Annotated in this window: 55 protein-coding genes (1 of these 55 cut by a window edge); 41 read left to right on the forward strand and 14 right to left on the reverse strand. The window is 41.1% G+C overall.

Annotated elements, in window-relative coordinates:
- The 11 genes from EW142_RS16945 to EW142_RS00975 all read left to right on the forward strand — a co-directional run.
- A protein-coding gene (locus EW142_RS16945; RefSeq protein WP_130608349.1) for a polysaccharide lyase family 7 protein crosses the window boundary here: on the forward strand, window positions 1-647 show its 3' end. It extends 1,381 nt beyond the left edge of the window; 647 of the gene's 2,028 nt are visible here — the last part of the coding sequence; the start codon falls outside the window, past its left edge; its stop codon occupies window positions 645-647.
- Window positions 648-690: 43 nt separating this feature from the next.
- Window positions 691-1,041: a cupin domain-containing protein gene (locus EW142_RS00930; RefSeq protein WP_130608352.1), complete on the forward strand. Its 351-nt coding sequence runs from the start codon at window positions 691-693 to the stop codon at window positions 1,039-1,041.
- A gap of 438 nt (window positions 1,042-1,479) precedes the next feature.
- Window positions 1,480-4,656 (forward strand): SusC/RagA family TonB-linked outer membrane protein, encoded by a 3,177-nt coding sequence (locus EW142_RS00935; protein ID WP_130608355.1) that lies wholly within the window; start codon window positions 1,480-1,482, stop codon window positions 4,654-4,656.
- A gap of 10 nt (window positions 4,657-4,666) precedes the next feature.
- Window positions 4,667-5,980, forward strand: a complete 1,314-nt coding sequence (locus EW142_RS00940; RefSeq protein ID WP_130608358.1) for a RagB/SusD family nutrient uptake outer membrane protein — start codon at window positions 4,667-4,669, stop codon at window positions 5,978-5,980.
- A 197-nt stretch (window positions 5,981-6,177) separates the two neighbouring features.
- On the forward strand, window positions 6,178-6,885 hold the full coding sequence (locus EW142_RS00945) for a FadR/GntR family transcriptional regulator (RefSeq protein WP_130608361.1): 708 nt from the start codon (window positions 6,178-6,180) through the stop codon (window positions 6,883-6,885).
- 224 nt (window positions 6,886-7,109) lie between these two features.
- On the forward strand, window positions 7,110-8,387 hold the full coding sequence (locus tag EW142_RS00950; RefSeq protein WP_130608364.1) for an MFS transporter: 1,278 nt from the start codon (window positions 7,110-7,112) through the stop codon (window positions 8,385-8,387).
- Window positions 8,388-8,411: 24 nt separating this feature from the next.
- On the forward strand, window positions 8,412-9,173 hold the full coding sequence (locus EW142_RS00955) for an SDR family NAD(P)-dependent oxidoreductase (RefSeq protein WP_130608367.1): 762 nt from the start codon (window positions 8,412-8,414) through the stop codon (window positions 9,171-9,173).
- A 14-nt stretch (window positions 9,174-9,187) separates the two neighbouring features.
- On the forward strand, window positions 9,188-9,943 hold the full coding sequence (locus EW142_RS00960; protein ID WP_130608370.1) for an SDR family NAD(P)-dependent oxidoreductase: 756 nt from the start codon (window positions 9,188-9,190) through the stop codon (window positions 9,941-9,943).
- Window positions 9,944-9,965: 22 nt separating this feature from the next.
- The gene (locus tag EW142_RS00965) at window positions 9,966-11,012 is read left to right on the forward strand and encodes a sugar kinase (RefSeq protein ID WP_130608373.1); all 1,047 of its coding nucleotides are present in this window, start codon (window positions 9,966-9,968) and stop codon (window positions 11,010-11,012) included.
- A gap of 7 nt (window positions 11,013-11,019) precedes the next feature.
- Window positions 11,020-11,688, forward strand: a complete 669-nt coding sequence (locus EW142_RS00970; RefSeq protein ID WP_130608376.1) for a bifunctional 4-hydroxy-2-oxoglutarate aldolase/2-dehydro-3-deoxy-phosphogluconate aldolase — start codon at window positions 11,020-11,022, stop codon at window positions 11,686-11,688.
- A 37-nt stretch (window positions 11,689-11,725) separates the two neighbouring features.
- Window positions 11,726-12,970 carry an Nramp family divalent metal transporter gene (locus EW142_RS00975; protein ID WP_240740125.1) on the forward strand — a complete coding sequence of 415 codons (1,245 nt, stop codon included), beginning with the start codon at window positions 11,726-11,728 and terminating at the stop codon, window positions 12,968-12,970.
- Window positions 12,971-13,072: 102 nt separating this feature from the next.
- On the opposite strand, the gene EW142_RS00980 is transcribed toward EW142_RS00975, so the two are convergent.
- Together EW142_RS00980 and EW142_RS00985 are read right to left on the reverse strand one after the other, a co-directional pair.
- Window positions 13,073-13,825, reverse strand: coding sequence for an HAD family hydrolase (locus EW142_RS00980; protein ID WP_130608379.1), 753 nt, complete (start codon window positions 13,823-13,825; stop codon window positions 13,073-13,075).
- A gap of 175 nt (window positions 13,826-14,000) precedes the next feature.
- Window positions 14,001-14,432 (reverse strand): hypothetical protein, encoded by a 432-nt coding sequence (locus tag EW142_RS00985; RefSeq protein WP_130608382.1) that lies wholly within the window; start codon window positions 14,430-14,432, stop codon window positions 14,001-14,003.
- Window positions 14,433-14,697: 265 nt separating this feature from the next.
- Here EW142_RS00985 and EW142_RS00990 point away from each other — a divergent pair, with 265 nt between their 5' ends.
- From EW142_RS00990 to EW142_RS01000, 3 genes are all read left to right on the forward strand, one after another.
- Window positions 14,698-15,120 carry an Hsp20/alpha crystallin family protein gene (locus EW142_RS00990; protein WP_313790892.1) on the forward strand — a complete coding sequence of 141 codons (423 nt, stop codon included), beginning with the start codon at window positions 14,698-14,700 and terminating at the stop codon, window positions 15,118-15,120.
- Window positions 15,121-15,407: 287 nt separating this feature from the next.
- Entirely contained in the window at window positions 15,408-17,990 is a 2,583-nt protein-coding gene (locus EW142_RS00995) for a PAS domain-containing protein (protein WP_130608388.1), read from the forward strand.
- Window positions 17,968-19,038: a response regulator gene (locus EW142_RS01000; protein WP_130608391.1), complete on the forward strand. Its 1,071-nt coding sequence runs from the start codon at window positions 17,968-17,970 to the stop codon at window positions 19,036-19,038. The genes EW142_RS00995 and EW142_RS01000 overlap by 23 nt, the downstream gene beginning before the upstream one ends.
- Before the next feature lie 498 nt (window positions 19,039-19,536).
- Here the strand turns inward: EW142_RS01000 and EW142_RS01005 are convergent, their stop codons facing one another.
- Window positions 19,537-20,229: a BON domain-containing protein gene (locus EW142_RS01005; protein WP_130608394.1), complete on the reverse strand. Its 693-nt coding sequence runs from the start codon at window positions 20,227-20,229 to the stop codon at window positions 19,537-19,539.
- 121 nt (window positions 20,230-20,350) lie between these two features.
- Between EW142_RS01005 and EW142_RS01010 the strand changes: the two genes are divergently transcribed.
- The 5 genes from EW142_RS01010 to EW142_RS01030 all read left to right on the forward strand — a co-directional run bounded on the left by EW142_RS01010 (window position 20,351) and on the right by EW142_RS01030 (window position 23,442).
- The gene (locus tag EW142_RS01010; RefSeq protein WP_130608397.1) at window positions 20,351-20,725 is read left to right on the forward strand and encodes a hypothetical protein; all 375 of its coding nucleotides are present in this window, start codon (window positions 20,351-20,353) and stop codon (window positions 20,723-20,725) included.
- A 130-nt stretch (window positions 20,726-20,855) separates the two neighbouring features.
- Window positions 20,856-21,263, forward strand: a complete 408-nt coding sequence (locus EW142_RS01015) for a hypothetical protein (protein WP_130608400.1) — start codon at window positions 20,856-20,858, stop codon at window positions 21,261-21,263.
- 23 nt (window positions 21,264-21,286) lie between these two features.
- Window positions 21,287-21,934: a deoxyribose-phosphate aldolase gene (gene deoC / locus EW142_RS01020; protein ID WP_130608403.1), complete on the forward strand. Its 648-nt coding sequence runs from the start codon at window positions 21,287-21,289 to the stop codon at window positions 21,932-21,934.
- Between the two features lie 10 nt (window positions 21,935-21,944).
- On the forward strand, window positions 21,945-22,643 hold the full coding sequence (gene deoD / locus EW142_RS01025) for a purine-nucleoside phosphorylase (protein WP_130608406.1): 699 nt from the start codon (window positions 21,945-21,947) through the stop codon (window positions 22,641-22,643).
- A 133-nt stretch (window positions 22,644-22,776) separates the two neighbouring features.
- Window positions 22,777-23,442, forward strand: coding sequence for an FMN-binding protein (locus tag EW142_RS01030; protein WP_130608409.1), 666 nt, complete (start codon window positions 22,777-22,779; stop codon window positions 23,440-23,442).
- 35 nt (window positions 23,443-23,477) lie between these two features.
- Here EW142_RS01030 and EW142_RS01035 read toward each other — a convergent pair whose 3' ends face one another.
- Window positions 23,478-23,984 (reverse strand): hypothetical protein, encoded by a 507-nt coding sequence (locus tag EW142_RS01035; RefSeq protein ID WP_240740126.1) that lies wholly within the window; start codon window positions 23,982-23,984, stop codon window positions 23,478-23,480.
- Window positions 23,985-24,393: 409 nt separating this feature from the next.
- Here EW142_RS01035 and EW142_RS01040 point away from each other — a divergent pair, with 409 nt between their 5' ends.
- Window positions 24,394-24,903 (forward strand): nicotinate-nucleotide adenylyltransferase, encoded by a 510-nt coding sequence (locus EW142_RS01040; RefSeq protein ID WP_130608415.1) that lies wholly within the window; start codon window positions 24,394-24,396, stop codon window positions 24,901-24,903.
- 28 nt (window positions 24,904-24,931) lie between these two features.
- A complete protein-coding gene (locus EW142_RS01045; protein ID WP_130608418.1) occupies window positions 24,932-25,147 on the forward strand; it encodes a dodecin family protein in 216 nt (71 codons plus the stop codon).
- Between the two features lie 73 nt (window positions 25,148-25,220).
- Here EW142_RS01045 and EW142_RS01050 read toward each other — a convergent pair whose 3' ends face one another.
- Both EW142_RS01050 and EW142_RS01055 read right to left on the reverse strand, forming a co-directional pair.
- Complete coding sequence (locus EW142_RS01050; RefSeq protein ID WP_130608421.1) at window positions 25,221-25,856, reverse strand: phosphoribosyltransferase; 636 nt, start codon at window positions 25,854-25,856, stop codon at window positions 25,221-25,223.
- An 11-nt stretch (window positions 25,857-25,867) separates the two neighbouring features.
- Window positions 25,868-26,512, reverse strand: a complete 645-nt coding sequence (locus EW142_RS01055) for a dienelactone hydrolase family protein (protein WP_130608424.1) — start codon at window positions 26,510-26,512, stop codon at window positions 25,868-25,870.
- Between the two features lie 278 nt (window positions 26,513-26,790).
- Between EW142_RS01055 and EW142_RS01060 the strand changes: the two genes are divergently transcribed.
- The 4 genes from EW142_RS01060 (at window position 26,791) to upp (ending at window position 28,837) form a co-directional block, all read left to right on the forward strand.
- Window positions 26,791-27,234 (forward strand): hypothetical protein, encoded by a 444-nt coding sequence (locus EW142_RS01060; RefSeq protein WP_130608427.1) that lies wholly within the window; start codon window positions 26,791-26,793, stop codon window positions 27,232-27,234.
- Window positions 27,234-27,473, forward strand: a complete 240-nt coding sequence (locus EW142_RS01065; RefSeq protein ID WP_240740127.1) for a hypothetical protein — start codon at window positions 27,234-27,236, stop codon at window positions 27,471-27,473. Before EW142_RS01060 ends, EW142_RS01065 begins: the two co-directional genes overlap by 1 nt.
- Before the next feature lie 26 nt (window positions 27,474-27,499).
- Window positions 27,500-28,018 carry a hypothetical protein gene (locus EW142_RS01070; RefSeq protein WP_130608430.1) on the forward strand — a complete coding sequence of 173 codons (519 nt, stop codon included), beginning with the start codon at window positions 27,500-27,502 and terminating at the stop codon, window positions 28,016-28,018.
- Between the two features lie 165 nt (window positions 28,019-28,183).
- On the forward strand, window positions 28,184-28,837 hold the full coding sequence (gene upp, locus EW142_RS01075; protein ID WP_130608433.1) for a uracil phosphoribosyltransferase: 654 nt from the start codon (window positions 28,184-28,186) through the stop codon (window positions 28,835-28,837).
- 24 nt (window positions 28,838-28,861) lie between these two features.
- Here upp and EW142_RS01080 read toward each other — a convergent pair whose 3' ends face one another.
- From EW142_RS01080 to EW142_RS01090, 3 genes are all read right to left on the reverse strand, one after another.
- Window positions 28,862-30,235, reverse strand: a complete 1,374-nt coding sequence (locus EW142_RS01080; protein ID WP_130608436.1) for an MBL fold metallo-hydrolase RNA specificity domain-containing protein — start codon at window positions 30,233-30,235, stop codon at window positions 28,862-28,864.
- A gap of 7 nt (window positions 30,236-30,242) precedes the next feature.
- Window positions 30,243-31,085 carry an ATP cone domain-containing protein gene (locus tag EW142_RS01085; RefSeq protein WP_130608439.1) on the reverse strand — a complete coding sequence of 281 codons (843 nt, stop codon included), beginning with the start codon at window positions 31,083-31,085 and terminating at the stop codon, window positions 30,243-30,245.
- An 81-nt stretch (window positions 31,086-31,166) separates the two neighbouring features.
- Window positions 31,167-31,991 carry a universal stress protein gene (locus tag EW142_RS01090; protein ID WP_130608442.1) on the reverse strand — a complete coding sequence of 275 codons (825 nt, stop codon included), beginning with the start codon at window positions 31,989-31,991 and terminating at the stop codon, window positions 31,167-31,169.
- Window positions 31,992-32,218: 227 nt separating this feature from the next.
- On the opposite strand from EW142_RS01090, the gene EW142_RS01095 reads away from it, so the two are divergent.
- The 6 genes from EW142_RS01095 (at window position 32,219) to EW142_RS01120 (ending at window position 37,315) form a co-directional block, all read left to right on the forward strand.
- Window positions 32,219-33,640: an MBL fold metallo-hydrolase gene (locus EW142_RS01095; protein WP_130612358.1), complete on the forward strand. Its 1,422-nt coding sequence runs from the start codon at window positions 32,219-32,221 to the stop codon at window positions 33,638-33,640.
- A 32-nt stretch (window positions 33,641-33,672) separates the two neighbouring features.
- Window positions 33,673-34,920, forward strand: coding sequence for an NAD(P)/FAD-dependent oxidoreductase (locus EW142_RS01100; protein ID WP_130608445.1), 1,248 nt, complete (start codon window positions 33,673-33,675; stop codon window positions 34,918-34,920).
- Between the two features lie 180 nt (window positions 34,921-35,100).
- Window positions 35,101-35,553, forward strand: a complete 453-nt coding sequence (locus tag EW142_RS01105; protein WP_130608448.1) for a DUF2267 domain-containing protein — start codon at window positions 35,101-35,103, stop codon at window positions 35,551-35,553.
- 137 nt (window positions 35,554-35,690) lie between these two features.
- The gene (locus tag EW142_RS01110; RefSeq protein WP_130608451.1) at window positions 35,691-36,323 is read left to right on the forward strand and encodes a WG repeat-containing protein; all 633 of its coding nucleotides are present in this window, start codon (window positions 35,691-35,693) and stop codon (window positions 36,321-36,323) included.
- Window positions 36,324-36,426: 103 nt separating this feature from the next.
- Window positions 36,427-36,936, forward strand: a complete 510-nt coding sequence (locus tag EW142_RS01115) for a hypothetical protein (RefSeq protein ID WP_130608453.1) — start codon at window positions 36,427-36,429, stop codon at window positions 36,934-36,936.
- 10 nt (window positions 36,937-36,946) lie between these two features.
- The gene (locus tag EW142_RS01120; RefSeq protein WP_130608456.1) at window positions 36,947-37,315 is read left to right on the forward strand and encodes a GerW family sporulation protein; all 369 of its coding nucleotides are present in this window, start codon (window positions 36,947-36,949) and stop codon (window positions 37,313-37,315) included.
- A gap of 49 nt (window positions 37,316-37,364) precedes the next feature.
- Here EW142_RS01120 and EW142_RS01125 read toward each other — a convergent pair whose 3' ends face one another.
- Window positions 37,365-37,739 carry a hypothetical protein gene (locus EW142_RS01125; RefSeq protein WP_130608459.1) on the reverse strand — a complete coding sequence of 125 codons (375 nt, stop codon included), beginning with the start codon at window positions 37,737-37,739 and terminating at the stop codon, window positions 37,365-37,367.
- A 114-nt stretch (window positions 37,740-37,853) separates the two neighbouring features.
- Here EW142_RS01125 and EW142_RS01130 point away from each other — a divergent pair, with 114 nt between their 5' ends.
- From EW142_RS01130 to EW142_RS01145, 4 genes are read left to right on the forward strand one after another with little or no spacing between them, the layout of a single operon-like run.
- Window positions 37,854-38,945, forward strand: a complete 1,092-nt coding sequence (locus tag EW142_RS01130; RefSeq protein ID WP_130608462.1) for a site-2 protease family protein — start codon at window positions 37,854-37,856, stop codon at window positions 38,943-38,945.
- Window positions 38,945-40,039 (forward strand): efflux RND transporter periplasmic adaptor subunit, encoded by a 1,095-nt coding sequence (locus EW142_RS01135; RefSeq protein ID WP_130608465.1) that lies wholly within the window; start codon window positions 38,945-38,947, stop codon window positions 40,037-40,039. The genes EW142_RS01130 and EW142_RS01135 overlap by 1 nt, the downstream gene beginning before the upstream one ends.
- A complete protein-coding gene (locus EW142_RS01140) occupies window positions 40,036-41,298 on the forward strand; it encodes an ABC transporter permease (RefSeq protein WP_130608468.1) in 1,263 nt (420 codons plus the stop codon). Before EW142_RS01135 ends, EW142_RS01140 begins: the two co-directional genes overlap by 4 nt.
- Before the next feature lie 11 nt (window positions 41,299-41,309).
- Window positions 41,310-42,020: an ABC transporter ATP-binding protein gene (locus tag EW142_RS01145; RefSeq protein WP_130608470.1), complete on the forward strand. Its 711-nt coding sequence runs from the start codon at window positions 41,310-41,312 to the stop codon at window positions 42,018-42,020.
- 24 nt (window positions 42,021-42,044) lie between these two features.
- Here the strand turns inward: EW142_RS01145 and EW142_RS01150 are convergent, their stop codons facing one another.
- From EW142_RS01150 to EW142_RS01160, 3 genes are read right to left on the reverse strand one after another with little or no spacing between them, the layout of a single operon-like run.
- Entirely contained in the window at window positions 42,045-43,022 is a 978-nt protein-coding gene (locus tag EW142_RS01150; protein WP_130608473.1) for an MlaD family protein, read from the reverse strand.
- A gap of 6 nt (window positions 43,023-43,028) precedes the next feature.
- Window positions 43,029-43,808 (reverse strand): ABC transporter ATP-binding protein, encoded by a 780-nt coding sequence (locus EW142_RS01155; RefSeq protein ID WP_240740128.1) that lies wholly within the window; start codon window positions 43,806-43,808, stop codon window positions 43,029-43,031.
- Window positions 43,805-44,587 (reverse strand): MlaE family ABC transporter permease, encoded by a 783-nt coding sequence (locus tag EW142_RS01160; protein ID WP_130608476.1) that lies wholly within the window; start codon window positions 44,585-44,587, stop codon window positions 43,805-43,807. Before EW142_RS01160 ends, EW142_RS01155 begins: the two co-directional genes overlap by 4 nt.
- 153 nt (window positions 44,588-44,740) lie before the next feature.
- Here EW142_RS01160 and EW142_RS01165 point away from each other — a divergent pair, with 153 nt between their 5' ends.
- Window positions 44,741-45,010: a heavy-metal-associated domain-containing protein gene (locus tag EW142_RS01165; RefSeq protein WP_130608478.1), complete on the forward strand. Its 270-nt coding sequence runs from the start codon at window positions 44,741-44,743 to the stop codon at window positions 45,008-45,010.
- 3 nt (window positions 45,011-45,013) lie between these two features.
- Here EW142_RS01165 and EW142_RS01170 read toward each other — a convergent pair whose 3' ends face one another.
- Entirely contained in the window at window positions 45,014-45,841 is an 828-nt protein-coding gene (locus EW142_RS01170) for a patatin-like phospholipase family protein (RefSeq protein ID WP_165395197.1), read from the reverse strand.
- 279 nt (window positions 45,842-46,120) lie between these two features.
- On the opposite strand from EW142_RS01170, the gene EW142_RS01175 reads away from it, so the two are divergent.
- From EW142_RS01175 to EW142_RS01195, 5 genes are all read left to right on the forward strand, one after another.
- Complete coding sequence (locus EW142_RS01175) at window positions 46,121-48,925, forward strand: helix-turn-helix and ligand-binding sensor domain-containing protein (protein WP_240740180.1); 2,805 nt, start codon at window positions 46,121-46,123, stop codon at window positions 48,923-48,925.
- A gap of 383 nt (window positions 48,926-49,308) precedes the next feature.
- Window positions 49,309-52,503 carry a glycoside hydrolase family 2 TIM barrel-domain containing protein gene (locus EW142_RS01180; protein WP_130608487.1) on the forward strand — a complete coding sequence of 1,065 codons (3,195 nt, stop codon included), beginning with the start codon at window positions 49,309-49,311 and terminating at the stop codon, window positions 52,501-52,503.
- Between the two features lie 12 nt (window positions 52,504-52,515).
- Window positions 52,516-53,943 (forward strand): glycosyl hydrolase family 16, encoded by a 1,428-nt coding sequence (locus tag EW142_RS01185; protein ID WP_130608490.1) that lies wholly within the window; start codon window positions 52,516-52,518, stop codon window positions 53,941-53,943.
- A 44-nt stretch (window positions 53,944-53,987) separates the two neighbouring features.
- Window positions 53,988-54,821 (forward strand): glycoside hydrolase family 16 protein, encoded by an 834-nt coding sequence (locus tag EW142_RS01190; RefSeq protein ID WP_240740129.1) that lies wholly within the window; start codon window positions 53,988-53,990, stop codon window positions 54,819-54,821.
- A 24-nt stretch (window positions 54,822-54,845) separates the two neighbouring features.
- Window positions 54,846-56,507, forward strand: a 1,662-nt coding sequence (locus EW142_RS01195) for a PKD domain-containing protein (protein WP_130612364.1), incomplete at its 3' end; no start/stop codon positions are given.

Raw genomic sequence — 56,507 nt, forward strand, 5'->3', positions numbered from 1 at the left:
CTTACTCCGTGGTCGTTGGACAAATTCATAGTGGTGAGGGGCATGAAAATGAACCCCTAAAAATATTTTATAAGAAATTTCCAGGTCATGGTAAAGGTTCTGTCTTTTGGAATTATGAAATCAACACAGCGGGTGATGATAATTCTACGAGGTGGGATTATTCAACCGCCGTATGGGGATATGATATGTCTGTAGTAGGGGAGGGCAAAAATAATCCTCCTGCTGAACCTATGGATGGAATAGAACTAGGTGAAGAGTTCAGCTATGAAATAAATGTATATAAAGGCATCATGTACCTTACATTTAAAAGTGATGATCACGAGACAAAAACTTTTACTAAAAATTTGATCAAATCTGAATACGTAAATCGTTCAGACCTACCAGCTCAAGTCAAAAAACTATTTGTGCCAATAGGACAAGATGGGACCGAACGAGCCATTGCCTATAGCGGAGAGTTAAATTATTTCAAACAAGGTGCATACAACCAAACCAATGGGAAAGATCCTGAAACCAATATGGTTTGGTGTGCCGGCGCCGAAATATATGGAGGTGATATAGCTAAACAATATGAACATGGCTGTTACGCAGAAGTATGGTTTAGAGAAGCAACTGTAGGTATGGGTACTCCTCCAAAACAAATTGAGTAAGCAAATCGGGTGATATTTTATAACCACTTAAGAACAAGACTATATGAAGACTTTTGGAGCAAGTAAGGAATTTATCAAAGGCGAAGACCTAGACTGGGAAGTAGTTGGTGAAGGCCTAAAGCGAAAGATTATGGGCTATGACGATAAGATCATGTTGGTCAAAGTTCATTTTGAAGTGGGGGCTGTAGGTCAGATGCATGAGCATTACCACTCACAGGTTACCTATGTTGAAAGCGGAAGCTTTGATGTAACTATCGATGGAAAGACACAGACGTTAAAAGGAGGTGATTCCTTTTACATTCCCCCTCATGCCATGCATGGTGCGGTCTGCACCGAGGCAGGGGTTTTAATTGATGTGTTTAGCCCCATTCGCGAAGATTTCATGCAATCCTAGGACTGGAAAAAAGAAACTTTGTTGATTTATTTCTTGTTTTTTTTAAACAGATTAAATAATTCCATAAAAATTTAACATTTAAATGCAGATATCGTTTTTTATTAACGAATAGATAACATATATTTGGTCTACCAAACTGGTAAACCAATTTGGTAGACCAATAAAATCTCAACAAAACAAACCGATTACACTTGTATTATATGGAACGAAACACAACATAAAAAAAGGATAGGTGCACGCCTATCCTTTTAAGAGATTACTTCTTATGAGAGGGAAGTAAAATTCAACAAATACACATAACATGCAAATTTGAAGAATTCAAAAGTAATCAAATTCCCTGAAAATTTGCTGACTAAATGTGGTAAGCTGAACTGATTTGTAAGCATTCCTGAATGGAATTTGCGATTGAACTAACTTTTGAAATTAACTGAATAACAAATGAACTTAAGAACGAAACTAACAATAGTTGTAGCGCTGCTGGTCAGCATACAACTGTTTGCTCAAGAGATTACAGTGACGGGTACCGTTACTGATGTAAACAATGTGCCCATTGGGGGTGCAAATGTCGTTGTTGTAAATACCACAAGGGGTCTGCAAACAGATTTTGATGGGAACTATAGTATTGTAGTTTCTTCAGGCGAGATCTTACAGTTTTCTTACATAGGTTATGCAACACAGACCGTAACAATTACCAATCTAAGTGTTATTGATATCGTCTTGCAAGAGGATACCAGCCAGCTTGATGAGGTAGTGGTCATTGGATACGGTACGCGAAAAAAATCCTCTTTGACCGGTGCTGTTGCCAAAGTGGAAGGCGGCGAAATTGCAGCAATTCAAGCTAGTCGTGTTGATGATGCACTTGGAGGTAAGTTATCCGGTGTCTTGATTCAACAACAGGACGGAGCCCCGGGTGCAGACCCCAAAATACAAATACGGGCGGCATCCTCAATCAACGGTGATGCTAGTCCACTTATCGTAGTTGATGGCTATCCCATTTCAGGAAGTTTGGCAACTGTCAACCCAAATGACATTGAAAGTCTGGAAGTGTTGAAAGATGCAGCATCTGCCGCTATTTATGGTTCTAGGGGTGCCAATGGTGTGATTTTGGTTACCACCAAAAAAGGAAGACAGGGTAAGCCCAGTTATTCCTACAGTACTTTTTTTAGCACTTCAAACAGGTATTTAGGAGATAATGAAATGCTCAAAACCGCTGGAGAGTGGGCTGATATCCTAGAGGATGGTATATCAAGTGGCAGATATGATGTTTCTGAATTGGATCCCGCCTTTGTGGATTTCAAGATAAACGCATACAGAAATGCCCCTGACGTAGAAGCGGTCGAGGATTGGCTTTTTCGAAACGGGTACACTATGAACCACAACTTCAGCATGAGTGGAGGTACTGAAAATTCCAATTACTTCGCTTCTATTGGTTATCAAAACACTGAAGGTATTGTAATTACACAAGGTTTTGAAAGAGTCAATGCACGTTTAAATATCGACACCAAGTTAGGCGACAGATTCAACACAGGATTGAGCTTCAACGGATTTGCATCGAAAAGGGATATTGTAGGTCATGATATGAGAGACCTCTTAAGGGCCTACAGCATACATCCCATATACCATACCGAAGCATCTATTGCGTTTGTGCAACAACTAGATCAACAAGCGCAAGCTTTGGGGCTTGCCTCATTTGACTCTGGTTTTAGGGGAGGTGATGCCCCGTGGAACAATAGTATATATACCTTAGAACCAGGTGATACGGCACAAGACTGGCATTACGGTAGAAGCGGTAACGGTATTGGTGGGTCAGGTGATTCGGGTCCAGCAACAAAGTTGGACAATACAGATGCCTGGCAAAAGACCTATTTCGCCAACCTAACCTCTTATTTCCAATTTAATCTTTTTGATGGTCTGAACATAAAAACCGTATTGGGTGCAGATTACAGGGACACTGAAGACTATGCCTACAGAGGGCTTGAGTTTGATTCAAGAGCACGTGGCACACAGACCTTTTTAGACAGGGAAAAAGTAAGACGGACATCAATTTTGAGCGAGACCACCTTAAATTATGCCAAAACCTTTGGCAAACACGAGATATCCGCAGTAGCTGGACTTGAATTTCAAAATTTCTTCATCACAGGTACAAGACTGGATGGAACAAATGTTCCGTTTAGCGATATTATCAACTATAACTTGTTAGACCCTGCAGATATTACGGTAACCGAGCGAGACGAAACCATAGCAAGGCGAAGTATTTTTGGAAGGATAAACTATGCTTATGACGATCGCTATTTGTTTTCGGCATCTGTGAGAAGGGATGGAGATTCCCGTTTTGGGGCGAACAACAAATACGCAACGTTTCCGGCACTTTCCATTGGTTGGAATATTCATAACGAATCGTTCTACAACTCAGACTTTTTGAGTTTGATAAAACCAAGGTTCAGTACGGGGTCTTTAGGAACTACTTCTGACCTAGGGGCTTATAATTCCTTAAGTCTTTTAAATCCACAAGCAACCATATTTGGCACTGGATTTTTGATTCCTTCCGATATTCAGAACGATGACTTGACTTGGCAAACCAATACTGAGACCAATTATGGTATTGATTTGGGTTTCTTCAATAATCGAATTCGAATAGGGGCAGATTACTATACCTCGGATATAGAAGATATTTTGATCAATCAAAGTGTATCTGAAGTTTTGGGGACTACTTCAATTCGACTGAATGCAGGGGATGTTAGAAGTTCTGGTTTTGAACTTGAACTTTCCGCTTTTGCTGTACAAAAGGATGATTTCACCTGGGACATTGGTGCTAACATATCTACCGTGAATACAGAAATTACCGATTTACGTGATGTGGAAGCACTACCCGATGTAATTTATGGACAGAGTGGTAGAGGACCCGTATTTCGAAATTATGTCGGTGGTGAGATTGGTGAAATGTGGGGATTGGAAACCGCAGGTCAAGTGGATGACGTTCATATAGCAGATCCCACGCGCGCTGTTGGTATCAACAGTTCAGAATATTATGTGGTTGATCAAAATGGTGATGGTGTTATTGACAGAACAAGAACAGTTGAAGAAGGTGGAGACTTGGTCAAAATTGGTCAAAACACACCTGATTTTTACTATGGTTTGAACAGTGCAATTCGGTTTAAGGCCTTTGACATGTCATTTCAATTTCAAGGTGCTCAAGGAGGGGATGTATTTAACATTGATCCCATCTACTGGCAATCAGAATTTGGGGGTAGGCTAAGAGCCAGTTTTGATGCCGATGACAATGGCATTGAGGATGCTACGGGCTTGTTTTATACCCAGTCAAGAAATCAACTTGATGCACAAATACAAGATGCATCTTATCTAGCGTTGCGAAACCTGACCATCGGGTATACCGTAGACCCTGATGTAATCAGCAAAATAGGTTTAAGCTCTGTCAGGGTTTATGCTGCGGCTACAAATTTATTGTACCTGTGGGGTGATGACTATACCTCCTTTAACCCTGAAGGTGTTGAAATTACCAATGGTGGTTATTTGGGTCCTACAACCTATGGGGTTCAAGTAGGTGCAAGTCCTATTGTTAGAAGCTTTACGCTTGGTTTAAATGTTAATTTTTAAATAAGGAAAAATGAAAAAGCTATATATCTTATTGTTAGGGTCAATGTTGTTCACAGCAGCATGTGACAACGATTTAGATCAGGTTCCACCAAACATTGCCAGTTCAGATTCTTTGGATGATTTTAGTGGTGTTGTGAATGCTGCATATTTCTATCAACTGGGTGCAGTTACGCCAATGGCGGTCATGGGGGACTTTAGGGCAGATAACGCATTAATGGACGAAGAACCATTTCCTGAGTTTGATAGGTATGGTCCAGATTTGACAGTAATGGAAGACCAATTTTTCGGTCCCTTCTACACGGCTTTGTACAAATCAATATTAAGTGCAAATAATGTGATTGAAAATTCCACAGATGCCACTGATATTGGTGAGGCAAGGTTTTTAAGGGCTTTGTCCTATTTTAAATTGGTTCTGGTTTTTGGTGACGTACCCGTTAATTTGGTCGCTAACCCCAGTACCACTGATTTATCAATTTTTGAGAGGCAACCAATAGCCGAAGTTTACAACAATGTCATTATTCCTGATTTTCAAGATGCAATTGCGGCTTTGGACAACAGCGATGTTGCTAGTGGAAGAGCTTCGCAAATTGCGGCTCAGGCGTTGCTGGGCAAGGTATACATGCATAGGGGAGATTTTGGCAGTGCGGAGCCACTTTTGGCCACGGTCATAAATGGGGCGGCTTCAGCCGGAATCAGCTTGCAAGCTAACTTTGCCGACATTTTTCTAAATGATTTGAATTCAGAAGTCATATTTGCAACCCAAGTATCAAGTTCAATAGTCGATGAATATGGTTTTTCTGAGTTTTTCTCATGGTTTGGTGGTCTTGATACAAAATCTTTAATGCCGTTAGATCCAGATTTGATAGCAGCTTTTGATGCTAGTGAAGTTGGAGGCGGCACTGATTTAAGAAGAGTGGTAACCATTGATGAGACGCTTATGGCCTCTCCAAAATATCCACAAACTGGGGGGGAGGATCTCGATTGGATTGAAATGAGGCTGGCCGATGCTATTCTGTTATATGCCGAAACCCTAAATGAGAATGGAAATACACCTGGCGCATTGGTAGAATTGAACAAGATAAGAACTAGGGCAGGTTTGGCCAATTCCACGGCGGTAACACAAGTTGAGGTCAGACAAGCCATTCAAGATGAAAGAAGATTGGAATTGGCCTTTGAAGGCCACAGATGGTTTGATTTGGTGAGAACAGGTACGGCCGAAGCAGAGATAGGACAAACAATTGATAGCAATTATTTTTTGTTTCCAGTTCCCATCTCAGAAATACTTGCGACCAATGGGGTGATTACCCAAAACCCTGGATACTAATGGCGACTTAAGAGTTGAATATGAGTAGTAATTATTTGAGTTAGTTTAGTTATTGAAAAGGCTGTTGGCAACACTTTTCGTCAACGGCCTTTTAACAACTCACCAAAGAAAAATCAAAGGCACGTTCACTTTGTTGGAGTAATTTTATAAATTTAACAAACCAATCTGGTTAACCAATTTAAAGGTCAATTAATACTATGAGAATTGATATACTGACAAAGAGCGAAATCAACGGAGTTCAAAAGGAAATCATTTCCAATCTCAAGAATTTTATTGAATATAAAAACTTGGAACCCGGTGATAAGTTGCCCTCTGAACGAATGTTGTCTGAAAAGTTTGGTGTTAGCCGAAGTAACATTAGGGAGGCCATTCAAAAGCTTGAATTTTTTGGCATATTGAAATCCAGGCCGCAAAGTGGAACCTTCATCGCCAATATTGGTAGAGTGGCCATGAGTGGAATGCTGGAAGATATATTGAGGTTGGAAGAGCCTGACTTCAAGTCCTTAGTGGAAACACGTATATTATTGGAACTAAAAACGGTACGTTTGGCTTCTTTGAGAAGAACAGATGAGGATTTGGCAAAAATGAGGCAGGCTTTGGATGCCTACAAAAAGAAAGTCTTGAATGGAGAGGACGCTGTTGAGGAAGACCTATTGTTTCATTTGGCGATAGCTCAAGCGAGTAAAAATAGCACCATGAATACGTTTATGTTGGTGATAACCCCAGAGATTATAACAAATTTTGAGAAGTATCATGTTTGCGATGCCAACCTTTCATTTAAGGGAATTCAAGAACATGAGGATATTTATGAGGCAATTAAGGAACAAGACCCGAAAAAGGCCAAAGAAAAAATGAAGACCCATTTCAGAGTCTTGTATCAGTATTGTTATAACATAAAAGAATGATTAGGGCAGTGAAAACAAAATTGCACGCTTTTGTTTTTACCATTTTAAACAAGTTAGAGGGAAGAAAACTTAACTAAATACGATAACAGTGACTATCGATTTGTAGGATTTACGTATCAAGTTTAAGTTTCAAAAGTTTTGATAAAAGGAGTGGTTTTGTTTAGTCCCATTTCTCCTTTCAGGAAACTCTTGTCGTATTTCCTCAAAATTCTAAAAAAAGGAACATGAAGCTAAAAGGCTTACGTTGGTGGGTAATCGCATTGATCTGCATTGCAACCGTTATCAACTACATAGATAGAACAGCATTCGGGGTAATGTGGCCAGAAATGGGAAAGGACCTGGGTATGGATGAAGCAGATTATGCGGTAATGCTCAATGTTTTTATGGTAACCTATGCACTGGGCAAATTCGTGTCCGGTAAACTTTATGACCAGATTGGAACTAGGCTTGGCTTTGTGTTTTCCATAGCCGTCTGGTCCGCAGCAGCAATATTGCATGCATTTGCTCGAGGCCTAATCTCCCTTTCGGTAATTCGTGCCATGTTAGGTTTGGGCGAAGCGGGCAATTGGCCTGGGGCAGTAAAAAGTAATGGCGAATGGCACCCGGTTAAAGAAAGAGCCATTGCCCAAGGAATATTCAATGCCGGGGCATCCTTGGGCAGTGTAATAGCACCCGCTCTGATAGCAGTGCTTTACGCTCAGTTTGGTTGGCGAACCACGTTCATAATCTTGGGACTGATAGGTTTTGTTTGGATCGTACCATGGCTTATCGTCAACAAAGCAAAACCAGAAACACACCCTTGGATTACCGAAAAGGAGCGAAACATGATACTATCCGATCGTATCGCGCCGGCCGAGGAAACCAAAAAAGAAAAAGGGTTGCCACTAATAAAGATTCTTGGATATAAAGAGTCATGGGGTGTTTTGGTATCCAGATTTTTTATCGAGCCAATTTGGTGGTTATTTGTGGGCTGGATGCCCTTGTACCTCAATTCAAAATTTGGCTTTAGTATTGAAGAAATTGGTTCAACCATATGGATATCCTATTTGGGTGGAATGGCGGGAAGCATATTGGGAGGATGGTTTTGCGGTAAGTTGATGGAGAAACACTCGGTTGACTACTCCAGAAAGATTTCTATTCTTATTGGGGGTATTTTCATTTTCTTGGGATTGATGGGCATCATCTTCTTTGTGAAGGGAAATAATCCAATGACATTTATATACATCGTGGCTGTTGTCCTGTTTGGTTTCCAATTCTCAATCGGGAATATTCAGACGCTTTCCAGCGATTTGCTAAAAGGGCCTTCCGTAGGGACTTTGGCCGGGCTTGCAGGTACCGTTGCCGCTGTTTCGGTAATCATCATGAACTGGCTCATACCAAAAATCACCACAGTTTCATATACACCTGCATTCATAATAATTGCTGTATTGGCCCCATTGGCGGTACTATCAATTTATGTCTTGATACGAAAAATAAAACCAGTCGAACTCGATTCGATGTAATAAAACCATATTAAAAAATTACAAATGAGCACAGAAAAAAAAGTAACTGTAATAACAGGAGCAACCGGTGGCATAGGATTTCAAGTTGCCAAAAGACTTGGAAAAGAAGGATATACGGTAGTCTTGAATGGAATAGAAGATGAAGCTGGGACCCAAAGGGTAAAGGAACTTACATCGGAAGGTATTACGGCAGAATATTTCGGATTCGATGTGACCGACGAGGAAGCTGTGAATTCCAATATCAATAAAATTGGAGAAAAATACGGTAAGATAGACGCGCTCATCAACAATGCAGGAGGGCTCGGCGGAAGATCTCGCTTTGAAGAAATGACGACCGAGTTTTACAGAGGGGTAATGGCGTTGAATCTCGATTCAACCTTCTTTGTATCAAGGGCGTCCATTCCTTTTCTCAAAAAAGGGGAAAGCGCTTCGATCATAAATTACACATCCATTGCAGGATGGAATGCTGGAGGACCTGGTGCTGGTATTTACGGTACTTCAAAGGCGGCTGTGCATGCCATAACAAGAGCTCTGGCAAAAGACCTTGCTGAATACGGTATTAGGGTAAATGCCGTATCACCAGGAACAATTGACACACCATTCCATACTCAGATTAAATCCACCAAACCAGAGGTATTTGCTTCATGGAAGAACAATATCTTATTGGGCCGATTGGGCCAACCGGAAGAAGTTGCTTCGGTTATTTCATTTTTGGTTAGTGATGATGCTTCATTTCTAACCGCTGAAACTATACAAGTTGGTGGCGGACAAGGACTTGGAATTTAACACTGATCAATCAAATGGGTAGATTAAAAGGAAAAATAGCTGTTGTAACCGGAGGCTCCAGGGATATTGGCCGTGCCATTTCCATAAAGCTAGCCAGTGAAGGGTGTAAAGTGGTGGTCAACTACCTTAATTCCGAATCGGGAGCTAAGGAAACTGTTGAGGAAATAAAGTCTATGGGGCAAGAAGCTATTGCAGTTAAAGCAGATGTTTCCGATCTTAACGATATTGGTGCCTTAAAGGAAAAGGTTGCAACCGCCTTTGGAAACAAAATTGATATTCTCGTCAACAATGCTGGAGGTCTCTTTGCGAGGAAAACATTACAAGAGTTTGATGAGGCCTTTTATGATTTGGTCTTGAATGTTAACTTTAAATCCACGGTTTTTGTCTCCCAAGCTTTTGAACCATTAATGGGCAAAGGTTCCGCAATAATCAATATTTCTTCCCAAGCAGCAAGAGATGGTGGGGGAGGCGGTTCTGCATTGTACAGTTCATCCAAAGGTGCAGTGACCACTTTCACAAGAGCAATGGCCAAAGAACTTGGGCCAAAAGGAATTCGGGTAAATGCCGTTTGTCCGGGTTTGATCGGAACAAAATTCCATGATGATTTTACCAAGGATGAGGTTAGGCAAAAAGTAGCAGCTGGCACGCCCTTGAGAAGGGAAGGTGCCGCGGCTGAAGTAGCAGATTTGGTGGCCTATTTGGCCTCCGACGAAGCATCTTTTATTACAGGGAACAATATTGATATCAATGGTGGTCTGGCCTTTAGTTAAAAACAAATAAGAAAATAATATCATGAAAAAAGTAGTGACCTTTGGGGAAATTATGCTTCGTCTGGCCCCTCCAGGATTTTTAAGGTTTTCACAGGCTAATACTTTTGATGTAATTTACGGAGGTGGCGAGTCCAATGTTGCGGTGTCATTGGCCAATTATGGCGTACCGGTCGATTTTGTGACCAGACTTCCCAACAACGACCTGGGTCAATGTGCACTGATGGAAATGCGAAAGCGCGGTGTAGGAACCGATAAGATGATTTTTGGGGGAGACCGCTTGGGAATCTATTTCTTGGAAACGGGGGCCGTAAGCCGTGGAAGCAAGGTTGTCTATGATCGTGCGCATTCCGCCATGGCCGAAATTGAAAAAGGAATGGTCGACTGGAAGTCGGTTTTTAAGGGAGTTGAATGGTTCCACTGGACCGGTATTACCCCGGCAATTTCCCAAGGCGCAGCGGATGCTTGTTTGGAAGCTGTAAGGACGGCCAGTGATATGGATGTGACCGTCTCAACGGACCTGAACTACAGGGCTAAACTTTGGAAATATTGCGATGATGCCAAGAGAGAGGAAATCATGTCCGAACTGACATCTTATTGCGATATTGTATTGGGAAATGAGGAGGATGCTGAAAAGCATTTTGGCATCAGACCGGAAGGCTTGGACATTACTACCCAAGGGGAACATGTTAAAGCAGAGGCGTTCCTTTCCGTTTGCCAACAAATGATGAAACGGTTCCCAAGGGCGAAAAAAGTGATAACCACCCTAAGAGGTTCATTGTCGGCATCCCATAACACTTGGGCTGGAGTACTTTATGATGGCGAGACGATGTATAAATCCCCGGAGTATCAAATCACCCATATCGTTGATCGTGTTGGTGGAGGTGATTCATTCATGGGAGGATTGATATATGGATTGCTCAAGTACCCGGAAGATGACCAGAATGCACTGAACTTTGCTGTGGCCGCCTCATGTCTCAAGCATACCATAAAAGGTGATGCCAATTTGGTGACCGTGGCCGAAGTTGAAAAATTGATGGGTGGAGATGCATCCGGTAGGGTAGCTAGATAGTTTTATTATGGCACAATATTCAAGAATTGAAGTAGTAAATACCATGAGTGGTACCGGCATGGTGCCCCTTTTTTACCATCCTGATGTTGAATTGGGGAAAAAAGTAATCAAAGCTTGCTATGATGGTGGAGCAAGGTTGATGGAGTTCACGGCAAGAGGTGATTTTGCTTTTGAGGTTTTTTCCGAATTGAACAAATATTCAGTGGACAAACTACCGGGAATGATGATGGGCGTTGGTTCTATAACGGATGCCGCGGCCGCTTCAATGTTCATGCAGATGGGAGCTAATTTCATTGTAACACCTTCATTTCGCGAAGACATTGCTATTGTATGCAATAGACGAAAAGTACTCTGGTCCCCAGGCTGTGGTTCATTGACTGAAATCAATAAAGCTGAAGAAATGGGCTGTGAGATAGTCAAACTTTTTCCAGGCTCAACCTATGGGCCAAGTTTTGTAAAGGCAATAAAAGGTCCACAACCCTGGACCAACATCATGCCAACAGGAGGGGTAAGCACTGAAGAAGATAACCTTAGGGCTTGGTTTGAAGCTGGGGTAACCTGCGTGGGCATGGGGTCAAAGTTGATAAGTAAGGAAATTTTGGACAATGAAGACTTTGAAGCCCTGGAAAATTTGGTTAGAAAAACATTGGGTACCATTATCAAGATAAGAAATTGAATAAGTGAACAATCAACCACCGGACAAGAATTCATTGGTGAAAAAACTACTTGCCATTGTATTGGCATTTGGTCCTGGCATTTTTGCTATTGGGTATACGATTGGTACGGGAAGTGTCACCTCAATGATTGTTGCTGGGAGCACCTATGGAATGCAATTGTTATGGGTTTTACTGTTAAGTTGCCTCTTTTCAGGGATTCTCATATATGTTTATGGTAATTACACCCTGATAACGGGAGAAACTGCCTTATTTGCCTTTAAAAAACATCTCAAATGGGGAAAGGCCATGGCCATCCTTATCATTATTGGAATCGCTTTCGGTCAATGGAATTCCTTGATGGGCATCATGGGCATTTCTTCGAATATTATATATGAAATATTTGCAATTTATTTTCCACAGATTTCCCAAAACAAATATGAATTTGTAATAGGTATTGCTGCAGTGGTAACCGCTATATTTTATGCCCTGCTTTTGGTTGGTAAATACACCTTCTTCGAAAAAATCCTTGTCATTTTTGTCACCATCATGGGACTTTCTTTCTTAATATCCCTGTTTATGGTATATCCTATGCCTTTGGATGTAATAAAAGGACTAGTTCCTAGTGTTCCAGAGGTGCAAGGCGGTAAAATGTTGGTTGCTGCATTTGTTGGAACAACCATGGCTGCTGCGACCTTTTTATCCCGTCCACTTTTTGTAAAAGGCAAAGGCTGGACCATCAAAAATCTGAAACAACAAAAAAAAGATGCCATCACAGCGGCAATTTTGGTTTTTGTAATAAGTGCAACCATTATGGCCGTAGCTACAGGGGCCCTTTTTTACGATGGTAAACCGGTGACACAAGTCTTGGATATGGTAAATACTTTGGAACCAGTTGCTGGTAAATTTGCCCTGACCCTTTTCTTTTTTGGGACACTTAGTGCAGGCCTTTCTTCAATTTTTCCGATTTTGTTGATAGTACCTATTTTGATCGCTGACTATCAATCTGGGGAGTTGGACACCAGCTCAAGACAGTTTAAAATCATTACGGCATTTGCCTGTCTTTTCGCTATGATAGTACCAATCTTTGGCTCAAATCCTGTTGAGATGCAGATTTTATCACAGATTTTCAACGTATTTGTATTGCCTTTGGTCATCTTTGGAATCATCTTCTTGATAAACAACAGACAATTAATGCAGGGATACAAAACAGGTAGGTCGATTAACATAGGTCTAATAGCCGCTCTGTTCTTTTCCTTGATTATATCCTACAATGGGATACTTGCTCTAATCAACTATTTCTAGAAAATAAATAGTCTAGCTTGTATTTCATTGCTCATTGAATATGATTCTAAAAAGCGTATTTATTCAGTACCGGGTTTGGCCAGTGGTATTAAATCCAAATCGCTATTGCGATTTTTGTGATTCCTTCTTTTTTGATTCGATAAAACTGTATATCCTCGCACTCAAACCCTCTAGTTGGTCGACAATGTAAGCAGGTTCCAAAAGCTGGCACTCATGAACCGATTTGCGGGTGACTTTATTCGTCACAGCAAAAACAGTCATATTGGCATTTTGAGCGGCTTTTATTCCATTTACGGAATCTTCAATTACCAAACATTCATCGGATTGTAAACCCAATCTTTTTTTGGCCAAATCGTAAATCTCTGGGTCCGGCTTCCCATTTTTTACATCATCCCTCGTGAGAACCAAATTGAACTTTTCGTGAATCCCCATAATTGAGGTAATTCGTTTAGCCTCGGGCAAATGGGACATGGTTGCTAGTACCACTGAAAGTTCGTCGGAATATACTTTATGGAAAAGACCAAGTGTGAAAGTGCAAAAATGTTGTGAGAGAAGATCCGTATCTTCTAAGATTGACCTATATTCCTCCAACCGTTTTTCAATTAACTGTTCACCTATTAATTCTAGATCATTGGTTTTCAGATGGCTTCCCAATTCCTCAGAAAAGTGATTGGCAAGGCCCCGAACCACTTCGCTTCGCGAAAGACCCACAAATTGACCGAAAATATCCAAAACGTTACTTTCACTTATTTGGCCTTTGGTTAGGTAGTGTATGGCCTTGGCGTAAGAAGTTGCTTTTAATACCTCAGTCTGGATCAGTGTACCGTCAAGGTCAAAAATTACAGCCTTTATCATTGTGTTTTGTCAATGGTTAAAGGTAAACTTTTTGATAAGAGCTACGCAGAAAAATAACCTGTCAGAGACAATAGAAGATAAAACTTTCTAGCAAAGCCTTTTGGTCCAATTTCAAAGTTTGGAAATTCGAAAAAATGGTTGTCCATTAACGGACATTAAACCCTAATGGCACGGATCATACCTTTTTATCGGGTTTATGTTTCCTCAAAATGCTACCGGCGTAGTTGAAGATTTCAGTCTTTAGGTTTTGAAAATCCCCAAGACACTCTTTCACTTCGGATTTGATCTCATCATGTTTTCCAAAGTAGACTTGGTCGCAGAACCTATCATCACGTTCGAGCATACCCCCAAGTTGGCTCTCGTGCTCGGAAAGGGTGTTAACAACCTCGTCCTTACGTTGGCAAACTTCCTTTATTCTTGATTTATAATCCATAAGTCGTTCAAACAAGTTGGGGGTGTTGGGTTCAAAAACATAGGAATTCAACAATCTCTCAATAAAGAGAAGTTCATCCTCCATATGCAAAAATTGAGATTTCCATGTAGTGGATTCCCAGTGAAGTTCCTCTGCTTCGTTTATGCGATTTGATTTTGTTACTGAATTTTTCATGAGCCAAACTTTAACCCATAAAATAGGAATGCGTTGACTAAACTAAAATGACTCAGGTCAGTGCTGCCCAACGCTAATTAGAGAGAGTTTTTTGTTGATTCATTAAGGAAAAAAGCGAATCTCTTTGGTAGGATGCTATGCAGTTGACCGGGATCATTTTACAGTGGAACAGTGCGGTCTAATTTAGCGCCAACTGATTTGTAGAACCCAAAAGATAAGTATCATGTCATTAACAAAATTTAAAAGAAGACCATTCGGAAATCTGATGAGATCGAATTTCTTTGATCTTGACGATTTCTTTGAAGATCGCATATGGAACAGTAGCATTTTAAAAGATCGCTTTTGGAATGGTAAGACCATGACCCCTGCCATGAACATTAAGGAAACCGAAGAAGATTTTGAAATAGAATTGGCAGCTCCAGGATTCGCGAAAAAAGATTTTGAGGTCACCATCGATAATGGATGCCTAAATATCTCAGCTGAGAAATCGATAACTGAGGAAGAAAAAGAGAAGAACTACACGCGAAGAGAGTTTAGCTATAACTCCTTTGAACGCTCACTTCAATTACCTGAAAGTGTGAAGGAAGAAGCTGTTAAGGCCAAATATAACGATGGTATCTTGAGCTTTAAATTGGTAAAAAAGGAAGAAGCGAAAAAACAAAAACCTAAGGTTATTGAGGTTTCATAAAATAGTGTCTTTTTGTAAAATCCCTGTCCTCAGAATTCTGTAGTAGACCGCAAGAATTTTGTTGATGGGGATTCTCTTTATGACAATGGTCATACTTAAATGCAATGCAACCTATTACATTTGAAAGAATACCAACCCCCGCTAGACCATCCGGGTTTTGCATGCGAACTTTGCATTTCTTTTAAGAGTTCGGAGCAAGGCCGTAAAGCACCATATTGAAACACCCCTAAGGTTACCGTTCATCGGTCGGTTTTTTTTTACAAGGACAACACGGTAAATGCTTGCTTATGACATCGCAGCAATATTTTCAAAAACAAAAGACAAGTCGCTCTGCTCTTTTTGAGAGTGACAGAAAGCTTCGGACGCTTGTTGCGAATCTCCCAGGTATCGTATATCGATACAAAAACGATGAGGATTGGACCATTGAATTCATCAGCGAAGGATGTAAGAATTTAACCGGGTATTCACCAGAACAATTTATGGTTTCTCCGACAATCAGCTGGGGAAGCTTAATTCACCCAGAAGACCATAAAAGGGTAAAGGATTTAGTGAAAGAGGCGACGGAGCAAAACAAAAGATTTCATATTACATACAGGATACTGGATATTGACAAAAAAGTGCGGTGGGTTCGGGAAACCGGTATTGGAATAGAGAGGAACGGAAAAGAGGCCTTTTTTTTGGAAGGGTTTATTCAGGACGTAACGGATATCATGGAACAGGGCGGTTCTCTCGAGGTCGCGGACCGAGCCCTAAATGCTGCAGGGAACGGGATTTTAGTTTCAGATGCGAACAAGAAGGGCTTTCCAATAATCTATGTCAACAAGGCCTTTGAAAAGATTACGGGATATTCTAGTGGGGAGGCCATGGGTCGAAACTGTAACTTTTTGCAGAGCCATGACCGAGACCAGGAAGAAATTGAGACCATACGTCGTGCTCTCGCAAAAGGTGAAGCCTGCCATGTGATCATCCGAAATTATAAAAAAGATGGTACCCTCTTTTGGAATGAACTCTCGATAACTCCAGTAAAAGATCACGAAGGTAAACTCACCCATTTTATTGGAATTCAAAATGATGTCACCCATGGCAAGAATATGCAACTCTTGCGTAAGGCTAAGAATGACATTCTTGAAATGGTAGTGAAGAAGAAATCCTTAATCAGCATTACCACCCAGATCTTAGAAGTTCTCAAAGAATGGATAAAAGAGGGAATGTTTGCGCTCATGGTTATGGATGAGCATAAAAGAACTTTGCACCGAATGGCAGGTCTATCCTTGCCAGAAGCATTGGGTTCGGCCTTGGATGAAATACTTATCGGATCCAATTTTTGCTCGTGTACCCAAGTGGCTTTCCATAAGAAAAAGGAAATCGTGAAAGATATATTGGATGAGCCCCATTGGTCCAAATATCATGACATAGTAAAAGAAAGTGATGTATCGGCATGCTGGTCGTATCCCATGGTGGATGGCAATTACGATATTCTGGGTGTACTATCCGTGTTTCACCCTAAAGCGGTCGCACCCACTAAAAATGAGGAGGAGTTGATTTTGGAAATGGTCGGTTTGGCCAGCTTGGCATTTGAACAGGCAAAGTCCCAAAAGCTCTTAAATGAAAGCCACGAACGCTTAGCGAATTACTCCAAGGGCCTAGAAAGGAAAGTGGAAAAACATACCAAGGAACTTCAAAAAGCCCTCAATGACCTAACAGTTTCCAACTTCGAGCTTGTAAGTCAGACTGCTGAAGCCAAAGAAGCGGAAAAAAGGGCCGAAACCAGTGAGGCCATGTTTTTGGCCATTGCCAAAAAATTTCCGAAAGGAGCCATATTGTTGGTCGATGACAAGATGTATATCCACTTTATGGAGGGGTCGGAGCTGCAAAGTATTCAAAAGCAGATAAGGGATAATGGAGGAGTGAAAATTGCTGACCTCAAAGATTTTTCTGAACAGCGCAAGGAGATTTTCAAAAGGTACATAAAGCGAACCCTGGATGGAGAACACTTAAGTTTTGAAACGGAATATAAGCGCATTCCCTATGTTATCAATACCACTCCGCTTTCCACCGAAAATGGTAATATTTCTCATGCCCTCTTGGTTTTGTTGAACATTTCGGACCGAAAAAAAAATGAGACCAAAATGCTTGAAAATCTAAAAAGGGAAAGGGAACTCAGCGAACTGAAATCTCGATTTATTAGTACCGCTTCGCATGAGTTTAGAACTCCGCTCAGTGTTATTCTTTCTTCTGCCACCTTGATTGAAAAACAAAATGAGGTAGGTCAGGAAGAGCGAAGACTTCGACATTTGATGCGAATACGGTCCAACGTTCAACACTTGGTATCCATTTTGAATGACTTCCTTTCCTTGAGTAAGCTAGACGAAGGAAAGACCCTTGCCCAGCCGGAGTATTTTGATATCATCGATCTTTCAAAAAACATTATAGAAGAAATCGAGGTCAGTAAAAAAGCGGGGCAAAAAATTACACTGGATAGCAATGGCGCGCATATTAGCGTGTACCTGGACCCTAAATTAATGCGCCATATCCTTCTAAACCTCTTGAGCAATGCTGTAAAATATTCTGAGGAAAATAGTCCAATACTTCTTAAGATCCATGATGGATTATATGAAGTGTTCCTGACGGTTGAGGATAAAGGAATAGGGATTCCCATAGAAGAACAGCAACATTTGTTTCAACGGTTTTTCCGAGCAAAAAATAGCGTTAACATTGCAGGAACCGGTCTTGGATTGCACATTGTAAAACAATACACCGAACTCATGAATGGGAAGCTGAATTTTACAAGTGAAGAAAACAAAGGGAGCACTTTTACCCTGAAATTCCCCAAAAAAGTTAATAGCCATGAAGAAAGTATTAGTAATTGAAGACAATAGAGACGTTCGAGAGAACATTGTGGAGATTTTAGAACTGGCTAAGTATACTGTCTTGGCCGCTGAAAATGGATCTATCGGGATTCAAATCGCGAAGGCGGAATTACCAGATATTATAGTAAGTGATATTATGATGCCTGGAGTGGATGGGTATTCCGTTCTGGAGACCTTGAACGAAGATGAAAATACAGCAGGTATTCCCTTTGTGTTCCTATCGGCCAAAGACAAACGAGAAGACATTCGCAAAGGAATGAGCCTGGGTGCCGATGATTATCTCTATAAGCCTTTTGAGGCTTATGAACTATTGGATGCGATTAAATTGCGCCTTAAGAAAAGTGATTTTCTGCAACGAAAGTTCTCAAAAACCACCCAAGGCATCAACAGTTTCTTCAAAAGTGCGTCGGAATATTTGGGAATGGAACTACTTTCAAAAAACCGAAAACTTCAAGAGTTTAGTAGTCGAGGAGAGATATTTCAGGAAGGAGATGCCGCCCATAACCTATATTTTATAGAAGAAGGAAGCGTAAAGACCCACAGAGTGACCGAAAGTGGTAAAGAAATGGTGACAGGAATGCACGGCAAAGGGGATTTCTTTGGTCAACTGTCCCTTTTGAATAAGTCTGGTACCTATCTTGAGACCGCCGTGGCTTTGGAAAAAACCAGGCTTTTGAGTATCCCCAAAGGCGATTTTACCAATTTGGTGTACAAAGACCGTGAGGTATCCAATAAATTTCTTGATATCATATCGGATAGCATGGCCCATTTGCAAGAGCAATTGGTGGACATTGCCTATTCCTCGGTGAAACAACGGGCCGCCAAAGCTCTTCTGGAATTGCACGATAAGGGATTTATTCAGGACAGTAAACAAAAAGGGGTGGACATACTCCGTGAAGATCTAGCTTCTATGATTGGTACAGCAAAGGAAACTGCGATAAGGGCTTTGACAGAATTTAGGGAGCAAGGATTAGTGGGAGTGGGCAAGAAAAGGAGATTGATTCTATTGGATCGGAGTAAACTTCAACGCATTGCTGATTTTGGGTGATAAGGATTAGCAAGATAAACCGCATAAAAACAAAAACAGGGAGTTCACACTCCCTGTTTTCTATGAAGAAATCAATTCTCTCTATACAAACAACCAATTGTTTAAAAGGGATTATTGCTAAAACCGAATAATCAAATGGCTTCTATATTTCAAGAGTCAATTACTTCACTCTGGTAATTGCAATCTTGCGAAAACAACGACCAGTGCTTTAATATTTTGAAAAAAGAGACCGGCTTACCGAAGTACTCCGGTCTCTCAACAAGCATTACATCAATCTCATAACTACTTACACTGATCTTTTAGCCTGAGCGAACAAGCTAAAAAATTCAAATGAATCAATTGATTTTTGCGCTACTTGCTTAAGCTTTGAAAATATTGCTACCTCCAAGGCTTTATCTTAAATCAATCTTTGAATGAACGTTTTATTTTAACGATGGTGCTAAAGTAGTAAGGTCAATGCATCCGCAAAATGATGTAGATCATTTTGAAACTACTTTTTTAAGAATATACAGGATAGAACTGTACGGTAATATCATTTTTGACTTCGCGAACCCCTGGAGCCTTATAAGCCGCTTTTTCTGCCTCCTCCTTCTCTTTTATGGAATGGACCCGACCTTTCAACTGTACCGTATGTCCATCCACTAAAATGCGAATGCCCTTAGCTTCGATATCCGCTGATCTTTCAAACGCCTTTACTATTTGATCAGTAACTTCTGATGGCTGAACGGTTTTCTCGATAATAAGACTGTTTGTATTTACGCCTTTTACACCCAATAAATTTTCCACAGCCTTTTTGGCAGCGTGTTTTTGGTGCTTCCATTTAACTTCCCCAGTTAGGTAGACCCATCCATTTTCAACGGTTATATCTATTTTTCCTGCAGGTATTGAAGAATTCCATTCCAAAGCATTAGCTGCTGCTTTGGCTATTTCCTTGTCCGTTTTTTTGTAGGCATTGCCATATTTGATATCAATATTTTCCGCTACCGCCCTTACACCGGCAATACCTTTTATCGCCTTTACCGCGGCTACTTTTTTTATATAGCTGTCCACGACCCCCATTAACGTAACAGTTCCGTCTTCAACGATGACCCCAATTTCGGTTTCATCAATATCGGGTAACCATTCCAGTTCCTCCAGTACATCATTTTTGATTTCTGCATCGGTTTTTGGGATTTCTTCATTTGCTTTCATAACCTACAATTGACGTTTCTAGTTCAGCTAAAAGTAGCTCGACACCTATGGTTTTCAAATGATCCATATCATTTACCAAGATAGGACTCCGCACTTATTTTGTTGGAATAAAATTTTAGAAATGAAGCTGAAAAGATTTTTTTTATTGCTCGTATTGGGGCTGAGTGTTGGTTGTGGACCAGTACTGGTTTCACACCGATTGGCAGACCCGCCCCCACCTTGGTTTTACCCGAACAGATTGGAAGCAGTTCGATATGTGTATTTCCCTGATCATTTTATTTATTATGACCTTTCACTGCGGAGTTACTTCTATTTGGATAATGGGGTTTGGATATCTGTTAAGGTTTTACCTTCCCGATTTAGAACTATTGATTTGAGACGGAGTAAATCGGTTCGGATTCGGAATTACTATGGAGATAATATCGACAGGTACCACAGGGAACAACAGAGCAACCGAGGTAGGAGCAATAAAAACCTTCGTAGAAGCAACCAATGAAAATATTCAAATCAAGTGGGAGGCAAACTCGAAGTACTTGGACTCTTCAAAATCTGACTTGAAAAACTAACCTTTATCATATTGAATGCGAAAGGATAGGAATATTTTTACACTATCTAAAATTTACTAAATGTTGAATTCTGAGCGAATAGGAAACCAATTTTACCAGAACCTAGGCAAACTTTTTTATGCAATTGCCGCAACGGATCAAAAAGTAAGGCCCTCTGAAATTAAAAGGCTACGCAAATATGTAAGACAATTTTGGTTGGATGTCGATGCGGTGGATGATGAAGTTGGGACCGATGCCGCTTATCAAATTGAGATTGTCTTTGATTGGCTTCAAGAAACAGATTACACAGGTGGGGAAGTCCATTTTAATGAGTTCAAAAGATTTTACAAAGAACATCAAGACAAGTTCACTTCCCAGGTGAAAAAACTGATACTCGACACCGCTGATTCCATTGCATCTTCCTTTGCTGGCAAGAATAAATCTGAAATGCTACTTTTACAAAGATTGAAAAGTCTGTTTAATCACTAAAGCGGCTTTTTCAATTATACCCTTTGACACAGCTAGAGAAATATATTGACCATACCCTTCTTAAACCCACAGCCACAATTGCGGATATTAAGAAACTGTGCCATGAAGCCAAGGAACACCGTTTTAAAGCAGTATGCGTTCAAGGTTGTCATTTAGAATTGGCCAAAGAGGAACTTGGGGGCGGCTCCACGCTTTTGGCAACTGTATTGGGATTTCCACTTGGGGGAATGTCAACCAAAGCCAAAATAGGAGAAGCCAAGGACTATATTGAAAAGGGGGCGGATGAACTCGATATGGTTCTTAATATAGGATGGTTAAAATCTGGTCTTGATAGTCTCGTCCAAGAGGAAATTCGACAAATAAAACAAATCACTGGGGATAAAATCCTTAAAGTGATACTGGAAACCTGCTTTCTTACCGATGATGAAAAAAAGAAGGCAAGTCATTTGGCGGTTGAAGCAGGGGCCGACTTTATAAAAACATCAACAGGCTTTGGTTCTGGGGGAGCCACTTTTGAGGATGTAAGACTTATCAAATCCGTAGTTGGAGATAATGCCCTGATCAAGGCTTCGGGAGGAATCAAGGATAGGCCTACCGCTGTAAAGTATATTGAAATGGGAGTTTCAAGGATAGGTACCTCTTCGGGGCCCCAGTTGATCAAAACAAGTTAACAAACATTCAATGGCGGTACATATAGGAGCGAAAAAAGATGAAATTGCAGAATCGGTGCTGATGCCCGGTGATCCTTTACGGGCCAAATGGATTGCAGAAACCTTTTTGGAAAATGCAGTTTGCTACAATCAAATACGTGGAATGCTGGGATATACAGGCTACTATCAGGGCAAAAGGATATCTGTTCAAGGGAGTGGCATGGGTATTCCATCTGCCATGATCTATTGCAATGAGCTGATCAGTGAATATGGAGTTAAGCAAATTATCAGGGTAGGTTCTGCCGGATCTTATCAAACTAATGTTGTCCTAAATGATATTGTGCTTGCCATGGCTGCCTCAACTACATCAGGCATCAACAATACCCGTTTTGTAAATGCCGATTATTCGCCTACGGCAAGCTTTGCACTTTTTGATAAGGCGGTACGTTTTGCGACAGAAAACAACATCCCCTTTAATGCAGGCAACGTACTTTCTGCAGATGAGTTTTATGAAGCCGATCCCGATAGCTATAAAATATGGGCAAAATACGGCGTACTTTGTGTGGAAATGGAGACTGCCGGACTCTATACCATTGCTGCGAAATATGGGGTAGATGCATTGACCATCCTCACCATTTCCGATTCCCTTGTTACGGGAGAACGACTAACCCCTGAAGAGAAAGAGACTTCTTTTTTTAAGATGATGGAAATAGCGCTTGCTGTCGCCTAATTAACCATTTACTTTCCTTAATCGACCTTACCCTTACATGATTACTGTCATTTTGTTTTGAGTTAAAACTTCACAATTTTGAATTCCAATTGAAAATCAATCGGAAAGCTTGAATGTTTTAATCCTAAACAAAATGAAAACGAAATATTTATTCCTCTTGTTAATGCCACTTATTTGGAGCTGCAAGGAGAAGACCGAAAAAAAAGACCTAGAAACCGTAATCGTTGAAGTTCAAGAGACCAAAAAGCTTCCTGAAGAATTGTTCAGTATAGCCCAATTTGCAGGACTTTCCCTAAGTGATTCGGTTGAAGTGAATTCCCAAATGCGCTTTTTGTCCATTGCTGAAAATCAATCTATTGATTCGCTGGATATGTATCAGGCCATTGACCTGTTCAAAGACAGAATTACCAAAGGGGTGACCACAGCTTATCCCATCTTTGAAATCAGCGAATCGGGACTAATCGTTCTTACCGTCGTAAACAAAGGATATGGAGGCAATATACGAGGTCTGTTTTTGATAGATAAGAATACCTTGGAAATCAAAAAAGTGGCTTTTGAGCATATGGCCGAATCGGAAGGGTATGGTGCTGCAATTACATATTCCTCGTTTGAAAATCAGTTTGTGGGCACAAAGATCAATTTTCAGGGAAATAGCTTTGGGCTAAATCAAGATGGGAAAGACATTATAAAGGGAGGCAAAACGATAGATGGAATCTCTGGGGCGACCATTACCAGCAGGTTAACGGTCCAAATGGTCAATGAAGAACTCAAAAAGCATAAGAACTATTTTATAAACTAACCTGGGATTACTAGCCCAGAAAACCATGGTACTTTTTATTTCCAATCATTGCTTCTTCTTTTTATCACTCTAAAGAGGGTAATATTCAAGAATGCAAACCACAGTAAAAAGCTTAAGAAGGTAATCTTTTGAATTATGGGCAATGCAACGATTGAAAAGCCTGTTTCATAGATCAAATAATTAAGCACGAAAATAAGAAGACACCATATGCCAAACACAAAAAGAGCATAGTACCTTGCCTTGAACAATTCTATGAACAAGGAAATCAAAGCCATCACCCCTAACAAACCTGCAATTCGAAGTATGACATCGTGATTGCCTGCTGCCAAAAAAAGTGTAAGTCCCAATGACAGTATACTAGTTGTTCTCATTATGGAAAGGTTGATACTCTTCAGCTTAAAAAGTTTGGGTAGATCGTACCAAAGAAGAATTAGGCTACTGCAGAGAACAAGAAGGGAGAGTCGGGCATACGAACGTGCTGGGTTGGGAAGTCCGTTTGGTGTATTCGTATCCAACAAATCACAGAGATAATTGCTCTTCATATCGAAACCAAGTTGGTTCGCGTCGAAATTTGACCCCCCAGGATAAGTTAGGGCCGCTAACCCATAAAAGAACAGAAAAAGCCCTATTCCTAGTAAAGGTGCTAAAACAAGGGCTTGAGTTTTGGGTGTACGGACCATTTTGATTCAACAATATCACTATAAGATAGGAATCCACAAGTTGATGGCAACAATGGGGCAAGAGAATATCGGAAAGAATTAGCCCGTTTGGAATGATGGATGTCAATCTTGGTTACCGCAATTGCATTAGTAAGATTGAAAATAATGGAGGCATGGCAACACTTTCTTTGAATGATTCAGATCATTGTCGCTTGAATGTCAAGGGAATACTTTTGGCATGATTGGACCTCGGATGTGTCCAAATTTATATTAATCATTAATTCTAAATGTTATGAAAAAAATACTGTTAGGGTTGTTCGTGTTAGGGATAACCATTCCATCATTTGCCCAAATCGTGAAGACCGAAAAGCTGTCTGAAGTAATAGTGTACGCCACCAACTACAAGTATCTGAATAATGTGGATACCCAGGAGGTCGCCTCTATTCCTGTAGAAGCGCTTCAACGTAAGGTAGCTGCATATGACATCAAAAACTCAGATATTTACTTTGATGAGTATGATTTTTATGAAGTTGCATTTTACATTCCTGAAGGAAAGATTTTGGCCACCTATGACAAAGACGGTCGAATCATTAGAACCGCCGAAAAGTTTAAGGACATCAACTTACCCATTGGAGTTAAGGAGGCGGTACTTAAAAGATTTCCAAATTGGACCATCACCAAGGACATTTACATTGTCCATTTCCATGAAGACAAAGGGGTGAAAAAGAAATACAAGCTCAAATTGGTCAATGGTGATCAGGTGATGCGAGTAAAAACTGATGCCAGCGGTAATTTTCTGTAAACCATAGGAATCTCAAAAACTTAATCACATGTCAGTTTTAAAAGTAATTGAAATATTAGGTAACTCTACAGAGAGTTTTGAAGATGCGGTGCAGAACATCATCACCGAGGCATCAAAAACAGTAAAAGATATCAGGTCTGTTTACATTCAAGACATGCAGGTCACGGTCAGCGACAATCAAATTTCCCAGTATCGGGTAAATGCGAAAGTCACCTTTGGCATCATGGATGTTGTAGACAACTAGATTTGGTGAGGGGCGTTATTGCAAGAACGGTGACGTCCCTTTTTGATGTTATGAGGATTCAATTTCAACACGACTACCCCTCATCAATAGTTTCCCGATCTTCCAATAAAGCTATGGCCTGTTCATCCGAAACGGAATAAAACTCATCATAAAACATGCCTACAGATCTAAAAACAGATGGGACCATCAGGCATATAATTTCATCCACATGAGGTGATGCTTCCAGTTTTTTTATTGCAGATTTTGATGCCACAGGTACCGCAACAACCACTTGGCCAGGTTGTTTTTTGGCTACCAGCTCTACTGTGACCATCAGAGTATTGCCAGTAGCAATACCATCATCAACAATAATTACGGTCTTACCCTTCAATACTTCAGGGTTTTTGCTTTTATGGTAAATGCTGTCCCTAAGCTTTAACTTTTGTCGAATTCTTTCCACTTCTTCGGTAATGTAATTTTTGGTAACTCCAACAGCGTCACTCAACATATAATCTTCTAAACTAACCGCTCCAATGGCGTATTCTTTATTGTATGGATGTCCTATTTTCTTGGTCAAAACCACATCCAGGGGTGCATTTAAACGGTTGGCCACGATTCTTCCCAAGGGTAATCCTCCCCGAGGAATGGCCAATACTACCACATCGCCACCCTTAAATTCCTTTAGGGCATTTGATAGTTGTCTACCTGCATCAATTCTATCTCTGAACATTTTAATTGAATTTAAATCCTAGTGGAAAACCAATCTGCGGTTTGTTGGGCGACCTCATTTAGCTTTCCTGGCTCTTTGAATAAATGGGAAGCCTGTGGGATAATGACCAGTTTTTTTTCACACTTCAAGTTTTGGTAGGCTTTCTCATTTAACTGTATTACCTCTTTATCCCAACCGCCAACCAACAAAAGGGTTGGAGCAAGTACCTTAGGCAGTGCCGCCATGGCCAAATCGGGTCTCCCTCCGCGAGAAACCACGGCCCCGATGTCATGGCCATAAAAGGCGGCTGCTTTTAGCGCTGAAGCGCTTCCTGTACTTGCTCCAAAATAGCCTATGTTCAACCCTTTTGTTTTTTGGTAAGACTGTACCCAGTGGGTCACATCAATCAGACGAATGGATAGCAAATCAATGTTGAACCTATTTTCATAGTTTTCATCCTCTTCAGCAGTTAACAAATCAAACAATAAGGTGGCCAAACCTGTATTCTGTAATATTTCTGCCACATAGTTGTTTCTAGGGCTGTAGCGACTACTTCCGCTTCCATGGGAGAAGATTACGATACCTGTTGCATTTTCAGGAACACTTAAGTTGCCTGGCAATGTCAAACCATTCAATGTAATGTTTACCGTGTCAGTATGTATCGCTGAGGCCGTCATGCCGTGGAAATTTGTGTATTCCCTTTTTTTGAAATCAAAACCAATAGGAGCAATCCATAACTCAATGTCAATAGACCAAAGGGCAAAACAAAAATCAATAAATGCAAAACCGTTTTCATGGATTAGCTGTTCATGGTGTTGTAAGTCAAAATAATTCCAATATGTGCAGAATTCAAATGACCCAAGTCAATCGAAAGAATGCTGATAGATTGACTTTAATCATTTCCGCCAGATACTCCATTCATTACTTTAGCTCCATAACCTTCTAATACATTGTCATGAATAACTCTGGAATCCAATCACATACCCTATACTTAGAAAAAGCAGGCGTTGAAGAACTTTATGCCTCTTCCAAAGAATGGAAATCCGATTTGGATTTCTTTCGAGAGGATCTGCAGTTTTTGAGGAATCTCATGAGAAGTTATTTCATATGGATTGTGGAAAAAGGTAATGCCGACGATATACGCATACTAAATGATGGGCTGAACGGACTAACTCGAAAATGTCGTTGTTTGATCAAGAAAGTGGACAAACATATGGAATCGCTGGTTCAGGTTTTTGAAGCTTCTTACTCGGAATATTTTCAACGGTTGAGCGAAGAACATTCTCAGCTGGCCGTAGAGGTCGAGAACCTGAAAAAAGAGTTTAGAGAGGTGAAAAAAGATGTTTTTGTTATAGCGCAGCATGCCATCGAAATAAAAAAGTCTCAATTGCTATCGTAATGAATCAAAAAAACGGTGCTGTGAAGGAAATAAAAGAGATATTGAGTGAAATTATTTTGCTGACCAATCAGATTGAGTTGGAATATCCAGAACTGTACAAGTTTTTGGAAGAGCAGCCTATGACCATCCCAGCAGAGAACAACCCTAAAATAGATCGTGACACCCTCGAAGATTATATGAATGGACTACGGCAGTTGTTGGAACATTACGTTGAGGAGCATCAATTGAGAAGAGTATAACAACTTGGATTACCTAAGGAAAAACTATGAAATGGATTAAAAAAATATTGATCACCCTTCTGATTTTAGTGCTCTTGTTGTTTGCCTTGGCCACCTGGTACAAAAACACCTTTTCGATGGATCCGGTGACAGGTTATACCGTAAAGTCGGATGAAATGCCCAAAAGCATGCTCATCGCAACGCAGGGCAGCATGTTTAAAGACGCCATTACCAAAGGCATCATTGATGAATATGCCAATGACTCAATTCATGTCAACGTGATAGATGTTTTGAAAATAGGGAAAGAAAACACTTCAAACTATGATGTAATGGTACTTATCCACACTTGGGAAAATTGGAAAGCACCAAAAGAAGTTGAGGACTTCGTATTGGCATTGAGTGAAGTAGATAAAACAAAGACCGTGGTACTGACCACCTCAGGAAAGGGCGATTCTAAGATGGATAATTTGGACGCTATTACAGGGGAGTCTGACCTTGAAAATTCCCAAGAATTTTTGGAAGAGATAATTTCCAAAATAGAAGCGGTTTTGAACGCACCGCAGTAGCAAAATACCCCTATTTTCTTTAGGACCATTCCGAGCCTTGGATTCAATGAATAACCAATGGGCTCAAAAAAAGACTTCATCCCAAATTTCTGGTATACCTTTATAGTCGGGCAATCGGGCGAACCAATTCCTTAGTTTTATACTAACCAGCAAAATAGAAGTTTGATGATTATCCATCGATTTGACAAAGACACTTCCCTCCTAAATACATTTATAGCTGAAATACGTGATAGCCAAATACAAAAGGACTCCATGCGTTTTCGAAGAAATATTGAGCGTATTGGTGAAATCTTGGCTTACGAGTTGAGCAAGACCTTAGATTATAAGGATGAAACTATTCAGACTCCGTTGGGCACCAAGAAAACGAGCTTGGCCACGGAACAATTGGTGCTCTGCTCTGTGCTACGAGCCGGTTTGCCATTGCATCACGGACTTTTAAGTTATTTCGACCGGGCGGAAAATGCGTTTATCTCAGCGTATCGACACCATCCTGATGGGGGTGATGATTTTGAAGTCATCGTAAAATATTTTGCCGCACCTTCCCTAGATGGTAAAACCTTAATTCTGACCGATCCCATGCTGGCCACAGGCAAAACCTTGGAGAATGTCCGCCAAGCTTTAAAATCCCATGGCACTCCTAAAAAAATTCATATTGTTTCAGTAATTGGGTCGAAAGATGGGGTAGCCCATGTTCAAGAAGTTTTTCCAGAAGACACCCAACTATGGATTGCCGCAATTGACGATGAGTTGACTAGTAAGGGGTATATCGTGCCTGGTTTAGGTGACGCAGGAGATTTGGCCTATGGTGTAAAACTGTAAGCCTAGAATAGGAATAGAGGTTTGTTAAAGGGCCAGTGTTACAATTTCATGTAGCTGAGGTATATGGCAACGCCATTTTTTTTCATCAACTATTTTAGTTCTGAAAGCATCTAGAGCCGTAGTTTCTCCATGAACCAGAAATATTTTTTCGGGTATATTCTTGATTTCATCTATCCAATGCAAAAGCTCTTGTTGGTCCGCATGGGCGGAAAGGCTCTCTAAATGCAAGACGGTGGCATTGACCGGACAATATTTACCCATAAGTTTAATTTCATGAGCCCCTTCCAAGAGTTGTCTTCCACGGGTTCCTTCCGCCTGAAATCCCACAAGAATCACGGTTGTATCGGGATTGTCAACCAACTGCTTCAAATAGGTCAAAACCCTACCCCCGGTAACCATTCCGCTTCCGGCTATAACAATTTTTGGTCTTGGGTCATCAATGGTTTCCCAGGTCTGGGCGTACGAGCTTACCAAATGAACATGATTGCACATGTTGCGATACTCTTTTTCTGAAAGTTTATGCCATTTGGGAAAACGGCCAAAAATTTCAAGGACATTGATACCCATGGGGCTATCGACAAAAATGGGAATGTTGGGGATAACATTTTTGTCGTAAAGCTTCCAAAGCAAGTACATTACCGATTGCAAACGTTCAACGGCAAATGTGGGAATGATCAATGCAGATCTTTTTCTTATGGTGTGCTTTACCATATCAACAAAAATGGATTCCAAAGCCTCATGAGGGTGATTTTTATTTCCGTAGGTGCTTTCGATGAAAAGATAGTCCGCCCAGTTCGGTCGAATGGGAGCATCCAAAAGATCATCCTGCAATCTTCCGAGGTCTCCTGAAAAAACGAAACGTTTTTCATGCAAATCCAATTCAATGAACGTAGAACCTAGGATATGACCATTAAATCGAAATCGAACCTTATGCCCGGCGGGGGAAAGCGGAATCCATTTTCCTGGTTCGATTGCCTTAAAGAATCGGAGTGTTTCTTCTACTTCGTCAATTGTGTAAAGGGGAAGAGCAGGCTTGTGTTTGCTGAATCCTTCTTTATTGGCCTTCTCGGCTTCCTCCTCTTGTATTTTGGCACTATCCTTTAGGATAATTTCGGCTATTTCCAAAGTTGGGGCCGTACCCAAGACTTTGCCTTTAAAACCCTGCTTTACCAAAAGCGGAAGGTAACCCACATGGTCAAAATGACCATGGGTGAGGAGTACGGTGTTGATTTTGCTCACATCAATAGGTAGAGGTTTCCAATTTTCTTCCCTTAGCGATTTTGCGCCTTGAAACATACCGCAATCCACTAGGATACCGTAATCTTCCAACTCCAAATAAAACTTGGAACCTGTTACCGTTCCCACTCCCCCTAGAAAATGTATTTTCAAGTGTTTCATCGCATTGTTAAACTATGCAGAGTTGTTTCATTTCTTCGATAATTCTTTCCTTTCTGCTATTCGAGATCCCTAAATGGTCCAGTAAATAAATTTTCCCCAGTATTTGTCTGCATAAAACCACATTCTGGTTCAATAAGAATTGTTTTTCCCTGTTGGAAAGAAGTGTGGATACGGTAAGGGGATAAAGCCCAAGTCTATCGATTCGGTCTTTTAGGGCATTATCTTTTGGATGGTCCCAACTTAAAAGATAAAGTCCCATGCATTTCCCATAGTTAAGGGCATCTGCGGTAAATCGTGTGTTGGTAACCACCCAACCCTCAATGCTTTGAAGTTCTTTTTTATTGGTTTTGATCAAGGGTTCCTTTACATCTGAGTATCTGGAATGTACATACATAGGCACTTTAACATTGCATTTTAACCCCTGTTCACCATGAAACTTACATTCAATTATGTTCCACTGCCCATTTTTTACGGCAACCACATCAATTTCATGTGAAACACAGGTTCCCTTTAGCGTTTGGTTTATCTGTGTTTCATACCCGGAATAGTGGAGCACCCCACTAACAAATTGCTCGAAAGGAAAACCTGTTGGACCTAACTCATATATCGCTTTTTTGAGTTTGTATTTGGAAGCATAGACCGATTTCCCCCTTTTGAGCATCGCGAAGGCCCGATTGTAAATTTCCCTGGTGGATATGCCAGGATAAAGTTCATCGATTACCTGATTGACAATTTTTTTGACCAATGTATCGTTAGCTCCGCTTGCTTTGAGCGATTTTCTCAATTTGTGGACTTTGAAACCTGTGGTTTCCCCAGAGGATTTAATGATTTGAAAATCTTGACTTTCCATAAAACAAACAATTCCAACCCGTTCATCACCGTTGTGTAGCTGGAGCTTCCCTTTCGAGCGTATACCCCATTACCTTTACACTCAATGTGTTTTGAAGGTTATTACCGGAATATTGGCGCGATTGGCGATATCCTCTCCAATGCTTCCCAAGAAGAAATGGGCCAGACCCCTTCTGCCATGAGTCGGAATGACCACTGCATCAGCATGGATTTTTTCGGCATAATGCAAAACTCCCTTTTCAACACTGTAATCGCTGTAAATAACAACTTCTTCTGTTAGATTGATTTCTTTCTGGATTTCATCTATTTCTGAGGTGAGCTCCTTATCACTCTTGAAATTTAAAGTGGGCCGGTTTACATACACTGGATAAAGGCGGGCAGAGAAAAAATCGGCAAACTTTTTTGCCCTTTTATATACATTTAGAATTTCTTCCTTGAAATTCCACGCAAAAACTAGGGAGTCCAACTTGAAATTTGAAATCTTTTTTTTAACCACCAATACAGGTATATCTGAAGTACGGACCACTTTCTCTGTATTGGAACCTACAAAAGAATCCAACAAACCACTTTCCCCATGAGATCCCATGACGACTAAATCGATATGGTGCTCTCTTACGATTGCATTGATTTCACTGAAAATTTTATAGTTCTGAACCATAAGCTCCAGCTTTACTCCTTTAAGGAAATCCTCATTTAAAAATTTCGCAAAGTGTTTTTTAGCCAAGTCCATGTAATATTCTGCTTCTTTCTGCTCTTCCGATTCGTTTAGGGCCAGTCTTGACGGGGAAATGCCAATCATATGAAGTACGGTGATTTGCATTTTTTTCTCCCCTGCAATTTGGGCAGCGACCTCCAAAGCATATTTAGAATAATCGGAAAAATCTACAGGTACCAGAATCCTTTCCATGGGATAGCTTTTATAGATTCAAATGTATTGGAGCATTTCTTTATGCACCATGACCAGTATCATATAAATGAAAATAGTGACATAAAACTTGACTGGTGATTCAGTGCACTTGCAAGCTGATTCAGATCAGTTTTTTTTACCTCTATTTTTTGGATGTTTGCAACTGCATTTGACGTAGAATGCTGTAAAAGAATTACTTAAAGAAAACGTACTGAAATTTACCAATGATGAAAGTAGAACAGATTTATACCGGATGTTTGGCTCAAGGAGCCTATTATATTGAAAGTGATGGCAAAGCTGCCATAATTGATCCTTTAAGGGAGGTAGAGCCCTATATTCAAATGGCTGAAGAACGTGGGGCTAGCATAGAATATGTTTTTGAAACCCATTTTCATGCTGATTTTGTATCGGGCCATGTGGATTTGGCCAATAAAACAGGTGCTAAAATCATCTATGGACCAACCACAATGGAAACAGGCTTTGATTTCATTTCCGCTGAAGATGGTCAGGAATTTAAACTTGGGAATGCGACCATACGATTAATTCACACACCTGGACATACCATGGAGAGTAGCTGTTACCTTTTGATTGATGAAACGGGCCAGCCGACTTCGCTCTTCACCGGGGATACTTTGTTCATTGGGGATGTCGGTAGACCCGATTTGGCGCAAAAAGTCATTTCTGAACTTACCCAGGAAAAACTAGCGGGCTTGCTATTTGAATCGTTACGCAACAAGATTATGCCCTTGGACGACAAACTTATTGTTTACCCCGGGCATGGCGCGGGAAGCGCCTGTGGAAAAATGATGAGTGACGAGACGACCGATACCCTGGGCCATCAAAAGAAGACCAATTATGCCCTAGATCCATCTCTAAGCAAAGAAGCGTTTATAGACAGTGTCCTTACCGGATTGACTCCACCTCCGGGTTATTTCCCCCAAAACGTCCTTCTGAACATAAAAGGATACGAAAACATTGACGAAGTAGTAAAAAAAGGAACCAAGCCGCTTAGCGTTCCTGCATTCGAGGCGGCAAAGGAAGAAACCTGTGCGGTTATTGTGGATACAAGAGATGCCCAAGATTTTGGGCATGGATTTATTGAAGATTCGTACAACATAGGTTTGGATGGAAGTTTTGCGAATTGGGTTGGTACTACCATAATGGATGTGAAGACACCTTTGCTCATCATTGCAGATAAGGGTAAGGAAGAAGAAGTAGCCACCCGATTGGCACGAATAGGTTTCGATAACACCTTGGGCTACTTAAAGGGAGGTGTCAAAGCATGGCAGAAAGCTGACAAACCCGTAGAACGGATTAAGTCAATTTCACCGGAACGCTTGGCCATAATTATGGAAGAAAAGCATGTAAATCTAATTGATGTTCGCAGGAAGAGCGAATACAATAGCGAACATGTATTGCATTCCATCAACTTGCCCTTGGACTACGTCAAGGACCATCTAAGTCAAATTGATAAACAAAAGGTCTATTACGTATACTGCCGAAGCGGATATAGATCTATGGTCTTTGTATCCATCCTAAGGTCTTTGGGTTACGAAAACCTTATTGATATTAAGGGTGGATTCACAGCAATAAGTGCTTCTGGAAAATTCGATATTTCAGAATATGAGGCACCAACGACCATGCTGTAATTGCTAAAACAAAATTTCAAAATAAGACTGCTATGTCAAAGAGGTATCAAATACTTATTGTTGGAGGCGGCACCGCCGGAATCATGGTGGCAAGCAGCCTTCTTCGGAAAAATCCAAAATTGCAACTGGGCATCATTGAGCCCTCTGCTTGTCATTGGTATCAACCGGTTTGGACTCTGGTTGGAGGCGGGACGTATAGCTATAGAAAAAGCCAAAGGCCCATGAAATCTGTCATACCCAGGTTAGCCGATTGGATTCAGGATAGCGTAGTATCCGTGGATGCGGAAAACAATAGAGTATCGACCCAAAATGGGAAAGAATACCGATATGAATATCTGGTCATGGCTCCAGGCCTAAAGCTCGACCCTTCACTAATTGAAGGACTTCCAGAGGTATTGGACAAAGGGGTGGTCTGTAGCAACTACACCGACCCGAATCATACTTGGGATGTCATTAAAAAATTCAACGGAGGTACTGCCTTATTTGTTCAGCCGCCCAAACCCTATAAATGCGGAGGGGCACCCCAGAAAATCATGTATCTCGCCGATGATTATTTTAGAAGAAGGGGAATCAAAAAGAAAACGAATGTGGTATTCGCATCTGCTGCGGATGCCATATTCGCGGTCCCTGAGATAGCCAAAACCCTGTGGAAAGTGGTCCATAGAAAAAAAATAAACGTAAAGTTTGGGCACGAGCTAAAAAAAATTGACGGTTTAAATAGGGTAGCCTGGTTTAAGGCTACACCTAATTTTGAGGAACATAACCCAATAGCTTTGGATATTTCGGAAAGGGATGGTTTGGTCGGCATTAAGTATGATATGATTCATGTGGTTCCTATAAATACTCCTCCTGATTTTGTTAAAGGTACCAATCTTGTGGATGAAAATGGTTGGCTGGATGTAGATCCTGCCACCTTACAACATAGGCGTTTTGATAATGTCTTTGGTTTAGGGGATGCATCCAATGTGCCCACCTCAAAAACTGGTGCGGCCATTCGAAAACAGGCTCCTGTAGTTGTGGAAAATTTACTTGGTCTGATAAAATCAAATACCTTATCCACTAAAACTTATGATGGCTATTCATCTTGCCCTTTTATTACAGGGTATGGTAAAATGGTACTTGCCGAGTTTGACTATTCCAAAAAGTTTTTGCCCGACCCCAAACTGAAACGTTTGTTCATAAAGGATTCATCCAAAGAACATTGGAGGCTTTGGGTACTTAAAAAATACATTTTGCCTTGGCTCTACTGGACTAAGATGTTAAAGGGTAAAGAAGTTTAAAGAGCAAATATTTTTCGCCGCTTCAAAATTGGCGCCATAGGTCAAACACCTATCATTCTTTCTAGTTTATGCAATAGCTTTTGGAATCAAATGGGAGCATCATTAGGCAAAGTGACCTCTATCATATGACCATCAAAAGGAATTCCACATATTTATTGGTATAACAATTAATTGAAAATCATGGCTCTTAATTTTAATCAATACGCGGCGGAAGGAAATACTTTTTTAAAGCAATACACCAAGGAAATGGACTTGGGCGACAATCGTGATAAAGCCGGTAGAATTTTGACATCAATTTTACATGCACTACGGGATATTATTACGACAGAGGAATCATTACAGTTTATCGCCCAATTGCCCATGTTCATTAAAGCGGCATATGTAAATGGATGGACTATTAGAAAGAAAAAAGTGAAAGCCAAGAACATGACACAGTTTATCGACTTGGTACGGAAGCACGATGGTCAGGCGGCAATCAACGATTTTGAGTATAGCGATGAAGTTGCGGAAAACTATATTATGGCCACCTTTGTTTTCTTAAGAAAATATGTTTCCATGGGAGAAATGGAAGACATTAGGGACGGCCTGCCCAAGGATTTGAAGAGTATGATAGCATCTTATATTATCATTTAACATTCCTTCAGAAAACACCGTTTTTATTTTGGGAACAAGCAGACACTAACCCCTGTGAAAAGGGGTAAAGGGCTGACAATAATCATTTTACAATAAAGGGTGAAACAATACCTTGCCGAAAATTAATATCCAAGATTATGAGAACTATATATGCATTACTCGTGTTACTTTTTGTGTTCCCTGTTTCCGGTTTCAGCCAAGAAAAGTTGGAAGGCATAGATGAGATAGGAAGCTTCGCAGAGGGACTGGCCGCAGTGCGAAAGGGAAACCAATGGGGCTTCATTGATGAAAAAGGTCAACTTGCCATTGACTTTCGGGATGATGTGGTGTGGAACCGAAATACGCAATCTGGGGATATTGGGATAACAGGCATTCGATATCCGGCATTTCAAGAAGGTATGTGTTTAGTTCAAAAAATAGATGATGAAATTCCCATGTATGGCTTTATCAACAAAAAGGGAGAGCTTGTGGTTGACTATCAGTTTCTTAACGTATCCCAATTTAAGAATGGATATGCTACGGGTGTAATTGTGGACAAAGTTTTTAGAGGGACCAACGAGTTTAAATTAAGAATCTACGACTTCAAGTTTCACGATGTTCTTCTTGATTCTTCCGGAAAAATTGTTGAATTCTTTGATAGACGCTATAACATTCAATTGACCAAAAAAAGATATGAGGTTCCAGAAATACGGGCCAAATATTTGGCCAATGATATGGTAGCCGTTTATTTGGAGGACAAGGGCTGGGAAATTCGAAAAGTGGTTCTGTAAATCAACGATTCCCAGGAATTATTTCTACTAAAATTGAGCTCAGATTGACCCACATCATTTGAAAAAGAATGGTGGGTGCCTTCCTTTGCACAAAGCTTAAAAGATGTGGTGGCTACTTGCATCGGTTCTTATTGTTCTGTGTATTGTTTACCTCTTGTTTGTTCCGGTTATACTGTACATAGACACCCAAAACAACTCCTATTTTGTAAGATTAAAGGGTTTGGTAAAGGCAAGTGTACTTGCAGATGAAGAGGAGATAATTAAAGTGCACTTTCAGATGGGACTTATCCACTTCAATCTTTATCCCTTGAGAAAGAGGTCCAAAAAAAGAAAGAAGAAAAAGGAAATCAAGAAAGTAGAAAGTAAGCCGTCCAAGCATTTCCCACTTAGTTACCGTAAGGCGAAGCGACTCCTAAAATCTTTTAAGCTCAAAAAAATTTATTTAGATCTCGATACTGGGGACTTTACACTTAACGCAAAATTGTACCCGGTATTCGCCTTCCTGAATCACTATTATGGAAGATTCCATATAAACTTTCAAGGAAAAAATAGAATGGTGCTATGTCTTCAAAACAGGCCCATTAATATCATCAAAGTATTTATTAACTCTTAAAACATAGGTCATGGAATTACATTTTGAAGAACTGTTGGCGCAGATTACGGATTTTATAAAAACGGAGGCCAACACAGAAACAGTCGTCGGAAAACAATTTGAATTGGGAGAGTTCATTTGTGTGCCGGTCATTAAAGTAGGTATGGGATTTGGCTCTGGTGGAGGCGAAGGTACCGAAGCCAAAGGAAGTAAAGGAGAAGGAATGGGAGCTGGAGCCGGAATGGGCATCGAACCCATTGGATTCTTGGTCACCCGAGGAGATGAGATATCTTTCTTGGAAGCTGGAAAAACCCACGGTTTGGCCGCAGCATTTGAAAAAGTGCCGGACATGATTGCTAAAATTGCCGAAAGTCGACAAAAGGAAAAAGAGACGGTATAGTACAAGGCTATAGCCAATGGATTAGGAAAGGAGGTTTTAACCTCCTTTTTTAGGTATATCCCTTCAACAACAAGAAAACTCCCAAAAACAGAAGCAGCACATATAGCACTTGAAAGAATTTCACGTTCTTAAATTGAAGCCATGCTGCTGACTTTACAGGAAATGTAAAGAAAGCAATACCCACAATTAAAGAAATCCAGCCAATCAATGTGATGGACAGCCTCCAATCACTGACCCATATGTTGTGAAAAAGGATATTTAAGATTCCCATGATAATGGCCACAAAGGCAGTCACTAAAAGGAATTTTTTGTCCAGTAAATATTCAAAAATCGCTGTGATGCGCTTTGGATTGAACACCAAAACCAAGAAGAAAACGATAAGGTATGATCCCCAAAACTTTGCTAAGAATAAAGATGTCTCCATGATTTGCTTGTATAGTGGTTCTTACCAAATGTAAGACTAGGGATAAGGTTCAGTTATGATTTTTGTCATTTCAACGGAAGGGCATCGTCGCTAATTTCACTAAAAATTAAAAGGATGAAGGGTTCGCTCAAATTGGGTAAGGTATCTGGTATTCAGATTGAAGTCCATTGGACCTTCACGCTTCTTCTTCTATGGGTGGCCTTTATTGAAGTACAACGCGGAGGCACTGCTGCCACTATTTTGATGAACATGGTCTTTATTGTGGTGCTCTTTTTCTGTGTGGTGCTTCATGAGCTGGGACATGCGTTAACTGCAAAAAGGTTTCAGGTGAATACTAAGAGAATTACCCTTTTGCCCATTGGTGGTGTGGCTTCGCTGGAAAAGATCCCGGAAAAACCTGAACAAGAATTGTTGGTGGCTTTGGCGGGGCCAGCCGTAAACGTGGTCATTGCCCTTCTATTATTGCTCGTTGTTCCCTTAAGGGAATATCTTAGTCTAGACCCTGAATCTTTGGATAACTTACTTAACGCCGGCGATTTTCAAAACTTTCTGTTTTTTCTCTTTTTGGCGAATACCATGCTGGTTGTTTTTAATTTAATTCCAGCCTTTCCCATGGATGGAGGTAGGGTTTTTAGGGCCCTGCTTTCCTTTAAATTGGGAAGAGTAAAGGCTACCGAAGTCGCTGCCGGCCTTGGTCAAGCCCTTGCAGTTCTGTTTTTTGTATTGGGTCTTTTCCTCAATCCGTTTTTGATTTTGATTGCCCTGTTTATTTTCTTCGGAGCTTTTGGTGAAAATCAAATGGTGAAACGAAGCGCCTTGTTAAAGGGCCATTTGGTGCAGGAAGCCATGCTCACGGATATTACCCTCCTAAACCCTGAAACAACGGTAGAGGAAGTCATAAATGTGGTTTTGAAAGGCACGGAAAAACAATTTTTGGTTGTGGATGGAGATGAGGTGTTGGGTATTGTCGACCATAAGACGGTCTTAAAACATGCCAAAGAAGCAAAACGCCCAGTAGTTGAAATCATGAAGAAAGAAGTCCAAGAAATTGAAGCCTCAGCTGAGGTTACAAAGGCCCTTGAGTTAATGGCCAAGGGAAGCACCGATTTTTTGGCCGTCACAGCCAACGGGCTTCTTGCCGGTGCCATCGACCGCGCCAATATTGGAGAATTCATTCTTTTACAAACGAATCTATCCGCAGAATAATGACAACAAAATTGAACCTTTTTATCACCGTTTTCGTTGTAATAGCCTTATTGGGCTGCAATAATGAGGATGGAAGAATTTTACCCAAGAAGACTGCGATTACAGAGTCGGTTTATGCATCGGTGACCATTCAGCCAGATAGTCTTTATCAGGCATATGCAGCGGTTGCCGGTATTTTAGATCATAATTTGGTAGAAGAGGGAGATACGGTCATGAAGGGACAGCCTATTCTTCAAATAATCAACAGTTCGCCTAAGTTGGGAGCAGAAAATGCGCGTTTGGCCTATGAGCTGGCCAAGGAAAATTACAATGGCTCGGCGGCAATTCTAAAAAGTATAGAAGAGGAAATTGAGGCGGCTACACTAAAGTTTACGAACGATTCCATCAACTACTTTAGGCAACAAAACCTTTGGAACAAGAAAATTGGAAGCAAAGCCGATTATGACAATAGAAAATTGGCCTATGAACTTTCCAGGAATAATTTGCAAGTTTTAAAAAGCAAGTACAATCGTACCCAAAACGAACTGGAAACCCAACTAAAGCAAGCAGAAAACAACTATAAAACCTCTCAAATTGCCACAGAAGACTTTACGGTGAGCAGTAAAATAGATGGAAAGGTGTATGCATTGTACAAAAATCCGGGAGAAATTGTTACTACCATGGAACCTTTGGCTTCTCTGGGAAGAAGGGAAGTTTTCATCATTGAAATGTTGGTGGATGAAGTGGACATTGTCAAAATCAGGAAGGGACAAAAAGTGATTATCACCTTGGATGCGTATAATTCTGAAGTATTTGAGGCCAAAGTGAACAAGATTTATCCCAAAAAGGACGAACGTTCACAGACATTTACCATCGAAGCGGTGTTTATGGACCCTCCCGAAATTTTGTATCCAGGACTTGCCGGCGAGGCCAATATTGTCATAGCTCAGAAATCGGAAGCCTTGGTCATACCCAAAGCCTATTTGATGGACGGTAACCAGATTCAAACAGAAGATGGCCCTATTACGGTAGACATTGGTCTCCAAAGTTTAGATGAGGTCGAAATCACAAATGGATTGGAAGCTGATACGTACATCCTAAAACCGTCCCAATGATAAACTGGAAAGTAATATTGGGCATTGCCAAAACCCATATGGTCACAAAAATGAAATCGACTGTGACGGCGTCTTTGGGAGTAACATTTGGAATTGGGGCCTATATCACCCTTGTAAGTTTTATGACTGGACTTAATACCTTGCTGGACGATTTGATATTAAACCAAACCCCCCATATTCATTTATACAATGAAATTGAACCGTCTGCCAAACAACCCATCTCTTTTGTCGACAATTTTGAAGATGCTTTTAATATTGTCCATTCGATAAAGCCAAAACAGAGTCAGACCAAAATCCATAATGCACTGCCAATTTTGAGCTACCTACGAAAGGATGAAACGGTTCGAGGTGCTACACCCCAAGTAAGGACTCAAATTTTTTATCTGTCGGGATCTATAGAACTAGGCGGCAGCCTTACGGGGATAGATGTGATGGAGGAGGTTCGTCTTTCCAATCTGCAAGACTACATTGTGAAAGGCACCCCTGAAGCCTTACGAAATTATGATAGCGGGATACTGCTGGGAGCAGGAGTGGCAAAAAAGATGTCTTTGGATGTCGGGGATAGGGTACAAATCAGTACCGCAAAGGGAGATGTTTTCCCATTGAAAATTGTTGGAATATACCAAAGTGGCATTGCGGAAGTGGATAATGTTCAAAGTTTCGCCAATGTAAAAACGGTACAACGGATATTGGGAGAAGCTGAAAATTATATAACCGACATCAATGTGAAGCTCTTTGATATGAACCTTGCGGTTCCAATGGCGAAGCAATTGAGTCGTCAGTTTAAGATTAAGGCCACTGACATTAAGGAGGCCAACGCACAGTTTGAAACGGGAACCACAATTCGTAATCTGATCACCTACTCGGTGTCCGTTACCCTTCTGATTGTAGCCGGTTTTGGTATCTACAATATCCTGAATATGTTGATCTATGAAAAAATGAAGGATATAGCCATCCTTAAGGCAACAGGTTTTTCGGGGCGGGATGTACAATTGATTTTTATGAGTCAAGCCGTATTGATAGGTGCCATTGGAGGGGTGAGTGGCTTGCTTATCGGCTTGGGCCTTTCAAGGGTCATCGACAATGTAGCCTTTGAAACTGAGGCATTGCCCACAATTACGACATATCCTGTTAACTACAATCCCTGGTTTTATATCATTGGAATTACGTTTGCCCTGATCTCTACGTTTGTTGCGGGATATTTACCTTCCAATAAGGCCAGAAAAATTGACCCGGTCCGTATTATTCGAGGAACTTAAATTCAAAGAGCATGGGACTCGTTTTAAAAGCAGAAAAAATCAACAAACACTTCAAAAAACCTGTATTGTTCCATGTACTTAGGGATATCGGTTTTGAAGTGGAAATTGGTGAATTTGTTACCATCATGGGCAAGTCAGGTTCAGGGAAGTCCACACTGCTTTATATCCTTTCAACCATGGACACCGATTATGATGGCAAGCTCTATCTCAATAACGAATTGGTAACGGGTAAACCTGCCCAGGAACTTTCGCGAATCCGTAACAAAAATATTGGCTTTGTATTTCAATTCCACTATTTGCTGTCGGAATTCAGCGTTTTGGAGAATGTGATGTTGCCAGCGAAGAAACTGGATGAAAAATCCCATGAGGAAATTGAACATGATGCGATACAAAAACTGACCATGCTCAATATCGGACACTTGGCCAAAAAACGAGCTTCTCGCATTTCCGGAGGTGAAAAGCAACGTGTTGCCATTGCAAGGGCGTTGATCAATAACCCTTCCATACTGATGGGGGATGAGCCTACCGGTAATTTGGACAGCTATAATTCTGAAAACGTGTTTCAAATATTCAAACAATTGAAGGAAGAGCAGGGGTTATCACTTTTGGTGGTCACCCATGATTTGGATTTTGCCAAACGCACGGACAGAATTATTGAAATGGAAGATGGGCAAATAATCAATGGGGCCTATAAGACTGAAAAGCAAATTCAGATGAGCTGATGCAGGGGACCGGGGATGCCTTATTCAGTTCGAATTGCTCTTTTGCTCCTTAGCCTGTTTTTTGAAGTACCTGCGGGTTAAAAAATTATGTTTTAAGGCCTCCATGTTCTCATTGAAGCGTCCGGTTCCTTGTTCTATGTTTTCTATGGTTCGTTCCAATTGTTTTACCAAGGAAGTATCTCTCGTCAAATAAGCCAAGGCCCCTTCCTCAGAATTAAGGTCTTTTGAAAGACCGTTTAGGTTGTCGAGAAGTGTATCAAGATGAACACTGGAATTTTCCAGATTTTGAACAATCCCTTTCATTTTTATTCCGGCAATCGAATCTCGTAGTAGAAAATGCATAAGGGTTCCCTCAGAACCAACACTTGCCAAAAGGGAATTCAATTCCTTGGTCGCTGCATTCGTTTGGATACTGGTTTGTTTCAAGTTTCCAACAATTTCTTGAAGATCATGAGCCATTAAAGTATCATTGAGCAACCTCCCGAATGTACCTTTTCCATTCTTCAAAGATTCAGTAATTTGAAGTAAATCGGCAGTCAACAAGGCCGCATTTTGGTTGGTGACGTTAAGTGTGCTCAACATATCCTCAGCCCCAATTCGACTGTACGAATCGATTTCATCCCCGTCTTCAACAATGTCTATAGAACCCTTTCCTGGAATAATGTTTATGATCATACTTCCGACCAACCCATCAGAACCAATGGTGGCGATGGCATCCTTTTTTATATGCTTTTGCATTTTTTCTTCAATGAACATCCGTACCCGTATCGTTGAGTCATTCTCCATGTCAATGCCTTTGACGGTACCTACATTAATTCCAGAAAACCTAACGTTGTTGCCCAACTGAAGCCCATTCACATTGTTGAAGACCGCTGAAATGGAAAAGTTTTTACTGAAGAGATTCTGATTATTTCCGATTAAATAAGCTCCAACAGTGATGAGTATGGTGCCGAGCACCACAAATAAACCAAGTCTTACACGTTCTGCACTTGTTTTAGCCATCGTTCTTTATTTGAAAAAGGCTTGGATTTGTTGATCCTTCGCCTTTGCAAGTTCGTTAAAAGTTCCCTCGGCATAATTTATGCCATCCACCAACAGAATCATCCTTTCAGAAATGACCCTTGCGCAATCAACATCGTGGGTGATGATTAGGGATGAGGTTTCATATTTTCTCTGAATGTTTCGCATAAGCTCGATGATTTCTTTCGAGGTTATGGGATCTAAGCCACTTGTTGGTTCGTCATACAGAATAATTTTGGGCTGCATGATCAAAGTTCTGGCCAACGCCACCCGCCGCTTCATGCCTCCGGAGAGTTCACTGGGCATGAGGTCCACAGCATGGGCAAGTCCCACATTGCCCAAGGCTTCCATAACCCTTTTTTCTGCATTGAGGTTACCTTCAAAGCGTTTTTTATGACGTCTTAAAGGAAACTCAAGGTTTTCGCGAACCGTCATGGAGTCGTACAAGGCACTGCCCTGGAATAAAAACCCCACATCGGTGCGCAGCTCATCCAAACTATCCTGATCCAAGCGGGTCACATCTTTTCCCATAACGTTGATACTGCCCGAATCAGGTGCCATTAAACCGATAAGGCATTTGATCATTACCGATTTTCCAGACCCTGATTTTCCCATGATCACCAAATTCTCACCTTTAAAAAGTGTCATATTAAAACCGCGAAGAACATGGTTGTCCCCAAAGCTTTTCCGGAGATCTTTGATATCAATCATAATCTCTTCTCCTTGAGGTTTGGTCATTACCGTTGCTATATCGTTAGCTTCTTTCATAACTCATAGAAAATATCCGAAATAAACACCGCTATAAAATCCAAAATAAAGATTAGCATTGAGGCCATTACCACAGCCGTATTGGCTGCTTTTCCAACGCCAACTGTACCTTTTTTACAGAAATAACCTTTATAACATCCTACCAAACCAATGGCAAAACCAAAAAAGAAGGATTTTATGGTTGCAGGAATTAAATCTCCATATTCCAACGAATTAAAAACCTCATTGAAATACAATTGGAAGGACACATCTCCTTTGAAATACTCAACCAATGAGGACCCATACAAGGCAAGGATATCTCCAAAAAGTACCAATAGAGGCACCATGAGGGTGGTGGCCGTAATTCTTGTTACGACCAGATAATTAAAAGGATTGGTCCCAGAAACTTCCATAGCGTCAATTTGTTCGGTCACTCGCATCGAACCCAATTCAGCTCCCATTCCAGATGCTATTCTTCCTGCACAAATCAAAGCAATGACCACGGGTCCCACCTCTCGTACAATGGAAATGCCTACCATATCGGGCATCCATGACACAGCGCCAAATTCTATCATTGTGGGCCGGGTTTGCAGGGTAAGCACAAGACCAATAATGAATCCGGTAATGCCCACAAGTGTCATTGAGCGGTTACCCACGCTGTAGCATTGCCGTAAAAGCTCGTTGAATTCAAATGGTGGTTTAAAAAATTCCTTGAAGAAACGACCGGCAAAAAATGAAAGATCTCCTACTTCTTTGAAGAAGGATGTAATTCGGTCCCTTATGTCTAATGCTACGGTCATAACCGACTTACTATTTCCGCTATGCGGTATTATCAAATATACCCTGTACGGCACCCCAACCAAATGACAATTATCACAAAGACCGCATGATGTTTATCATTTTTAAGCTGCTGGTTGTAGACTAATTTGCGGCTGATTTATGTACGCTCCAAAATGAAAACAATAATTCGTATACAAAATTTAAAGTGTGGTGGATGCGCCAACACGATTGCAAAGCGACTAAAATCCTTGAATGGGGTACAAGATGTTTCAATCGAAGAAGATACTTCTCAGGTCAGCATTTTTCATGATTCTGGATGTAGTATTGAAGAAATTGAAAACATGCTTTCTAGGTTGGGATACCCTATTGAAGGATCTCAGAATGATAGTCTGAAACGGGCAAAATCCTATGTGAGCTGTGCTGCGGGCCGTTTAACTAAATAATGACTATGTCAATAAAGTGTTTACTACATTTTTACTGATATCCGTCTTCTCTTTTACTACTGATTCCCTTTGTGCTCTTTTTTCAAGCGCTTGAATCGTGGTTTGATAACCAACTTGAAAAATTTCATCGATGTGGTTGGTATTGAAAAGGCCGTACTTGCTCAAGCCCCTTGGATAGATGACCAAATCACATTGTGGAAATTTGCTCACAGAGTGTTGGTGAATTCTTAAATGAAATGCCCTGTCCAGCACAGTAAAGGAATTTTTGAATTCGGTAACCGCCATTTTTCGAATGGGACTTGCATATACACCATAGATTTCGTCGCACTGCTCTTTGATTGGATTTACCGGAAAGTTATCCAAGATTCCTCCATCGGAGTATAGTGTTCCCTTAATATCCACTGGGGTAAGAATACCTGGGAAAGAAGTGGACGCCAAAATGGGACGAATCAAATCTCCGGTATGGAATACCCTAATTTTTGCATTTACCAAATCGGTGGCGGTTACATATAGTTGTTTAGAAAGTGCCGCAAAATCATCTTCCTTGAAATAACCAAGAAGAAAATCGTAAAAGCTTTCTACATTGATAAAACCTCCCTTTCTTCTCGCCAATCGGTAAAGGTTGAAGAGTTTGATTTTCTTGAAGGTTTCTTTGATATCTTCAGGACTGTAATTGGCTGCATAAAAGGCACCAACAAGAGCTCCGGCACTAGCTCCTGAAATGATGTTGGGGTAAATGCCATATTCTTCAAATGCCTTAAGTGCTCCTGCTTGGGCCACGCACCGATAACCACCTCCGGAAAGAACTAGTCCAATATTCTTTTTGCTCATGGTCATTTGAATTAAAAAGTCTTTCCCAAATGTTGAAATCAAATACTTTCTGGGAGGAAAGCCTGAGTAGCTTTTTTGTTAGCCGGCCATAGGCCCCTACTAGGTCAAAGCTAAACCAGAATTTATGGGATCAAAATGACTTGTGTCAGAATTGCTCTTCTTAACACGAAGAATTTGGTCATTGCATTATGCTCTCTGAACTGCCTGCTTTTTAATGGCAAATGCCCATACCTTGGAATTTATCTTATATTTAAGCCAAGTATATAATTTCCATTGTTGGTGAGGTTACTTCGGCTGTTCTTATTTTTCTTTTCATTTGGATTGTGTTCTCAAGAACTTCCACCTATTCAAAATTTTGCTCCCTCGGAGTATAAGGGTGAAAATCAAAATTGGGCCATTTCCCAATCGCAGGAAAAGACAATTTTTGTAGCCAACAATAAAAATCTACTAGAATTTAATGGAGCTGAGTGGACAGCCTATCCTTCACCCAATGAAACGGTGATTCGTTCGGTAAGGGTGATAGGGGATAAGGTGTTTACCGGCTGTTATATGGAGTTTGGGTATTGGGACCGAAATGCATTTGGGATGCTTGAATATACTTCCATATCGGATCAACTTGATATTGAATTCATTCCCGATGAGGAGTTTTGGAACATTCTGGACATCGGGGACTATATCATTTTTCAATCCAAAAATCGAATATACATTTACAACACGGCTGATGCCTCGGTGTTCACCATTGATTCCATCAATACACTTCCTAAAATCTTTAATGTGGGCCAAAGTATTTACTTTCAGCGCTTTAACGAAGGAATTTTTAAAATCCAAGGAGGTACGGATATTTTGGTATTTGCTGACCCAGCAATCTTGGAAGATGAAGTGGTGGGAATTTTTCAAGATAACGATAACTTATTGATACTGACCCGTCGCAAGGGTTTTTTTAAAACGGAAGGTGGAGCCTTAGTTAAATGGGATATTAGTGCTGATAACCTCCTCTCAAATGTCAATGTTTATAGTAGCATGCGGTTGCAGGATCAAGGTTTTGCCTTGGGCACCATTTCCAACGGGCTACTTCTTCTTGACCCCGATGGGACTTTACTTTATCATGTAAAGCAAGTAAATGGGCTGCAGAATAATACCGTTTTATCGCTATTCGAGGATTTTGACAAGAATGTTTGGTTAGGTCTTGACAATGGTATCAGCTATATCAATCTAAAATCCCCGTTTCGTGTTTATCACGATAGCGAGGGCTTTGTGGGTAGTGTATATGATGCTGTTGTACAAGGGGAGACCTTGTATTTGGGTACCAACCAAGGGCTGTTTTACAAGAACTTGGAAAATGACTCTGGATTTACTCAAATCAATGGAACGCAAGGTCAAGTATGGTCGCTGTTCGTTTATGATGATACCTTTTTCTGTGCACATCATACCGGTACTTTTGTCATTGAAGGCAATAGGGCAAAAAAAATTGCCGACATTCCTGGAACATGGAAAATTGGCAAAGTAGAAGGGTCTCCAGAATATCTGTTACAGGGTAACTATGATGGGCTGTATGTTCTTGAAAACAAAAATGGAGCTTGGGGCCTCAGAAATAAGGTTGAAGGTTTTGATAATTCGGCCAGGTATTTTGAAAAGTTTGATGACGCGATTTTCGTCAATCATGAATACAAGGGGGTGTTCAGGATGGATATCGATGACTCGATGACAGCAGCGAAAGATATAAGGGTCGATACCTTGCTTAAAGGTTCAAACTCCAGTATCCTTAAATTCAAAGATGAGTTGTTGTATGCCTCCAGAAAAGGAATTTTAAAATATGATACGGCTCAAAGGAAGTTCGTCAAGGACTCTATTTTGAGTGAAATATATACTAGGGACGAGTTTACTTCAGGAAAATTGATTACGGATGATAGAAACAATTACTTGTGGGTTTTTGCGGATACGGATATCAACTATGTAACTAGCGGGAATCTTACCAATACCCCAAGCATTAACCAAATACCTTTATCTGCGAATGAGCGAAGTGGCATTGTAGGGTATGAAAGTGTAATTGGCCTACCGCAGGAGCAGTCATATCTTTTTGGTTCTAGTTCTGGGTACATTACGGCTAAAATTGATGATTTTGAAGTTGATGATTTTCAGGTGAACCTAAAGAATATCAGAAAAACGGGTAAAAATCTTGATGAAAAACAGCAAGCAATGGTAGCTCTGAATGCTGATGGTGATTTTAAGAGTAACGAGAATAATTTTACCATAAGCTATGCTGCAGCTGTTTACAATAAGTATCTGAAACCCGAATACCAATTTCAATTGCAGGGAATTTATCCAAATTGGAGCGCTTGGTCAGAAACTTCAAAGACCACTTTCGAGAATCTACCGCCAGGAGACTATACCTTTAATGTTAGGGCGAAAGCTGGGGATAAAATTTCAGAGAATGTGGCTTCGTACTCTTTTAAGGTTGCAAGGCCTTGGTACATTTCCAATGTTTTTATTGCCCTTTATGTGATGGGAATATTGTTGACCTCCATAGTTATACATAATGCCTACAAAAGATTCTATCACAAGCGTCAAGAAAAACTAATAGAAAAAAATGAAAGGGATTTGGCATTGGCGCAAGCTGAAAATGAGAAGGAGATCATCAGAATCAAGAATGAACAACTTAGGGAAGATTTTAATACAAAGAGCAAAGAATTGGCCGCCTCCACCATGAGTATCATTAGAAAGAACGAGCTTTTGTCCAAAATCAAAGAACTGCTGGTGGTCCATGTTAAAGATAAGGATGCTGTAAAACCAATCATTAATACCATTGATAGTAGTCTAAATCAAAGAGATGACTGGGAAATGTTCAAAGAAGCATTTAATAATGCGGATAGAAAGTTTCTGAAGAAGCTTAAAAAGGCACACCCCAACCTTTCCCCGAATGACATTCGTTTGTGCGCCTATCTTCGTCTAAATCTTTCATCCAAAGAGATAGCCCCATTACTTAACATATCGGCTCGCAGTGTCGAAATTAAACGGTACCGATTAAGAAAAAAGATGAACCTGGATCATGACGAAAACCTAGTCAACTACATCTTGAAGTTGTAAGTCCTTCGGAAATTCATCCAATTACCTCAACAACACCTATACAAAAGGGAATTTTCAGAAAAACCCCACATTTCAATTACACTCCCTAAACCCTGCAATAATGCAGGTTTTGTCAATTTCACAAAAAATTGCACTCTTTTTTACGATGTATGTTTTTTGTTGAGGTGTTTTTTATGGAGTTCCTATTTTATTAAGATAAGTTTAACCATCTAGAAAACTGGAGTTTCGTCTTCATGCCATTTACACAGGTAATTCTTAAGCCACAAGCGATAGAAATGGCAATCTTAAGACCACAACAAAAAGGTTTTAAAAAAACAAGCTTTAATCACAAAGCTTAAGTGCACAACTCTCTTTTCTGGAAACGAACTAAAACTAACAACACTATGAAAAACAAATTGCTGAGCTTACTTCTCTTGATGCTCTTCTTATTCATTTCACAGGCTTATTCGCAAGACCAGGTTTCTGTGGTAAATAATGAACAGGGATCAAAATTAGTGGTCAACGGGAAGGACTTTATGATGAATGGTATGAACTGGGATTATATCCCAATTGGTACCAACACAGTGAATGCCGCTTTCTGGACAAAACCGGACGATATTATTAAGGCCGGTCTGGACACAGAAATGTCGCTGTTAAAAAACATGGGGGTCAATGTTATTCGACAATATACCGGGGTTCCTGCCAAATGGATTCAGTACATCTACGAAAACTATGGGATCTATACCATGTTGAACCATTCTTTTGGACGTTATGGATTGACACTTAATGGTGTTTGGACACCCGTCACAATCTATGATGATCCAACAACCGTGGAGTTCTTGATGACGGAAATGAAAGAATTGGTAGAGGGATATAAGGATACGCCCGGACTTCTACTTTACCTGTTGGGTAACGAGAACAATTATGGACTGTTTTGGGCAGGAGCGGAAACTGAAGACTTTCCTGATGATGAAGGAAGGATTCAATTTATTGGTGAAAGTAGGGGAAGACCTATGTACCGTTTGATGAATGAGGCGGCAAAGATGATGAAATCCATGGACGCATCGCACCCTGTGGCAATATGTAATGGAGATGTTCTGTTTATTGACATCGTAGCAGAAGAATGTAAAGATGTTGATATCTATGGAACCAACACCTATCGAGGAGCTTCCTTTGGGGACATGTTCCAAGTAGTGAAGGAGAAATTGAACAAACCTGTCATGTTTACGGAGTTTGGAGCTGATGCCTTTAACGCTATTGAAAACAAGGAAGATCAGTTTTCGCAAGCGTATTACATGGTAGAAAACTGGAAAGAAATTTATGAAAACGCAGCAGGGCTTGGTAAAGTGGGTAATTCCATAGGTGGATTTACTTTTCAGTTTAGTGATGGTTGGTGGAAGTTTGGTTTTGATGATAGAGAAAACGCAGACTTACATGATAACAATGCGTCTTGGTCCAATGGTGGATACGCTAGGGACTTGGCCTATGAAGGCGCCAATAACATGAATGAGGAATGGTTTGGAATTTGCGCGAAGGGTGCAACAAACCCAAGAGGTCTTTATGAACTTTATCCACGTGCGGCCTACTACGCTTTAAAGGAGGCACATCAACTAAATCCATATGCCGATGGAGTGGACATGGATTTTGTACAAAATCATTTCAATAATATTCAATTAATGGATGCCGTCTTGAGGGCTCGAGGCGATAAAGCGGCTTTGACGGGTGAACAGAGTAACTTACTTCGAATTAGTAACCTTCAAGCGAAATTCGCAACATTCAGCACTGGTGGTAGTCTTATTACAACGCCTGATACACCAGATCCGGATGAACCAAATACCTTTCCCAATCAGCTAGGCTTTGACCACATGCAATCTTACTTTATAGGAGTTGAAGGTAATCCTGCGCCCAACATGCGAGCAGAAGTGAATCTAAATGTTGTTGGAAATGTAGCGCGAAATCCTATTAACGAGATTTTTTATGAAAATAATTCTCGTCCTATAGATGTTAGTTCAGATCAAGGTGATGTGGTAGTTTCAGACGTGAATCGGGTACGAGTGTATCAAGCAGAGTTTGAATGGAATGCAAAGGAATTCGATTTAAGAGGATTTTATAGAACCGGACATTACCATTGGGGCTATGAAGGTGACTTTTTCGGTTTTTATCCTGAAGCCAATTACGGCCCTAATCTAGACTTGTATAACGGTGAAATTTTAGGTGCGGAAATTGATGGAAAAGGGCCTCTTAAAGGTTTGAAGGTTGCTGTAGGTCCGCAATTATGGTGGGGTGCAAATCCAACTATGCTCTTCAAGTATAAAAAGCATATTGGAAAGTTTGATGTAACAGGTATTTACCATAGAGATTTTGAAACCAACGTAGTTCTTGATGAAAGTGGCCGTCGCGTCCTTGATGCCAATCAAATACGGAGTGGTGTAATCCCACCATGGCCCACCGAAAGGGCTTCCCTATCCATTGAGCGAGAGTTCGGTAAAGTTGGAATCCATGTAGGAGGTATTTGGGCAGGTAGTCCATTGAATGGCATCTCTTTTCAAGATGTAACTGGTACACCAGGCAATTATGTTGTTTTCGAGGATAGAATTCAAGCAAGTGACAACTGGGGTGGAAAATTCAAGATCACCTACGAGGGCGGCAAGTTTAATTGGTACGGACAAGCCGCTGCTATGGGATTGATTGCCAATGGAGGTGCAGACCAAACCATGACTTTTACAGGATGGAAACTCAGGGATACAGGAAGTGGTAATGTAACCAGTGTATTGTCTGGATTCACTATTGCAGCAGGAAACTTTCAGATTGCACCCAATTTTATGTGGCAAAAACCAATAGTGGATGCGATGCCGCAAGACGTACAGGGACCTGGACGTTTGCGTAACATCATAGATGATCCTTTTGCGGTACGTTGGAATCGTGAGACCACAGCGGGTGAGATATTGTTGACTTTTGATCCTACGCCAGGTACTTGGATGTATGAGTGGGACAATAATCAGGCTGAGGATGCGAAGTTCGCTATGAACCTTGGTTTCGTATATCGACACCTTCCTACTACTATGGATGCTCATATCGGTTTTAATGCAGCTAGGGAATTCTTTGCTTTTCCTACTTCCGCGCCAGCGGAAGATTTATGGGAAATCCACTCTAGAATGGTTTCCAAACTAAATCCAGAACTGGGCCTTATTGGAAATTTCTACTACGGCAACGGACAAGGTAACGGCGATAGTGACAGATTGATCAGACGTTTTGGAGCAGAAATACGAGGGATTTACAAAAAATTCAGACTATCGACCCATGTCAAAATAAATGATTGGGGTCCATACGATTACCATAGGGACTTTAACTTGACATTCCCCACACAACTCATGTTGGACCTTTCTACCACTTTAGGTAAACCAGATTGGTTCATTTTACCGGATACACAGGTAGGAATACGCGGAACATGGAGGTCTTTGAATCAATTCTCACCTAGGTTTGCGCCGAATGCAGTGGCAGATGAATTTGCAACCGAACCCATTATAAGTCCTATAGGATTTGGTAATGGCGATGAATGGGAGATTATGACTTACGTACACATCAACATTGGTAAATAAAAAGATTGAGAAATGAAAAACTATAAAAATATCAACATACGTTTTATACTTCTTTTGAGCTTGGGGATTGCTATTATATCAAGTTGTGAAAGAGACTTTTCAGATGATGTACAGTTTGCCACGTTTAATACCAACGGGGACATATTTACAGATGCACCGGTAGGGCTTACTGATGAGTTCTTCGATTCTTTTGACCCTGCGGGTCCTAATCCTGCAAATCCAGAGGGTTTTGGTACGGATGACAATGTTGCTTTTATGGGAACATCCTCTATACGGATTGATGTACCTGCACCAGACGATCCCGACGGTAGTTTCATTGGAGGTATTTTCTTGGATCGTGGGGATGGTAGAAATTTAACAGGTTTTGATGCCCTGACTTTTTATGTCAAAGGTTCCACAACAGCGACCATTGGTGAAGTAGGTTTTGGAACCGATTTTGGTGAAAATAAATTTGCGGTAATTGCCCAAAACATACGCCTATCTACCGATTGGCGAAAAGTGATCATTCCTATTCCAGACCCTTCAAAATTGATTCAGGAAAGAGGAATGTTCTTTTTCTCTGCAGGGTCTCAGAGTACTGGTGGTTTTGGGTTTACTTTTTGGATTGATGAGTTGCGTTTTGAAAAATTAGGAACTATAGCACAACCTAATCCAGCGATTTTGTTTGGCCAAGATGTTACAGAGCAAGCTTTTACTGGTTCCAGTCTACTTTTGGGGCCTCTTACGCAAACCTTTAATTTGGAATCTGGAATCAACCAAACCGTATTTGCTGCACCACGCTATTTCGATTTTACTTCTTCAGACAACACTGTGGCCAATGTAAACGAACTGGGTGAAGTTTCAGTCATCGGTACAGGGACTGCAACTATTACGGCCCAATTAGCAAACGTTCGGGCACAAGGATCATTGGAGGTCACATCGACTGGAGCGCTTCAAGCTGCTCCAACGCCAACACGGCCGGCGGCTAATGTAAGTTCCATATTTAGTGATGTTTATCCAAATGTGACAGAAAGCAGCTTTTTACCCAATTTTGGCGGATCTACTACAGAGACTACAATTATTTCAAACAGTGGAGATAATGTAGCGACCTACGCCAACAACAATTTTACAGGCATTACCTTCAATAACACGGTGGATGGTTCAGCAAGAGATTTCTTGCATGTTGATGTCTACGTACAGGCCGCCGGCACAGAGGTAGAAATTCAAATTAGGGATATTGGAGCTAACCAAGTATTGGAAACAAATACTACTACAGGATTTCCTGATGGTGATGATGTGGACTTTAGATTCACTTTGAACAATCTGACCGTAGGTCAATGGACTTCCTTCGATATTCCACTCGGCGGAGATTTGACGACCCAAAGAAACAATCTTGGAGCTCTGATATTAGTTGGTGGCCCCAACTTCATATTGGACAACATTTACTTCTATACAGAATAATGCAGTCCTGAAAATTGAAAAAAATGATTATGAAATATATACAGATGAAAACAATACAATCTATAGCGCTAAAATGCCTCATGGTAATCTCACTTGGGTTTATATCAGGCTGCGAAACAGATGACACCCAGACGGTGGCTACGTTGACCAATTTGGTACTGAGCGATGAGTTTAACACTGAAGGAGCGCCTAACAGTGACATTTGGGGCTTCGATATTGGTACGGGCATCGACGGCTGGGGAAACAATGAGCTGCAATACTACACAGATCGGACTGATAATGTAGAAATACAAAATGGCGTATTGTTGATTACAGCTCGGGAAGAGGCTTTCGAAGGTTCCGCATACACATCCGCAAGATTGACCACGAAAGATAAGTTCGAACAGCAATATGGTCGTTTTGAAGCCCGCATCCGGTTACCTTTTGGGCAAGGCATTTGGCCGGCCTTTTGGATGTTGGGAGCAGATATTGATGAAAACCCATGGCCAGGTGCTGGGGAGATAGATATTATGGAATACCGTGGACAGGAACCTACCATTCTCGTAGGAAGTATTCACGGTCCAGGCTACAGCGGAGGTGATGCTATTTCCAAGGAGTATACCTTAGAAAATGACCGCTTTGATACGGGTTTCCATGTTTTTGGAATTGAATGGGGTCCAGATTTTATCAATTACTACGTTGACGATGTTCTTTACAATCGAATTACCCCGGAGGATGTCGAGGAAGAAACGAATGGCGAAGGGACATGGGTATTTAACAAGCCTTTTTTCATCCTTATGAATCTTGCTGTTGGGGGAACTTTTGTGGGACCACCCAATGCCGAGACGCAATTTCCCCAGACCATGATTGTTGACTATGTAAGGGTATATACAAATTAATAAACTAAACTAACTTCTATAAAAATGAAACTATTACTTAAAAGAGCCAGAATACTTTCGATTTTGATTTTGGCCGTATCCTTTTTAGGATGTGAAGATGATGACGATGCTAATGGACTTCCTGAGGTCCTAGCAGGCTTTACGCAAACTATTATTGAAAATACAGGGGTTGTAACATTTATCAACATCTCAGAAAATGCTGATGCGTTTGAGTGGGATTTTGGGGATGGAACGACATCCACGGAAATAGACCCTATCAAAACGTTTGAATCAGGTACATTTACCGTGACGCTTACCGCTTCCAACGCCGCGGGCGCTTCCAGTACTTTTGAGGACGAATTGGTGATCGTGATACCAAATCCAATAACACTCCCTATAACCTTTGATGATGCCAATGTGGATTATGATGGGAATTCCGGTACTTTTGGAGGCGCAGCTTTTGAAATTGTTGCTAATCCAGATGAAAGCGGAACCAACGCTGTAGCTTCCGAAGTGGGACAAATCACCAATATTGGTGCTGCGTTCGAAGGCTTCTTCTTCAATTTGGGAACTCCTTTGGATTTAACTGATGATAAAACGGTGACTATTAACTTCTGGTCAGAAGTTGCCATTGATGTTTTAATGAAACTGGAACAAGGCACTGGAGCCGACACGGAAATTTCCGCGAGTCATGGCGGAACCGGATGGGAACAGCTTTCTTTTGATTTCACTTCTTCTGATAGTTTTTCCAGATTGACCTTTTTCGTTGATGGTCCAGGCACAACAGCAGGCACTTTCTTTATAGATGATATTGAACAAGAGGAAACTGCTGGCGGCGGTGGCAGTGGAGACACACCTACCGAGGCGGCGCCTACCCCTCCGGCGAGGGACGCAGCGGACGTTATCTCGCTCTTCAGCAACGCCTATACCGACATTACCGTGGATACCTTCTACGCTGGATTCAGCGCTGGCGGCGGTGTTACGGACGTACAGGTTGCCGGGGACGACACCAAACTGTACACCGATCTCGACTTTGCCGGAATTGAAACACTAACGGAGAGCGTGGACCTATCGAGCATGACCAACCTCCACATCGATGTTTGGACTACGACGAGCTTTGACTTAGTGACCGGTGTGGTCGACTTTGGGGGAGACGGCTTCGGAAGCGGCAACGACACCCGTGGTGATGCCACGACCACGCTGGCGGCCGGTTCGTGGACCTCTATAGACGTGACCATTGCGGACCTGCAGACGGCGAGTTTGACGGCAACCCCAACAGACTTCAGTCAGCTGATACTCGACGTGGTCGACGTGACCGGAACGATCTATGTGGACAACATTTATTTCTATAATGATGCGCCAGGCGGCGGAGACACGCCGACAGAAGCTGCGCCGACCCCACCGGCAAGGGACGCGGCTGATGTGATTTCGCTGTTCAGCGACGCCTATACCGACATTACTGTGGACACCTTCTACGCTGGATTCAGCGCTGGCGGCGGTGTTGCGGACGTACAGGTTGCCGGGGACGACACCAAGCAATATACCGACCTTGACTTCGCGGGCATCGAGACGCTCACGGCAAGCGTGGACCTTTCCAGCATGACCAACTTCCATATTGACGTGTGGACAGCCACCAGCTTTGACTTCGTGACCGGTGTGGTCGATTTTGGGGGAGACGGCTTCGGAAGCGGTAACGACACCCGTGGC

The organism is Flagellimonas allohymeniacidonis, assembly GCF_004296335.1.
In the GTDB taxonomy this organism is placed as follows: domain Bacteria; phylum Bacteroidota; class Bacteroidia; order Flavobacteriales; family Flavobacteriaceae; genus Flagellimonas; species Flagellimonas allohymeniacidonis.

Coding starts and splice junctions, on each gene's coding strand:
- EW142_RS00930 (WP_130608352.1), top strand. CDS start 691: ATGAAGACTTTTGGAGCAAGTAAGGAATTTATCAAAGGCGAAGACCTA.
- EW142_RS00935 (WP_130608355.1), top strand. CDS start 1,480: ATGAACTTAAGAACGAAACTAACAATAGTTGTAGCGCTGCTGGTCAGC.
- EW142_RS00940 (WP_130608358.1), top strand. CDS start 4,667: ATGAAAAAGCTATATATCTTATTGTTAGGGTCAATGTTGTTCACAGCA.
- EW142_RS00945 (WP_130608361.1), top strand. CDS start 6,178: ATGAGAATTGATATACTGACAAAGAGCGAAATCAACGGAGTTCAAAAG.
- EW142_RS00950 (WP_130608364.1), top strand. CDS start 7,110: ATGAAGCTAAAAGGCTTACGTTGGTGGGTAATCGCATTGATCTGCATT.
- EW142_RS00955 (WP_130608367.1), top strand. CDS start 8,412: ATGAGCACAGAAAAAAAAGTAACTGTAATAACAGGAGCAACCGGTGGC.
- EW142_RS00960 (WP_130608370.1), top strand. CDS start 9,188: ATGGGTAGATTAAAAGGAAAAATAGCTGTTGTAACCGGAGGCTCCAGG.
- EW142_RS00965 (WP_130608373.1), top strand. CDS start 9,966: ATGAAAAAAGTAGTGACCTTTGGGGAAATTATGCTTCGTCTGGCCCCT.
- EW142_RS00970 (WP_130608376.1), top strand. CDS start 11,020: ATGGCACAATATTCAAGAATTGAAGTAGTAAATACCATGAGTGGTACC.
- EW142_RS00980 (WP_130608379.1), bottom strand. CDS start 13,825: ATGATAAAGGCTGTAATTTTTGACCTTGACGGTACACTGATCCAGACT.
- EW142_RS00985 (WP_130608382.1), bottom strand. CDS start 14,432: ATGAAAAATTCAGTAACAAAATCAAATCGCATAAACGAAGCAGAGGAA.
- EW142_RS00990 (WP_313790892.1), top strand. CDS start 14,698: ATGAGATCGAATTTCTTTGATCTTGACGATTTCTTTGAAGATCGCATA.
- EW142_RS00995 (WP_130608388.1), top strand. CDS start 15,408: ATGACATCGCAGCAATATTTTCAAAAACAAAAGACAAGTCGCTCTGCT.
- EW142_RS01000 (WP_130608391.1), top strand. CDS start 17,968: ATGAAGAAAGTATTAGTAATTGAAGACAATAGAGACGTTCGAGAGAAC.
- EW142_RS01005 (WP_130608394.1), bottom strand. CDS start 20,229: ATGAAAGCAAATGAAGAAATCCCAAAAACCGATGCAGAAATCAAAAAT.
- EW142_RS01010 (WP_130608397.1), top strand. CDS start 20,351: ATGAAGCTGAAAAGATTTTTTTTATTGCTCGTATTGGGGCTGAGTGTT.
- EW142_RS01015 (WP_130608400.1), top strand. CDS start 20,856: ATGTTGAATTCTGAGCGAATAGGAAACCAATTTTACCAGAACCTAGGC.
- deoD (WP_130608406.1), top strand. CDS start 21,945: ATGGCGGTACATATAGGAGCGAAAAAAGATGAAATTGCAGAATCGGTG.
- EW142_RS01030 (WP_130608409.1), top strand. CDS start 22,777: ATGAAAACGAAATATTTATTCCTCTTGTTAATGCCACTTATTTGGAGC.
- EW142_RS01035 (WP_240740126.1), bottom strand. CDS start 23,984: ATGAAGAGCAATTATCTCTGTGATTTGTTGGATACGAATACACCAAAC.
- EW142_RS01040 (WP_130608415.1), top strand. CDS start 24,394: ATGAAAAAAATACTGTTAGGGTTGTTCGTGTTAGGGATAACCATTCCA.
- EW142_RS01045 (WP_130608418.1), top strand. CDS start 24,932: ATGTCAGTTTTAAAAGTAATTGAAATATTAGGTAACTCTACAGAGAGT.
- EW142_RS01050 (WP_130608421.1), bottom strand. CDS start 25,856: ATGTTCAGAGATAGAATTGATGCAGGTAGACAACTATCAAATGCCCTA.
- EW142_RS01055 (WP_130608424.1), bottom strand. CDS start 26,512: ATGACGGCCTCAGCGATACATACTGACACGGTAAACATTACATTGAAT.
- EW142_RS01060 (WP_130608427.1), top strand. CDS start 26,791: ATGAATAACTCTGGAATCCAATCACATACCCTATACTTAGAAAAAGCA.
- EW142_RS01065 (WP_240740127.1), top strand. CDS start 27,234: ATGAATCAAAAAAACGGTGCTGTGAAGGAAATAAAAGAGATATTGAGT.
- EW142_RS01070 (WP_130608430.1), top strand. CDS start 27,500: ATGAAATGGATTAAAAAAATATTGATCACCCTTCTGATTTTAGTGCTC.
- upp (WP_130608433.1), top strand. CDS start 28,184: ATGATTATCCATCGATTTGACAAAGACACTTCCCTCCTAAATACATTT.
- EW142_RS01080 (WP_130608436.1), bottom strand. CDS start 30,235: ATGAAACACTTGAAAATACATTTTCTAGGGGGAGTGGGAACGGTAACA.
- EW142_RS01085 (WP_130608439.1), bottom strand. CDS start 31,085: ATGGAAAGTCAAGATTTTCAAATCATTAAATCCTCTGGGGAAACCACA.
- EW142_RS01090 (WP_130608442.1), bottom strand. CDS start 31,991: ATGGAAAGGATTCTGGTACCTGTAGATTTTTCCGATTATTCTAAATAT.
- EW142_RS01095 (WP_130612358.1), top strand. CDS start 32,219: ATGAAAGTAGAACAGATTTATACCGGATGTTTGGCTCAAGGAGCCTAT.
- EW142_RS01100 (WP_130608445.1), top strand. CDS start 33,673: ATGTCAAAGAGGTATCAAATACTTATTGTTGGAGGCGGCACCGCCGGA.
- EW142_RS01105 (WP_130608448.1), top strand. CDS start 35,101: ATGGCTCTTAATTTTAATCAATACGCGGCGGAAGGAAATACTTTTTTA.
- EW142_RS01110 (WP_130608451.1), top strand. CDS start 35,691: ATGAGAACTATATATGCATTACTCGTGTTACTTTTTGTGTTCCCTGTT.
- EW142_RS01115 (WP_130608453.1), top strand. CDS start 36,427: ATGTGGTGGCTACTTGCATCGGTTCTTATTGTTCTGTGTATTGTTTAC.
- EW142_RS01120 (WP_130608456.1), top strand. CDS start 36,947: ATGGAATTACATTTTGAAGAACTGTTGGCGCAGATTACGGATTTTATA.
- EW142_RS01125 (WP_130608459.1), bottom strand. CDS start 37,739: ATGGAGACATCTTTATTCTTAGCAAAGTTTTGGGGATCATACCTTATC.
- EW142_RS01130 (WP_130608462.1), top strand. CDS start 37,854: ATGAAGGGTTCGCTCAAATTGGGTAAGGTATCTGGTATTCAGATTGAA.
- EW142_RS01135 (WP_130608465.1), top strand. CDS start 38,945: ATGACAACAAAATTGAACCTTTTTATCACCGTTTTCGTTGTAATAGCC.
- EW142_RS01140 (WP_130608468.1), top strand. CDS start 40,036: ATGATAAACTGGAAAGTAATATTGGGCATTGCCAAAACCCATATGGTC.
- EW142_RS01145 (WP_130608470.1), top strand. CDS start 41,310: ATGGGACTCGTTTTAAAAGCAGAAAAAATCAACAAACACTTCAAAAAA.
- EW142_RS01150 (WP_130608473.1), bottom strand. CDS start 43,022: ATGGCTAAAACAAGTGCAGAACGTGTAAGACTTGGTTTATTTGTGGTG.
- EW142_RS01155 (WP_240740128.1), bottom strand. CDS start 43,808: ATGAAAGAAGCTAACGATATAGCAACGGTAATGACCAAACCTCAAGGA.
- EW142_RS01160 (WP_130608476.1), bottom strand. CDS start 44,587: ATGACCGTAGCATTAGACATAAGGGACCGAATTACATCCTTCTTCAAA.
- EW142_RS01165 (WP_130608478.1), top strand. CDS start 44,741: ATGAAAACAATAATTCGTATACAAAATTTAAAGTGTGGTGGATGCGCC.
- EW142_RS01170 (WP_165395197.1), bottom strand. CDS start 45,841: ATGAGCAAAAAGAATATTGGACTAGTTCTTTCCGGAGGTGGTTATCGG.
- EW142_RS01180 (WP_130608487.1), top strand. CDS start 49,309: ATGAAAAACAAATTGCTGAGCTTACTTCTCTTGATGCTCTTCTTATTC.
- EW142_RS01185 (WP_130608490.1), top strand. CDS start 52,516: ATGAAAAACTATAAAAATATCAACATACGTTTTATACTTCTTTTGAGC.
- EW142_RS01190 (WP_240740129.1), top strand. CDS start 53,988: ATGAAAACAATACAATCTATAGCGCTAAAATGCCTCATGGTAATCTCA.